At 68.3% G+C, this 57,671-nt stretch carries 50 protein-coding genes and 2 tRNA genes (2 of these 52 running past the window's edge); 31 read left to right on the forward strand and 21 right to left on the reverse strand.

The window, feature by feature from the left end; all coding sequences use genetic code 11:
- Nucleotides 1-1,285, forward strand: partial view of an MATE family efflux transporter gene (locus tag ACIRJR_RS02350; RefSeq protein WP_403772526.1) — the 3' portion only. It extends 53 nt beyond the left edge of the window; the window shows 1,285 of its 1,338 coding nt (coding positions 54-1,338); the start codon falls outside the window, past its left edge; the stop codon is at nt 1,283-1,285.
- Nucleotides 1,286-1,392: 107 nt separating this feature from the next.
- Here the strand turns inward: ACIRJR_RS02350 and rplI are convergent, their stop codons facing one another.
- From rplI to rpsF, 4 genes are all read right to left on the reverse strand, one after another.
- The gene (rplI, locus tag ACIRJR_RS02355; RefSeq protein WP_014155197.1) at nt 1,393-1,839 is read right to left on the reverse strand and encodes a 50S ribosomal protein L9; all 447 of its coding nucleotides are present in this window, start codon (nt 1,837-1,839) and stop codon (nt 1,393-1,395) included.
- An 18-nt stretch (nt 1,840-1,857) separates the two neighbouring features.
- Entirely contained in the window at nt 1,858-2,094 is a 237-nt protein-coding gene (gene rpsR, locus ACIRJR_RS02360) for a 30S ribosomal protein S18 (protein ID WP_003967857.1), read from the reverse strand.
- A gap of 43 nt (nt 2,095-2,137) precedes the next feature.
- Nucleotides 2,138-2,755 (reverse strand): single-stranded DNA-binding protein, encoded by a 618-nt coding sequence (locus ACIRJR_RS02365; RefSeq protein WP_403772529.1) that lies wholly within the window; start codon nt 2,753-2,755, stop codon nt 2,138-2,140.
- Between the two features lie 71 nt (nt 2,756-2,826).
- Entirely contained in the window at nt 2,827-3,117 is a 291-nt protein-coding gene (gene rpsF / locus ACIRJR_RS02370) for a 30S ribosomal protein S6 (RefSeq protein WP_006604399.1), read from the reverse strand.
- Between the two features lie 286 nt (nt 3,118-3,403).
- Here rpsF and ACIRJR_RS02375 point away from each other — a divergent pair, with 286 nt between their 5' ends.
- From ACIRJR_RS02375 to ACIRJR_RS02385, 3 genes are all read left to right on the forward strand, one after another.
- Entirely contained in the window at nt 3,404-3,760 is a 357-nt protein-coding gene (locus ACIRJR_RS02375) for a hypothetical protein (protein ID WP_403772532.1), read from the forward strand.
- A 183-nt stretch (nt 3,761-3,943) separates the two neighbouring features.
- On the forward strand, nt 3,944-5,062 hold the full coding sequence (locus tag ACIRJR_RS02380) for a lipid II:glycine glycyltransferase FemX (protein ID WP_403772535.1): 1,119 nt from the start codon (nt 3,944-3,946) through the stop codon (nt 5,060-5,062).
- Nucleotides 5,063-5,140: 78 nt separating this feature from the next.
- On the forward strand, nt 5,141-6,172 hold the full coding sequence (locus ACIRJR_RS02385; protein ID WP_403772538.1) for an alanine racemase: 1,032 nt from the start codon (nt 5,141-5,143) through the stop codon (nt 6,170-6,172).
- 12 nt (nt 6,173-6,184) lie between these two features.
- Here ACIRJR_RS02385 and ACIRJR_RS02390 read toward each other — a convergent pair whose 3' ends face one another.
- Both ACIRJR_RS02390 and ACIRJR_RS02395 read right to left on the reverse strand, forming a co-directional pair.
- Nucleotides 6,185-7,690 carry a glycosyltransferase family 87 protein gene (locus ACIRJR_RS02390; RefSeq protein ID WP_403772541.1) on the reverse strand — a complete coding sequence of 502 codons (1,506 nt, stop codon included), beginning with the start codon at nt 7,688-7,690 and terminating at the stop codon, nt 6,185-6,187.
- Between the two features lie 161 nt (nt 7,691-7,851).
- A complete protein-coding gene (locus tag ACIRJR_RS02395; protein WP_403772544.1) occupies nt 7,852-10,548 on the reverse strand; it encodes a transglycosylase domain-containing protein in 2,697 nt (898 codons plus the stop codon).
- A gap of 386 nt (nt 10,549-10,934) precedes the next feature.
- On the opposite strand from ACIRJR_RS02395, the gene ACIRJR_RS02400 reads away from it, so the two are divergent.
- The 3 genes from ACIRJR_RS02400 to ACIRJR_RS02410 all read left to right on the forward strand — a co-directional run bounded on the left by ACIRJR_RS02400 (nt 10,935) and on the right by ACIRJR_RS02410 (nt 14,148).
- Nucleotides 10,935-11,636, forward strand: a complete 702-nt coding sequence (locus tag ACIRJR_RS02400) for a helix-turn-helix transcriptional regulator (RefSeq protein WP_403772547.1) — start codon at nt 10,935-10,937, stop codon at nt 11,634-11,636.
- Between the two features lie 58 nt (nt 11,637-11,694).
- Complete coding sequence (locus tag ACIRJR_RS02405) at nt 11,695-12,777, forward strand: inositol-3-phosphate synthase (RefSeq protein WP_403772550.1); 1,083 nt, start codon at nt 11,695-11,697, stop codon at nt 12,775-12,777.
- 81 nt (nt 12,778-12,858) lie between these two features.
- Complete coding sequence (locus tag ACIRJR_RS02410) at nt 12,859-14,148, forward strand: MFS transporter (protein ID WP_403772552.1); 1,290 nt, start codon at nt 12,859-12,861, stop codon at nt 14,146-14,148.
- 135 nt (nt 14,149-14,283) lie between these two features.
- Here ACIRJR_RS02410 and ACIRJR_RS02415 read toward each other — a convergent pair whose 3' ends face one another.
- Complete coding sequence (locus ACIRJR_RS02415) at nt 14,284-15,726, reverse strand: CCA tRNA nucleotidyltransferase (protein ID WP_403772555.1); 1,443 nt, start codon at nt 15,724-15,726, stop codon at nt 14,284-14,286.
- A gap of 180 nt (nt 15,727-15,906) precedes the next feature.
- Here ACIRJR_RS02415 and ACIRJR_RS02420 point away from each other — a divergent pair, with 180 nt between their 5' ends.
- The 7 genes from ACIRJR_RS02420 (at nt 15,907) to trxA (ending at nt 25,351) form a co-directional block, all read left to right on the forward strand.
- The gene (locus ACIRJR_RS02420) at nt 15,907-18,204 is read left to right on the forward strand and encodes a DUF6049 family protein (protein ID WP_403772558.1); all 2,298 of its coding nucleotides are present in this window, start codon (nt 15,907-15,909) and stop codon (nt 18,202-18,204) included.
- A 49-nt stretch (nt 18,205-18,253) separates the two neighbouring features.
- Nucleotides 18,254-20,413, forward strand: coding sequence for a murein biosynthesis integral membrane protein MurJ (gene murJ / locus ACIRJR_RS02425; RefSeq protein ID WP_403772562.1), 2,160 nt, complete (start codon nt 18,254-18,256; stop codon nt 20,411-20,413).
- Nucleotides 20,414-20,546: 133 nt separating this feature from the next.
- Entirely contained in the window at nt 20,547-22,247 is a 1,701-nt protein-coding gene (locus tag ACIRJR_RS02430; protein WP_403772565.1) for a serine/threonine protein kinase, read from the forward strand.
- Between the two features lie 25 nt (nt 22,248-22,272).
- Nucleotides 22,273-22,974 (forward strand): RNA polymerase sigma factor SigM, encoded by a 702-nt coding sequence (gene sigM / locus ACIRJR_RS02435; protein WP_403772568.1) that lies wholly within the window; start codon nt 22,273-22,275, stop codon nt 22,972-22,974.
- Nucleotides 22,971-23,879 (forward strand): anti-sigma factor family protein, encoded by a 909-nt coding sequence (locus ACIRJR_RS02440; RefSeq protein WP_403772571.1) that lies wholly within the window; start codon nt 22,971-22,973, stop codon nt 23,877-23,879. The genes sigM and ACIRJR_RS02440 overlap by 4 nt, the downstream gene beginning before the upstream one ends.
- A gap of 126 nt (nt 23,880-24,005) precedes the next feature.
- Complete coding sequence (gene trxB / locus ACIRJR_RS02445; RefSeq protein WP_403772574.1) at nt 24,006-24,977, forward strand: thioredoxin-disulfide reductase; 972 nt, start codon at nt 24,006-24,008, stop codon at nt 24,975-24,977.
- Nucleotides 24,978-25,015: 38 nt separating this feature from the next.
- Nucleotides 25,016-25,351: a thioredoxin gene (gene trxA / locus ACIRJR_RS02450; RefSeq protein WP_351273636.1), complete on the forward strand. Its 336-nt coding sequence runs from the start codon at nt 25,016-25,018 to the stop codon at nt 25,349-25,351.
- A 99-nt stretch (nt 25,352-25,450) separates the two neighbouring features.
- On the opposite strand, the gene ACIRJR_RS02455 is transcribed toward trxA, so the two are convergent.
- The 9 genes from ACIRJR_RS02455 to rpmH form a co-directional block, all read right to left on the reverse strand.
- Nucleotides 25,451-26,068 (reverse strand): GNAT family N-acetyltransferase, encoded by a 618-nt coding sequence (locus ACIRJR_RS02455; RefSeq protein WP_403772579.1) that lies wholly within the window; start codon nt 26,066-26,068, stop codon nt 25,451-25,453.
- Between the two features lie 307 nt (nt 26,069-26,375).
- Nucleotides 26,376-27,476 carry a ParB/RepB/Spo0J family partition protein gene (locus tag ACIRJR_RS02460; protein ID WP_403772582.1) on the reverse strand — a complete coding sequence of 367 codons (1,101 nt, stop codon included), beginning with the start codon at nt 27,474-27,476 and terminating at the stop codon, nt 26,376-26,378.
- Nucleotides 27,473-28,567: a ParA family protein gene (locus ACIRJR_RS02465; protein ID WP_403773775.1), complete on the reverse strand. Its 1,095-nt coding sequence runs from the start codon at nt 28,565-28,567 to the stop codon at nt 27,473-27,475. The genes ACIRJR_RS02460 and ACIRJR_RS02465 overlap by 4 nt, the downstream gene beginning before the upstream one ends.
- 294 nt (nt 28,568-28,861) lie before the next feature.
- On the reverse strand, nt 28,862-29,578 hold the full coding sequence (rsmG, locus tag ACIRJR_RS02470; RefSeq protein WP_403772585.1) for a 16S rRNA (guanine(527)-N(7))-methyltransferase RsmG: 717 nt from the start codon (nt 29,576-29,578) through the stop codon (nt 28,862-28,864).
- A 99-nt stretch (nt 29,579-29,677) separates the two neighbouring features.
- Complete coding sequence (locus tag ACIRJR_RS02475; protein WP_403772588.1) at nt 29,678-30,187, reverse strand: protein jag; 510 nt, start codon at nt 30,185-30,187, stop codon at nt 29,678-29,680.
- A 14-nt stretch (nt 30,188-30,201) separates the two neighbouring features.
- Nucleotides 30,202-31,470: a membrane protein insertase YidC gene (yidC, locus tag ACIRJR_RS02480; RefSeq protein ID WP_403772591.1), complete on the reverse strand. Its 1,269-nt coding sequence runs from the start codon at nt 31,468-31,470 to the stop codon at nt 30,202-30,204.
- A gap of 3 nt (nt 31,471-31,473) precedes the next feature.
- A complete protein-coding gene (gene yidD / locus ACIRJR_RS02485) occupies nt 31,474-31,833 on the reverse strand; it encodes a membrane protein insertion efficiency factor YidD (protein ID WP_403772595.1) in 360 nt (119 codons plus the stop codon).
- The gene (gene rnpA, locus ACIRJR_RS02490) at nt 31,830-32,201 is read right to left on the reverse strand and encodes a ribonuclease P protein component (RefSeq protein WP_103760660.1); all 372 of its coding nucleotides are present in this window, start codon (nt 32,199-32,201) and stop codon (nt 31,830-31,832) included. Before rnpA ends, yidD begins: the two co-directional genes overlap by 4 nt.
- A gap of 18 nt (nt 32,202-32,219) precedes the next feature.
- Entirely contained in the window at nt 32,220-32,357 is a 138-nt protein-coding gene (gene rpmH / locus ACIRJR_RS02495; protein WP_014047156.1) for a 50S ribosomal protein L34, read from the reverse strand.
- A gap of 381 nt (nt 32,358-32,738) precedes the next feature.
- On the opposite strand from rpmH, the gene dnaA reads away from it, so the two are divergent.
- From dnaA to ACIRJR_RS02545, 10 genes are all read left to right on the forward strand, one after another.
- The gene (gene dnaA, locus ACIRJR_RS02500; protein WP_403772598.1) at nt 32,739-34,532 is read left to right on the forward strand and encodes a chromosomal replication initiator protein DnaA; all 1,794 of its coding nucleotides are present in this window, start codon (nt 32,739-32,741) and stop codon (nt 34,530-34,532) included.
- A 1,006-nt stretch (nt 34,533-35,538) separates the two neighbouring features.
- Nucleotides 35,539-36,669 carry a DNA polymerase III subunit beta gene (dnaN, locus tag ACIRJR_RS02505; protein WP_073750679.1) on the forward strand — a complete coding sequence of 377 codons (1,131 nt, stop codon included), beginning with the start codon at nt 35,539-35,541 and terminating at the stop codon, nt 36,667-36,669.
- A gap of 145 nt (nt 36,670-36,814) precedes the next feature.
- On the forward strand, nt 36,815-37,693 hold the full coding sequence (gene gnd, locus ACIRJR_RS02510) for a phosphogluconate dehydrogenase (NAD(+)-dependent, decarboxylating) (protein ID WP_124277886.1): 879 nt from the start codon (nt 36,815-36,817) through the stop codon (nt 37,691-37,693).
- Nucleotides 37,694-37,774: 81 nt separating this feature from the next.
- Nucleotides 37,775-38,905, forward strand: a complete 1,131-nt coding sequence (gene recF / locus ACIRJR_RS02515; protein ID WP_403772602.1) for a DNA replication/repair protein RecF — start codon at nt 37,775-37,777, stop codon at nt 38,903-38,905.
- Nucleotides 38,902-39,462, forward strand: coding sequence for a DUF721 domain-containing protein (locus tag ACIRJR_RS02520; protein ID WP_403772605.1), 561 nt, complete (start codon nt 38,902-38,904; stop codon nt 39,460-39,462). The genes recF and ACIRJR_RS02520 overlap by 4 nt, the downstream gene beginning before the upstream one ends.
- 402 nt (nt 39,463-39,864) lie before the next feature.
- Nucleotides 39,865-41,934 carry a DNA topoisomerase (ATP-hydrolyzing) subunit B gene (gene gyrB / locus ACIRJR_RS02525; protein WP_403772608.1) on the forward strand — a complete coding sequence of 690 codons (2,070 nt, stop codon included), beginning with the start codon at nt 39,865-39,867 and terminating at the stop codon, nt 41,932-41,934.
- A gap of 75 nt (nt 41,935-42,009) precedes the next feature.
- Nucleotides 42,010-44,637 carry a DNA gyrase subunit A gene (gene gyrA, locus ACIRJR_RS02530; protein WP_403772610.1) on the forward strand — a complete coding sequence of 876 codons (2,628 nt, stop codon included), beginning with the start codon at nt 42,010-42,012 and terminating at the stop codon, nt 44,635-44,637.
- A 93-nt stretch (nt 44,638-44,730) separates the two neighbouring features.
- Nucleotides 44,731-45,327: a DUF3566 domain-containing protein gene (locus ACIRJR_RS02535; RefSeq protein ID WP_403772613.1), complete on the forward strand. Its 597-nt coding sequence runs from the start codon at nt 44,731-44,733 to the stop codon at nt 45,325-45,327.
- Between the two features lie 71 nt (nt 45,328-45,398).
- Nucleotides 45,399-45,472, forward strand: a tRNA-Ile gene (locus tag ACIRJR_RS02540).
- A 179-nt stretch (nt 45,473-45,651) separates the two neighbouring features.
- Nucleotides 45,652-46,632, forward strand: coding sequence for a hypothetical protein (locus ACIRJR_RS02545; protein WP_403772616.1), 981 nt, complete (start codon nt 45,652-45,654; stop codon nt 46,630-46,632).
- Nucleotides 46,633-46,855: 223 nt separating this feature from the next.
- Here ACIRJR_RS02545 and ACIRJR_RS02550 read toward each other — a convergent pair whose 3' ends face one another.
- A complete protein-coding gene (locus ACIRJR_RS02550; RefSeq protein WP_403772619.1) occupies nt 46,856-47,215 on the reverse strand; it encodes a DUF6344 domain-containing protein in 360 nt (119 codons plus the stop codon).
- 281 nt (nt 47,216-47,496) lie between these two features.
- On the opposite strand from ACIRJR_RS02550, the gene ACIRJR_RS02555 reads away from it, so the two are divergent.
- The 3 genes from ACIRJR_RS02555 (at nt 47,497) to ACIRJR_RS02565 (ending at nt 51,072) form a co-directional block, all read left to right on the forward strand.
- A complete protein-coding gene (locus tag ACIRJR_RS02555) occupies nt 47,497-47,631 on the forward strand; it encodes a DLW-39 family protein (RefSeq protein ID WP_003958712.1) in 135 nt (44 codons plus the stop codon).
- Nucleotides 47,632-47,854: 223 nt separating this feature from the next.
- On the forward strand, nt 47,855-49,735 hold the full coding sequence (locus ACIRJR_RS02560; protein ID WP_403773778.1) for a VWA domain-containing protein: 1,881 nt from the start codon (nt 47,855-47,857) through the stop codon (nt 49,733-49,735).
- On the forward strand, nt 49,732-51,072 hold the full coding sequence (locus ACIRJR_RS02565) for a hypothetical protein (protein WP_403772622.1): 1,341 nt from the start codon (nt 49,732-49,734) through the stop codon (nt 51,070-51,072). The genes ACIRJR_RS02560 and ACIRJR_RS02565 overlap by 4 nt, the downstream gene beginning before the upstream one ends.
- Before the next feature lie 5 nt (nt 51,073-51,077).
- Here ACIRJR_RS02565 and ACIRJR_RS02570 read toward each other — a convergent pair whose 3' ends face one another.
- On the reverse strand, nt 51,078-52,517 hold the full coding sequence (locus tag ACIRJR_RS02570) for a serine/threonine protein kinase (RefSeq protein ID WP_403772625.1): 1,440 nt from the start codon (nt 52,515-52,517) through the stop codon (nt 51,078-51,080).
- Between the two features lie 103 nt (nt 52,518-52,620).
- Nucleotides 52,621-53,169, reverse strand: coding sequence for a DNA-binding protein (locus tag ACIRJR_RS02575; protein ID WP_103760647.1), 549 nt, complete (start codon nt 53,167-53,169; stop codon nt 52,621-52,623).
- 170 nt (nt 53,170-53,339) lie between these two features.
- Between ACIRJR_RS02575 and ACIRJR_RS02580 the strand changes: the two genes are divergently transcribed.
- Nucleotides 53,340-53,412: transfer RNA gene (locus ACIRJR_RS02580), tRNA-Ala, on the forward strand.
- A gap of 218 nt (nt 53,413-53,630) precedes the next feature.
- On the opposite strand, the gene ACIRJR_RS02585 is transcribed toward ACIRJR_RS02580, so the two are convergent.
- Complete coding sequence (locus tag ACIRJR_RS02585) at nt 53,631-54,356, reverse strand: DUF5324 family protein (protein ID WP_403772628.1); 726 nt, start codon at nt 54,354-54,356, stop codon at nt 53,631-53,633.
- 347 nt (nt 54,357-54,703) lie between these two features.
- Here ACIRJR_RS02585 and ACIRJR_RS02590 point away from each other — a divergent pair, with 347 nt between their 5' ends.
- Both ACIRJR_RS02590 and ACIRJR_RS02595 read left to right on the forward strand, forming a co-directional pair.
- Entirely contained in the window at nt 54,704-55,231 is a 528-nt protein-coding gene (locus ACIRJR_RS02590) for a peptidylprolyl isomerase (protein WP_403772631.1), read from the forward strand.
- Between the two features lie 154 nt (nt 55,232-55,385).
- Entirely contained in the window at nt 55,386-56,294 is a 909-nt protein-coding gene (locus ACIRJR_RS02595; RefSeq protein ID WP_403772634.1) for a rhomboid family intramembrane serine protease, read from the forward strand.
- A gap of 243 nt (nt 56,295-56,537) precedes the next feature.
- On the opposite strand, the gene crgA is transcribed toward ACIRJR_RS02595, so the two are convergent.
- Nucleotides 56,538-56,792 carry a cell division protein CrgA gene (crgA, locus tag ACIRJR_RS02600; protein ID WP_403772637.1) on the reverse strand — a complete coding sequence of 85 codons (255 nt, stop codon included), beginning with the start codon at nt 56,790-56,792 and terminating at the stop codon, nt 56,538-56,540.
- 178 nt (nt 56,793-56,970) lie between these two features.
- On the opposite strand from crgA, the gene ACIRJR_RS02605 reads away from it, so the two are divergent.
- Nucleotides 56,971-57,671: the 5' portion of a DUF881 domain-containing protein gene (locus tag ACIRJR_RS02605; RefSeq protein WP_403773781.1), read on the forward strand. Its footprint extends 25 nt past the window's final position; 701 of the gene's 726 nt are visible here — the first part of the coding sequence; the start codon lies at nt 56,971-56,973; its stop codon lies off the right edge, out of view.

Genomic DNA, 57,671 nt, shown 5'->3' on the forward strand with positions numbered 1-57,671 from the left:
GATCATCGCACTCGCCGTCCCTGCCTTCGGCGCACTCGTCGCCGAGCCGCTTTTCGTCATGGTCGACAGCGCCATCGTCGGCCATCTCGGCACTCCGCAACTGGCCGGCCTGGCGATCGCCGCCGCCCTGCTGACCACCGCGGTGAGCATCTTCGTCTTCCTGGCCTACGCCACCACGGCAGCCGTGGCCCGCCAGGTCGGCGCAGGGGATCTGGCCTCAGCCATCCGCCAAGGCATGGACGGCATCTGGCTCGCCCTGTTGATCGGCGGTGCGGTCGTCGCCGTGACACTCCCCCTGGCACCGTGGCTGGTGGAGATCTTCGGCGCCTCCGACACGGCGACCCCGTACGCCACCACCTATCTGCGGATCTCCAGCCTGGGGATCCCCGCGATGCTCGTGGTGCTCGCCGCGACCGGAGTACTGCGCGGACTGCAGGACACCCGAACCCCTCTCTACGTCGCCATCGGCGGCTTCGCGGCCAATGGCGCCCTCAATGTCGGTCTCGTCTACGGTGCCGGTCTGGGCATCGCGGGATCCGCCTGGGGGACCGTCATCGCCCAGGTGGGCATGGCGCTCGCCTATCTGATCGTCGTGGTCCGTGGCTCCCGCAAGCACGGGGCATCGCTTCGCCCCGACTTCGCAGGAATCCGGGCCAGCGCCCAGGCAGGCATGCCCCTGCTGATCCGCACGCTCTCCTTGAGGGCGGTACTGATGATCGCGACCGCCGTCGCCGCACGCCTCGGCGACACCGATATCGCAGCACACCAGATCATCCTGTCGCTGTGGAGTCTCACAGCCTTCGCGCTTGATGCGATCGCCATCGCGGGCCAGGCAATCATCGGCCGCTATCTGGGGGCGAACGACGTCCAGGGAGCGCGGGAGGCATGCCGGAGGATGGTTCAGTGGGGCATCGTCTCCGGGGTCGTTCTGGGGGGACTGATCGTCCTCGCGAGGCCTCTGTTCGTGCCGTTGTTCACCAGCGACACATCGGTGAAGGACACACTGCTGCCGGCACTGTTGGTCGTGGCCCTCTCCCAGCCGATCTCCGGAGTGGTATTCGTCCTCGACGGGGTACTGATGGGCGCCGGGGACGGACGCTATCTCGCCTGGGCCATGATCCTGACTTTGGCCGTCTTCGCCCCTGCCGCTCTCCTCGTCCCTCACTTCGGAGGAGGGCTCACCGCCCTCTGGGGGGCGATGGCGTTGATGATGACCGTCCGCCTGGCAACCCTGTGGCTGCGCACACGGTCCGGCCGGTGGATCGTCACGGGAGCCACTCGCTGAAGTCCCGGAAGCCGAGCGAGGGCGGCACACCGCCTCGTTTCACGTGAAACGACGAAGGGCCGCACCCATCGGTGCGGCCCTTCACCTAGCTCTGACGAGCTGTGCCCTTAGGCAGCAACGACCTCGATACCGAGCTTCGCGGCAACCTCGGGGTGCAGACGGACGGACACCTGGTGTCCGCCGAGCGTCTTGATCGGCGAGCCGAGCTCGACGCGACGCTTGTCGACGTCCGGACCACCGGCGGACTTGATCGCCGAGGCGATGTCAGCCGGGGTGACGGAACCGAAGAGACGGCCGGCGTCGCCGGAGCGAACAGCCAGACGAACCTTGACGGCCTCGAGCTTGGCCTTGATCTCGTTGGCCTGCTCGATCGTCGCGATCTCGTGGATCTTGCGGGCGCGGCGGATCTGCGCCACGTCCTTCTCGCCACCCTTGGTCCAGCGAATGGCGAAGCCACGCGGAACCAGGTAGTTACGGGCGTACCCGTCCTTGACGTCCACGACGTCGCCGGCGGCACCGAGGCCAGTGACCTCGTGGGTGAGGATGATCTTCATGATTCGGTCACCCTTCCCTTATCGCGCGGTGGACGTGTAGGGCAGCAGCGCCATCTCACGGCTGTTCTTGACAGCCGTGGCGACGTCACGCTGGTGCTGCGTGCAGTTGCCGGTGACGCGGCGGGCACGAATCTTGCCACGGTCGGAAATGAACTTCCGCAGCATGTTCGTGTCCTTGTAGTCCACGTACTGGGTCTTGTCCTTGCAGAACGCGCAGACCTTCTTCTTAGGCTTGCGCACAGGCGGCTTCGCCATGGTGTTTCTCCTGTGTGATCAAGAAGTGGGGGTACGAGCAGCCCTAGAAGGGCGGCTCGTCCGAGTAGCCGCCGCCGGAACCGCCGGAACCGCCGGAGCTTCCGCCCCAGCTGCCCCCGCCGCCCTGCTGGCCCCCGCCCTGCTGGCCGCCGGCCGGAGCGTTGGTGGCCCACGGGTCGTCGGCGGGAGCACCGCCGCCGCCCTGCTGGCCACCGCCACCGGGACCGCCGCCCCAGTTGCCGCCGCCCTGCTGGCCGCCGCCGTATCCACCCTGGCCGCCGCCCTGGCCACCGCGACCGGTGGTCTTGGTGACCTTGGCTGTGGCGTTCTTCAGGCTGGGGCCGACTTCCTCGACATCCAGCTCGTAGACCGTGCGCTTGACGCCCTCACGGTCCTCGTAGGACCGCTGCTTCAGCCGGCCCTGCACGACGACGCGCATGCCTCGCTGGAGCGACTCCGCGACGTTCTCCGCCGCCTGACGCCAGACCGAGCAGGTGAGGAACAGGCCTTCGCCGTCCTTCCACTCATTGGTCTGCCGGTCGAAGATGCGGGGAGTGGACGCGACACGGAACTTCGCGACCGCCGCACCGGACGGGGTGAAGCGCAGCTCGGGGTCGTCGACGAGATTGCCGACGACCGTGATGACGGTCTCGCCTGCCATGGGTGAACCTCTCGGCGGGGATTGCTTCTGGCTGCTTGCTACTCGAACCCGATGACCACTGAGCTAGATGCTCAGTGGGTCTCGGGACGGAGGACCTTGGTCCGGAGGACCGACTCGTTCAGGTTCATCTGTCGGTCGAGCTCCTTGACGACCGCAGGCTCGGCCTGCAGGTCGATGACCGAGTAGATGCCCTCAGGCTTCTTCTTGATCTCGTAAGAGAGACGACGACGGCCCCAGGTGTCGACCTTCTCAACCTTTCCGTTGCCCTCACGGACGACGGAGAGGAAGTTCTCGATCAGCGGGGAGACTGCTCGCTCCTCGAGATCGGGGTCGAGGATGACCATCACCTCGTAGTGACGCATGTGGAACCCACCTCCTTTGGACTCAGCGGCCACGGTCGTTCCGTGGCAGGAGGGTCGTGATGCGTAAAGCAACAGTGTCTCCGAGTAAAACAGCCGCCACTGACAACGCCCGTCTTCGAGAGTCGAGGGGGGCCGCAGTGCTGGCTCAGGGCAGACACCGGTGCAGACCGTACAGAGTACCCGCAGACAGCCTTCCGGTTGAAATCCGGTGTTCAGGGCGCACAATCAAGACAGATGCGGTGTGAGAGGCACTACATTGCACCGCCCTTCCGCCAGGAGGTGCTCCATGGCACAGACAGTCCGCCCTGCCGGCAGCCGGCCGGCGCCCAGCCGGATGGCCCGCGGCCGTCCGGCCACAGGATCCCTCTTCGCGACGGACGGCAGGCCGCATCCGCTCCAGGACGCGCTGATGGTGGTGACAGGGGTCCTCGGCGTCCTCGCGTTCGTGACGGCGATGTTCCACAGCCTGCACCTGATCAGCTCGTGGGCCGGGCTGATCGGCATCCTGACAGGCATCTACGGGCAGTACATCTCCAGGACCACCTGGGAACGGTTCGGTCTGATCATGGGGATCGGCGCGTCCGCGGTCGGCTTCTATCTCGGCATGGCGCACGGCGGCCTCTTCGGCGGTGTCATCACCTGACCGGCAGAGCGGCGCCCGACGAGCCCGGCATCCCCGCGCAGTGCTCAGCAAGGCGATCCCGCGCGGGTGGCGCCCGGTCCGGTCCAGACGGGCCAGACCGGGCGCCCCTCGGTCACAGTAGGCTTCGGCGCGAGAGCCGGAGCCCCTGACCGATGGGGACACACCTGCCGAGGAGCGCCCCGCATGAGCCTGACCCTGAGGACCATCAGCCGAGAACAGCATCTGGCGTACATCCAGAGTCTGCCCTCGGCCAGTCACTGCCAGGTCCCGGCGTGGGCTGACGTGAAAACCGAATGGCGCTCGGAGAACCTGGGATGGTTCGACAAGAACGGCGAGATCGTCGGCGCCGGGCTGGTGCTCTACCGCCAGCTGCCCAAGATCAAGCGCTATCTCGCGTACCTCCCCGAGGGCCCGGTCATCAACTGGTACGCCCCCAACCTGGACGAGTGGCTCCAGCCGATGCTCGCCCACCTGAAGCAGCAGGGCGCCTTCTCGGTGAAGATGGGCCCTCCCGTCGTCATCCGCCGCTGGGACTCCGCCGCGATCAAGTCCGGCATCCAGGACCCTGATGTGAAGCGGCTGCGTGACGTCGAGGCCAGCCACATCGAGCCGCGTGCCTTCGAGGTCTCCGACCGGCTGCGCAAGATGGGCTGGCAGCAGGGCGAGGACGGCGGCGCCGGCTTCGGCGACGTGCAGCCCCGCTACGTCTTCCAGGTCCCGCTGGCCAACCGCTCCCTCGAGGACGTGCTCAAGGGCTTCAACCAGCTCTGGCGGCGCAACATCAAGAAGGCCGACAAGGCCGGTGTCGAGGTGGTCCAGGGCGGCTACGAGGACCTCGCCGAGTGGCAGCGGCTGTACGAGATCACCGCCGTGCGTGACCACTTCCGCCCGCGCCCGCTGTCGTACTTCCAGCGCATGTGGTCGGTGCTCAACTCCGAGGACCCCAACCGCATGCGCCTGTACTTCGCGCGGCACAACGGGGTGAACCTCTCCGCCGCCACGATGCTCGTCGTCGGCGGACACGTCTGGTACTCCTACGGAGCCTCGGACAACATCGGCCGCGAGGTCCGGCCCTCCAACGCCATGCAGTGGCGGATGCTCCGCGACTCGTACGCGATGGGCGCGACCGTCTACGACCTGCGCGGCATCAGCGACTCGCTGGACGAGACCGATCACCTCTTCGGCCTGATCCAGTTCAAGGTCGGCACCGGCGGCGAAGCCGTCGAATACGTCGGTGAATGGGACTTCCCCCTCAACAAGCTGCTCCACAAGGCGCTGGATATGTACATGTCGCGCCGCTGACCGCATCCCGACCCCCATCCATCAGCTCCTCTTCTCTCTCACTTACACCGCTGCCACCAGAAAGGTTCCGGGCCGGCCATGGCGCTCTCCCTCTACGTCGACACCGCGCGCTGGCGGGCGCACCAGAAGTCCGTCCTGGACCAGTTCCCCGGTCTCGTACCCGTCTGCAAGGGCAACGGATACGGCTTCGGCCACGAGCGGCTGGCCGACGAGGCGATCCGCTTCGGGTCCGACACACTGGCCGTCGGGACCACGTACGAGGCCGCGCGCATCAAGGACTGGTTCAGCGGCGACCTGCTGGTGCTCACGCCCTTCCGCCGGGGAGAGGAGCCGGTACCGCTCCCCGACCGTGTGATCCGTTCCGTCTCCTCCGTTGACGGCGTGCACGCCCTGGTGGGCGCTCGGGTGGTCATCGAGTGCATGAGCTCGATGAAGCGCCACGGTGTGAAGGAGGAGGAGCTCGGTCAGCTTCACGCGGCCATCGAGGACGTACGGCTCGAAGGCTTCGCGCTGCATCTGCCGCTCGACCGTACGGACGGTTCGGACGCGGTGGAGGAGGTCATCTCCTGGATGGACCGGCTGCGTGCCGCCCGGCTGCCCCTGCACACGATGTTCGTCAGCCACCTCCGGGCCGAGGAACTGGCCCGCCTGCGGCAGCAGTTCCCGCAGACCCTCTTCCGCGCGCGCATCGGTACGCGGCTCTGGCTGGGTGATCACGAGGCGACGGAGTACCGCGGTGCGGTGCTGGACGTCACGCGTGTCGTCAAGGGCGACCGGTTCGGTTACCGCCAGCAGAAGGCCGCGTCCGACGGCTGGCTGGTGGTCGTCGCCGGCGGAACCTCCCACGGCGTCGGTCTGGAGGCGCCGAAGGCCCTGCACGGGGTGATGCCGCGCGCCAAGGGCGTCGCACGCGCCGGCCTGGCCACGGTCAACCGCAACCTGTCACCGTTCGTCTGGGCGGGCAAGCAGCGCTGGTTCGCCGAGCCGCCGCACATGCAGGTGTCGATCCTCTTCGTTCCCTCGGACGCCCAGGAGCCGAGGGTCGGCGACGAACTGGTGGCCCATCTGCGCCACACGACCACCCAGTTCGACCGCCTGGTGGACCGGTAGCCCGGACTCCGCTCAGTCCGAGGCCGCCCGGCCGGCGGTCCCCCACTCCACCCGCGGTCCTTCGACCGCGGGTGACGCGTGCCCGGACGGGTGAGCGTGCGTCTGCATCAGCGCCATCCGGTCCGGCGCTCCGTCCAGCACGCCGCCCGACGGATCGTCGGACCCGTCGAGGCGTACGGGATCCCGCTCGGGCCTCAGGATGTCCCTGACGATCACCGCGCACAGATAGAGCGTTCCCAGCAGGTGCAGGGCGATCGCGACCTGGTAGCCGTCCTGCGGCAGCCCTTGGTGCTTGTCGCCGCTCGTGGTGTAGGCGAGGTAGAACCAGATCCCCAGGAAGTACATGACCTCGCAGGCCTGCCAGACGAGGAAGTCCCTCCAGCGGGGCCTGGCCAGCGCGGCGAGCGGGATCAGCCAGAGCACGTACTGCGGTGAGTAGACCTTGTTCGTCAGGATGAAGGCGGCCACCACGAGGAACGCCAGCTGGGCGAAGCGCGGCCGGTGCCTGGCGGTCAGCGCGAGTCCGGCGATCCCCGCGCACAGCACGATCATCAGCAGGACCGAGGCCGTGTTCACCGTGGCCACGTCGATGGGCCGTCCGGTGCGCTGGGTGATGATCAGCCAGAACGAGCCGTAGTCGATCTGCCGCTCCTGGCTGAACGTGTAGAACTTCTTCCACCCCTCCGGGGCGTACGCCATCACAGGCAGGTTGACCAGCAGCCAGGCGGCCGCCGCACCGAGGACCGCCACGCCGTAGGCACGCCACTTCCCGGCCCGCCAGCACAGCACCAGCAGGGGTCCGAGGAGCAGGACGGGGTAGAGCTTGGCGGCGGTCGCCAGCCCGATGAGGAGGCCGAAGGCGAGGTTCCTCCCGCGGGACCACATGAGCATCGCCGCGGCCGTCAGCGCGACGGCGAGCAGATCCCAGTTGATCGTCGCGGTGAGAGCGAAGGCGGGGGCGAGCGCGACCAGCAGTCCGTCCCAGGGACGGCGCCGGTGCGTGCGGGCGACACAGACCGCGAGGATCACGGCGCAGACCATGAGCATGCCCGCGTTGACCATCCAGTACATCTGCTCGCGCTGCTGCACGGGGTCGGAGGAGGGGGTCAGCGTGAGCCAGGACGCGACCTGCATGAACAGGCCGGTGAGGACGGGGTACTCGAGATACGCCATGTCCCCGCTGAGCCGGTCGGCGTAGGGCACGAGGCCGTCGGCGAATCCGCGCCCGACGTAGAGGTGCGGGATGTCGGAGTAGCACGCATGCGTGTACTGCGAGCCTGCGCCGCGGAACCAGGCCCAGTCGTAGCAGGGGATCTTCTGCACCATGCCGAGTGCGAACATCCCGATCGCCACGAGGACGATGACGCGGACCGGTGTGAGCGGCCCCGTTCCGAACCGTGCCCAACGGCCCGCGGGCCCGCCGATGAGTTCGCTGCCCGCCGCGGCGATCTCGTCCTGTCGCGTGGGCGGTACGACGGACGGCTCCTGGTGCACGCTCGTGTCTTCTGCGCTTGGCATGCCGCACATCCTGCCGCACGGCGCTGTGTGCGGGCGTGGCCCACGTCCAGGACACACGACGAGGGCCGCCGGCACCTGGCAGGTGCGGCGGCCCTCATCGTCTGTCTCCGGCCGGTCTCCGAGGGGGTTTCCCGGAGGCCACGGCGTCGTCCCCGGTGGTGCTACCCGCCGCCGCCGAAGATCCCGCCGCGACCATTCTCGTCGCCTTCCGTCGTACCCTCCGTCGTGCCTTCGGAGGTCCCGGTGTCCGTACCACCGTCCGTGGTGCCGGCGTCCGTACCACCGTCGGTCGACCCGTCCGTGGTCCCTTCGGTGCCGTTGCCGTTGCCGTTGCCGTTGGTGGTACCGCCGTTCTGGTTGTTCCTGCACTCCCAGTCGAGCGGCGCGCACGTCTCGCTCGGCGTGGGGGACGGGGACGACGGAGTGGGAGACGGCGGCGGCGGCGTCTCGCTGGACTCCGAGGGCGACGGCGTCGGACTCGGCGTGGGGCTGGGACTGACCGCGCCACCGCCGAAGACCGTGTCACCGTACGGTTCCGGCTTCGGGAAGCTGACGACCTTCGAGCCCTTCACCGCTTCCGTCATGTAGTCGTGCCAGATCTGCGCGGGGAACGAGGCACCGTGGATGGAGGTCTCACCGCCCGTCCCGTACATCTCCAGGAACTTGCGGTTCTTCTTCGTCTCGTCGTCGTCCATGCGGAACATGCTCACGGCGGTGGACAGTTGCGGGGTGTAGCCGACGAACCACGCCGACTTGTTGCCGTCCGTGGTACCCGTCTTGCCGGCCACATCGCGTCCAGGGATCCGGGCGGGCTTACCCGTCCCCTTCTCGACGACGTTCTTCAGCACGTCGGTCACGTTGTCCGCGACGACGCTCGGGAAGGCGGGCTCGGTCTTCGTCTCGTGCTGGTAGATGACCGCCCCGTCGTGCTTGACCTCGGTGACCGAGAAGGGTTCCCGCTGCTTGCCGCTGGTGGCGAAGGTGGCGTACGAGCCTGCCATCCGGATGGCACTCGGCGAGGAGGTGCCGATGGAGAAGGAAGGGACACTCGCATCCGCCATGTATTCGTCGTCGCGCAGCCCCGCGGCGATCGCCGCCTGCTTCACCTTGTCGGTGCCGACGTCCATCCCGAGCTGGACGTACGGGGAGTTGGCGGAGCGCTCCATGGCATAGCGGAGGCTGATGTCCCCGTAGCTCTCGTCCCCGTCATTGGTCTGGAGCCACTCCTTGTTGTCGTCGTTCAACCAGACGGTGCCGTCGTAGTTGGTGATCTTCAGCTTGTTGTCGCCGTTGTACATGCTCTTCGGAGAGACGGGCGTGCGCTCCGACGCACTCTGCTCCTTCTGGAGCCCGGGATTGCGCTTCCCGTACTCCATCGCGGCGGCCAGCACGAACGGCTTGAACGTCGAGCCGACCTGCGCACCGGTCGCGTCGGCGTTGTTGGTGTAGTGCTCTGTCGCGTCCTGGCCGCCGTACGTGGCGACGATGGCGCCCGTCTTGGTGTCCACCGACGCGCCACCGAACTCGACGTGGGTGTCCTCGTCAGGACGCTTATCCGTGTCGATCTCGGCCTTGTAGACCGCCTGGATGGACTTCTCGAGACTCGCGACCTTCTTCCTGTCGAAGGTCGTGTGGATCTCGTATCCGCCCTGGGCCAGTTCCTTCTCGGTGACGTTCTCCGTGTTGTGCGCGAGGAAGTACTTGGTCGCGAGTTCGACCAGGTATCCGGTCTGGCCGCCCAGCTTGGCGTCCTTCCTCGGCTGGATCGGCATGGGGAACTCGTCGAACGTCGCCCGCTTGGCCGCGCTCAGCTTCTTGTCCTTGACCATTTCGTCGAGGATCCAGCTCCAGCGCTCCTTGGCACGCTCCGTGTTCGCCTTTGCCGAGGCCGCCACCTTGTCGACCTCAGGGGCGCCCGCGGGGTCGTAGTAGCTCGCACCCTTGAGCAGCGTCGCGAGGAAGGCGCACTGGCTCTCGTCGAGGTCCGCGGCGTCCTTGTTGTAGTACGCGCGTGCTGCCGCCTGGAGTCCCGACGCACCCCGGCCGTAGTAGGAGACGTTGAGGTAGCCCTCCATCACCTTCGGCTTGCTCACCGTCTCGCCGACCTTGAGCGTGATGAAGAGTTCCTTGACCTTGCGGCTCAGTGTCTGGTCCTGGGAGAGCATGGAGTTCTTCACGTACTGCTGGGTGATCGTCGAACCGCCCTGGGTCTCGCCTCCCTTCGCCATGTTCCACACGGCGCGGGCGATGCCCATGGGGTCGATGCCGCGGTCCGTGTCGAACGACTTGTTCTCAGCCGAGATGACGGCGTTCCGCATCGCTGGGGGAATCTGGGCGTACTCGAGCTTCTGGCGGTTGACGGAACCGCCTGTGGCGACCATCTGGGTGTCGTCGGCCCAGTAGTAGACGTTGTTCTGCGCCTTGGCGGCGTCGAGGACCTTGGGTGGCACCACCATCGCGTACGCGATGCCGGCCGCACCCATCATGAGGCCCAGGAAACCCAGGCACAGGCCGGAGACCAGCTTCCACGACGGGACCCAGCGGCGGAAGCCGTACTTACCGACCCGCGGGTAGTCGATGAAGCGCTTCTTCCCGGAGTCCGCGCGACCCCGGCCGCGGCCCTCGTGACCGCCGCTGTCACCGCCTCCGCGGCGCCGGCCCCCGCCGCGCTGGGCGGCTCGACGCGCCTCGGCTCGGCTGCCGTACGACGGCTCCTCACCATGCGCTGCTGACGGTGATTCCTGCGTTGCTCTGCGTGACGCGTCACTGCGGCGTCCGGCAGGCTGTTGGGCGGCTCGTCTGGCCGCTGCGCGCCCGCCACCTTGTGGTTGCGGCGCTTTGCGACGGTGCTCGCTCATCGAACGACTACTCCTCGGGCAGGCGAGAGCGCCTGGAAGCGGCAGTTGAGATCCGGTCCCCCCGAATTACGGACAAGCCCTGCGGAAGGCTCACCCGCGATACATCCGGCAGTCCGCGAATACTGACGCACGGTGGCGCCTCACGGTTCCCGGTGGTCTGCATGCCGCACAGACTACGCACGGTCAAAAACCTCCGGGGACCGAACTTCACCCCAAATTACGCAAGTCACTCCCTATGAATCGGGGATGTGACGCCGCTCACGAACCGCCCCCTTGTCGAACATCACGAGTCGATCTATCGTGCTGATGTATCGAGTCGATACATCAGCACGGCATAAGGTGGGCCCATCGGCCCGCGGGGGCACCAGGCGAAGGAGGAGGCGAAGGTGAGCAGACGCTCCGGCATCCTCGAATTCGCCGTACTCGGCCTGCTCCGCGAGTCCCCTATGCACGGGTACGAGCTGCGCAAGCGCCTCAACACGTCGCTGGGGATCTTCCGCGCCTTCAGCTACGGCACTCTCTATCCCTGCCTCAAGACGCTGGTCGCCAGTGGCTGGTTGATCGAGGAGCCGGGCAGCGTCCCGGTTCTGCCGCCTGCCACAAGTCGCGGGGTCGCTCCCGCCTCTTCGCTGGCCGGACGCCGGGCCAAGATCGTCTACCGGTTGACGGCAGAAGGTAAGGAGCACTTCGAGGAGTTGCTCTCGCACACCGGCCCCGACGCCTGGGAGGACGAGCACTTCGCGGCTCGTTTCGCCTTCTTCGGGCAGACGGAGCGCGAGGTGCGGATGCGCGTGCTCGAAGGGCGCCGCAGCAGGCTGGAGGAGCGGCTCGAGAAGATGCGCGCCTCTCTCGCCCGCACCCGTGAACGACTCGACGACTACACGCTTGAGCTGCAGCGACACGGCATGGAGTCCGTGGAGCGCGAAGTGCGCTGGCTGAACGAGCTCATCGAGAGCGAGCGGTCGGGACGGGACCAGCGACGGTCCTCGCCCGAGGGCTCCACTCAGCAGGACACATCAGGAGAGACGGGCGGCCTGCCCCGGTACCGGGACGACACCCGGCCGGATCCGTCCGACGACACCAAGTGACACCCCTGAAGATCCGCAAGACGTCATCAGGGAACACCGAGAACAGGGAGCAATCGGCATGGGTTCGGTTCGCGTAGCCATCGTCGGCGTGGGCAACTGCGCCGCCTCGCTGGTGCAGGGCGTCGAGTACTACAAGGACGCCGATCCGGCCGGCAAGGTGCCCGGTCTGATGCACGTTCAGTTCGGCGAGTACCACGTGAGTGACGTCGAGTTCGTCGCCGCCTTCGACGTCGACGCGAAGAAGGTCGGCCTCGACCTCGCGGACGCCATCGGCGCCAGCGAGAACAACACCATCAAGATCGCCGACGTGCCGAACACAGGCGTGACCGTTCAGCGCGGCCACACCCACGACGGTCTGGGCAAGTACTACCGCGAGACGATCGAGGAGTCCGCCGACGCCCCCGTCGACATCGTCCAGATCCTCAAGGACAAGCAGGTCGACGTCCTCGTCTGCTACCTGCCCGTCGGTTCCGAGGTGGCTGCGAAGTTCTACGCGCAGTGCGCCATCGACGCCAAGGTCGCCTTCGTCAACGCCCTCCCGGTGTTCATCGCCGGCACCAAGGAGTGGGCCGACAAGTTCACCGAGGCCGGTGTCCCGATCGTCGGCGACGACATCAAGTCCCAGGTGGGCGCCACCATCACGCACCGCGTCATGGCGAAGCTCTTCGAGGACCGCGGCGTCATCCTGGACCGCACGATGCAGCTGAACGTCGGCGGCAACATGGACTTCAAGAACATGCTCGAGCGTGAGCGCCTGGAGTCCAAGAAGATCTCGAAGACGCAGGCCGTCACCTCGCAGATCCGTGACCGCGAGCTCGGTGCGGACAACGTCCACATCGGCCCCTCGGACTACGTGGCCTGGCTGGACGACCGCAAGTGGGCGTACGTGCGCCTCGAGGGCCGTGCCTTCGGTGACGTCCCGCTGAACCTGGAGTACAAGCTCGAGGTCTGGGACTCCCCGAACTCCGCGGGTGTCATCATCGACGCCGTGCGCGCCGCGAAGATCGCCAAGGACCGCGGCATCGGCGGCCCGATCCTCTCGGCCTCCTCGTACTTCATGAAGTCTCCGCCGGTCCAGTACTTCGACGACGAGGCCCGCGAGAACGTCGAGAAGTTCATCAGCGGCGACGTCGAGCGCTGACCCGGCCGGTCACCGCTTCACCCTGTGGGGGGCCACCGGCAATCCGCCCGGAGGCCCCCCACGTGTGTGACCCTTGCACACATGCCTGTCGTGCGTGATCTGGGCGTACTCCTGCGCCTTCGGAACTTCCGTCGCCTGCTCGCCGTACGACTTCTCTCGCAGTCGGCCGATGGCGTCTACCAGGTCGCGCTCGCCACCTACGTCGTCTTCTCACCCGAGAACCAGACGACGCCGGGAGCCATCGCCTCGGCCATGGCCGTGCTGCTGCTCCCGTACTCCCTGATCGGCCCGTTCGCGGGAGTCCTGCTCGACCGCTGGCCCCGCCGCCAGGTCTTCCTGTACGGGAACCTGCTGCGCGCCACGCTGGCCTGCTGTACGGCCCTGCTGCTCCTGAGTTCCGTACCGGACTGGCTCTTCTACGCCTCGGCCCTCTGCGTCACGGCCGTCAACCGTTTCGTGCTGGCAGGGCTGTCGGCCGCGCTGCCACGCGTCGTCGACGCCGAACGACTCGTCATCGCCAACTCGCTCTCACCGACGGCCGGCACACTGGCCGCCACCGCGGGCGGAGGCCTCGCCCTGGCCATCAGCCTCCTGACAGGCGGGTCCGATGCCTCGGTGGTCATGCTCGGCGCGGTCCTCTACCTTCTCTCCGCACTGGTCTCCCTGACCCTGCCCCGCACCCTCCTCGGACCGGATCGCGGGCTGCACCATGTCCCGCTACGGGAAGCACTCACCACTACCTCCCGGGGCCTCGTCGCCGGGTTGCGCCATCTGGCCGAGCGGAGGGACGCGGCCCACGCACTCGCCGCCATAACAGTGCTCCGCTTCTGCTACGGGGCACTGACCGTGATGGTGCTGATGCTCTGCCGCTACGCCTGGTCAGACGGGGAGTCCGACGGCCTGGCCCTCCTCGGCCTCGCGCTCGGCGCCTCAGCCGCCGGGTACTTCGCAGCCGCTCTGCTGTCCCCCTGGGCGGTCGGACGCTTCGGACGGTACGGCTGGCTGGCGGGCTGCGCCGGAGCAGCGGCCCTCCTTGAGCCGGCGCTCGGCCTTCCCTTCGCCCCCGCTCCGATGCTGGCGGCGGCCTTCGTGCTCGGGCTCGTGACTCAGGGGGCGAAGATCGCGACGGACACCGAGGTGCAGACCTCCGTGGACGACGCCTACCGAGGCCGTGTCTTCTCGCTCTACGACGTGTTGTTCAACGTCGCCTTCGTGGCCGCGGCGGCAATGTCCGCCCTTGTGCTTCCCGCTGACGGGGAGTCCGTCGTCGTCGTGCTCACCGTGGCGGTGCTCTACGCCCTTGTCTCGGTCGCCATGTTCCGCCGGCGACGTGTCAGCCTCGCGCTTCAGCGCGCCGACAGCAAAGAATGAGGGGCGTTGTTTCACGTGAAACAACGCCCCTCTCACTCTGCCCGCAGACCGCCCTGCCGAGGTCGTCATCCTGTTTCACGTGAAACAGGGGAGCTCTCAGAGCCCGACACCGTGGGCAGGTGACCGCGATGCCCCTCAGCTCTGTGCGGCCCACCAGTCCTTGAGGGCGGCGACTGCGGCCTCACGGTCCATGGGCCCGTTCTCCAGACGCAGCTCCAGAAGGAACGCATAGGCCTTGCCGATCACGGGACCAGGGCCGACGTCCAGGGTCTGCATGATCTCGTTGCCGTCCAGGTCGGGCCTGATCGCATCCAGCTCCTCCTGCTCCTGCAGTTGAGCGATCCGCTCCTCGAGACCGTCGTAGGTGCGTGAAAGGGCGTTCGCCTTTCGCTTGTTCCGCGTCGTGCAGTCGGACCGCGTCAGCTTGTGCAGGCGGTCCAGCAGCGGGCCCGCGTCCCTCACGTACCTGCGCACCGCCGAGTCGGTCCATTCGCCGTCGCCGTACCCGTGGAAGCGCAGGTGCAGCTCCACCAGCTTCGAGACGTCCCTGACCATCTCGTTGGAGTACTTGAGCTCGGTCATGCGCTTCCTGGCCATCTTGGCTCCGACCACCTCGTGGTGGTGGAACGAGACCCGGCCGTCCTTCTCGAAGCGCCGCGTCCTCGGCTTCCCGACATCGTGGAGCAGGGCCGCGAGGCGCAGCACGAGGTCCGCACCGCCCTCCTCCAGATCGATCGCCTGCTCCAGGACCGTCAGGGAGTGCTCGTAGACGTCCTTGTGACGGTGATGCTCATCACTTTCCAAGCGCAGCGCGGGCAGTTCGGGCAGCACATGGTCGGCCAGGCCCGTGTCCACGAGGAGCCCCAGTCCCTTGCGGGGGTGGCTGGAGAGCAGCAGTTTGTTGAGTTCCTCGCGGATCCGTTCGGCCGAGACGATCTCGATGCGTCCCGCCATGTCCGTCATGGCCTTGACGACTTCGGGAGCGACCTCGAAGTCGAGCTGTGCGGCGAAGCGGGCGGCACGCAGCATGCGCAGCGGGTCGTCGGAGAAGGACGCCTCCGGTGTGCCCGGTGTGCGAAGGACACGCTGGGCGAGGTCGTCGAGCCCACCGTGCGGGTCGATGAACTCCTTCTGCGGCAGCGCGACGGCCATGGCGTTGACCGTGAAGTCACGGCGTACGAGATCTTCCTCGATCGAGTCGCCGTAGGAGACCTCGGGCTTGCGGGAGGTCCTGTCGTACGCCTCGGACCGGTAGGTCGTGACCTCGATCTGGTATCCGTCCTTCTGCGAGCCGACGGTGCCGAACGCGATGCCCACCTCCCAGACCGAGTCGGCCCAAGGCCGGACGATCTTGAGTACGTCCTCCGGGCGGGCGTCGGTCGTGAAGTCCAGGTCGTTCCCGAGCCTGCCGAGCAGTGCGTCGCGGACCGACCCGCCGACCAGGGCGAGGCCGAATCCGGCCTCCTGGAATCGCAGGGCGAGGTCGTCGGCGACGGGGGACACCCGCAGCAGTTCACTGACTGCGCGGTGCTGCACCTGGCTCAGTGCACGGGGGCTGTCTTCGTTGGCGTTCGACACAACAGAAAAGGGTACGTGCCCGGACCGGCCCGGGCGTCATCGTTTCTTGTGGCCCTGCGAGACTCTCCCGATCATGTGGCACGGTCCCCGGCACTCAGGCATCGGGCGCATCGTTACCATGCGGGGACGCAGAGACCGGCAGGGCCGGCACCAGCTGACGACGACGAGGGACGGATACGCGTGGCCGAGGCGGCAGACTTTCAGGGGATGAATCCCTCCCCTGCCCGCCGGTGGCTCCGGCGCACGGCCTCCTTGATCGTCGGGGCACCGCTGATCGCCGGCCTCCTGGCCGGTCCCGCAGCGCCCTCGGCTCAGGCCGGGACGGCGGCGAAAGCCCCGACCGGATCACGCACCGTCGATGTGTCCCTGGACACGCTCGCCCCCAGCGCACCGACCGAAGGCGACACCCTCACCGTCTCCGGCACCCTGACCAACAGGGGCAGGAAGACGGTCACGGACGCCGAGGTCGACCTGCGCGTCGGGCCGAGGCTCTCCGGCAGGGGGACGATCGACGAGACGGCCAAGCGCACGGGGTACCTGCCCGGCAGTGACCCGGCCAGGCTCGGCGGCTCGTACACGCTGAAGGTTCCCAAGCTCGCCTCCGGCGTCAGCCAGGACTTCACACTCGCCGTCCCGGTGGACAAGCTGGACCTGGGCGCCGATGGCGTCTACCAGCTCGGGGTGTCCCTGACGGGCCGGACCACCGACTACGCGTACGACCAGGTGCTCGGTATCCAGCGGACCTTCCTGCCGTGGCAGCCGGAGGACACCGACAGCAAGACCAAGCTCACCTTCCTCTGGCCGCTCATCGCGTCAGCTCACGTCACCGCCGAGACAGGCTCCGACGAACAGCAGACCCCGGTGTTCGCCAACGACGATCTGGCCCTCGAGCTCGCTCCGGGCGGACGCCTGGAGCAGATGGTCTCGCTCGGGCGCCAGCTCCCTGTCACGTGGGTGATCGACCCGGACCTGCTCGCCTCTGTCGACGCGATGACGAAGAACTACCGGGTCAAGGCCGGCAACACCACGGTCGCGGGAACGAACCAGACGATCGCCAAGAAGTGGCTGACCGATCTGCAGGCAGCCGTACAGGACGGAAAGGTCGTGGCCCTGCCGTTCGCCGACCCCGACCTCGCGTCGATCGCCCACCGGGGCAAGAACGTCTCGGGCGCCCTCAGTCATCTCCAGACGGCGACCGAGGTCGCGGGGACGACGGTGGAGACCGTCCTCCATGTGAAGCCGTCCACGGACTTCGCGTGGCCGGTGGACGGTGCGATCGATCCCTCAGTGGTCGACGTCGCCACATCCGCCGGCGCGCACAAGGTGATCGCCCGCAGTGACAGCCTCAAGGAGACGGCCGGGCTGCCCTACACGCCGACGGCTGCCCGCCCGATCGGCGGGGGAACCACCGCCCTCGTCTCGGACCACCGGCTCTCCACCGCGTTCACCGGAGACATGACGAAGGCCGGGGCCTCGACGCTCGCCGTCCAGAAGTTCCTCGCTCACACCTTGGCACTGACCGAGCAGGCCCCCGACAACGAACGCAGCATCGTCGTGGCCCCGCAGCGGACACCCACCGCCGGCCAGGCACAGGCCATGGCGCGCGCCCTCCAGACGCTCACAGCCGAACGCTGGACCCAGCCCGTCGACCTCGCAGCGGCAGCCGAGCAGAAGCCGGACGCACAGGCCACCACCAAGGTGCCCGCCGCCTCGCAGTACCCGAAGAGGCTGCGGAGCCAGGAGCTGCCCACCCAGGCGTTCCAGGACATCAGGACGACTCAGGACTCGCTCGACAGCTTCCAGATCATCCTCACCCAGCCCGACCGGGTGGTCACCCCGTTCGGAAACGCGATCAACCGCGCCGTCTCGACGTCGTGGCGCGGCAGGCCGCTGGAGGCACAGCAGTACCGTGACGCGGTCCGCACCTACCTGCAGGGCCTCACCAACGAGGTCCAGCTGATCACGAAGTCGGACCTGACCCTGTCCGGGCGCAGCGCGACGATCCCCGTGACCGTGCAGAACAAGCTGGTCCAGGGTGTCGATCACCTGGTCCTCCGTCTGACGTCGGGCAACGCGACACGTCTCAAGCTCAACGACGGCCGAGCTGTCGCCGAGGAACCGGTCGAGATCGCGGGCGGGCACAGCCAGTCCGTGAAGTTCGACGCCGCGGCCAATGCCAACGGACAGGCGCAGGTGACGGCGCGACTCTTCACCGAGGACGGCGCTCCGTACGGCGAGGAGATGACCTTCACGGTGAAGGTCTCGGAGGTCACGCCGACGGTGCTCCTGGTCATCGCGGGCGGGCTGCTGCTGCTGGTCCTGGCCGGCATCAGGATGTACACCCACCGCAAGCGCACGGTCGCGGGCGGAGCGGTGGACGGCAACGGCGGTGAACCCGAGCAGCCGAGTGACCCGGCGCCGGACACCGGTCCGGAAAGCGGTAGCGCGTCGGGCCCGGGTGAGAAAGTGGACCGTTGAGCGATGTCTGTCGGGGCCTGTCGGCCGGGGACAATGAGGTGGGGTTTCGATGAACGCGCCGTACGACGGTGACCGCGGACAGGGCGCGGGCGGGGCTGGGTCTTCCAGCGGTCCGCCGGTGCCCCCGGGCGCCGGCCAGGACGGGGAGGCACCCGACCCGTACCTGCAGCACGCGTACGACCACGATCCGTACCGGGCTCAGGACCTCGCCTCACAGGATCCTGTGGCCGAGGCGCTCTACGACCGCGCCTCGCACCCTCCACCGCCTCCGGGCACCTACCAGGAGCCGCAGGCCCTCTACCAGCAGCCTCCCGCAGCCCAGTACGCCCCCGACCCCCGCATCTGGGCCCAGACGCCGCCACCGGAGCCCGCAGGCCCCTCCCGGCACCTTCCCTACGGGGACAACGCCGGGACCACTCAGTACGTAGGGGTGGACGATCTGGTCACGCAGGCTTCGGGGGACCGCGGCGAGCAGGACGCGTTCGCCCACCTCTTCCGTGACCAGGAGGGGTCGGGGCGCCCCCCGGGTCCGCCTGCGGAGCCCGAGGCCGCTCCGGCACCCGTTCCGCCGAAGTCCGGCGGCAAAGCCGCGGGGATACTGAAGTCGAGCGCGCTGATGGCGGCCGGCACCCTGGTGTCCCGGCTGACCGGCTTCGTCCGCAGCCTGGTGATCACCGCCGCGCTGGGTGCGGCGGTCCTCGGTGACGCCTTCACCATCGCGTACACCCTGCCGACGATGATCTACATCCTCACCGTCGGCGGCGGCCTGAACTCGGTTTTCGTTCCCCAGCTCGTCCGGTCCATGAAGGATGACGAGGACGGGGGTGAGGCGTACGCCAACCGGCTGCTGACGCTCGTCATGGTCGCACTCGGCCTGATCGTCGCGATCGCCGTCTTCGCGGCGCCGCAGCTGGTGCACCTCATGTCGAGCACCATCGCGAACGACCCTCCGTCGAACACCGTGGCGGTCACCTTCGCCCGCTACTGCCTGCCCACCATCTTCTTCATGGGCGTTCACGTGGTGATGGGCCAGATCCTCAACGCCCGTGGAAAGTTCGGCGCGATGATGTGGACCCCGGTCCTCAACAACATCGTCATGATCTTCACGTTCGGTCTGTTCATCTGGGTCTACGGCACCTCCGCCGAATCCCGGATGGGTGTGGAGACGATCCCGCCGGAGGGCATCCGGCTGCTCGGCGTCGGCACACTGCTCGGCCTCGTGGTCCAGGCCCTGGCGATGCTTCCCTATCTCCGCGAAGCCGGATTCCGTTTCCGTCCCCGCTTCGACTGGAAGGGCCACGGGCTCGGAAAGACGATCAAGCTCGCCAAGTGGACGGTTCTGTTCGTCCTCGCCAACCAGGCGGGCGTGCTGGTCGTCACACAGCTCGCGACGTCCGCGGGCGAGGCCTCGGGCAAGGACGGTTCCGGCTTCCTCGCCTACTCGAACGCCCAGCTGATCTGGGGCATGCCGCAGGCCATCATCACGGTGTCGGTCATGGCCGCCCTGCTGCCCCGCATCTCGCGTGCCGCCCATGACAACGACCCCGGGGCGGTCCGCGACGACATCTCGCAGGGTCTGCGCAACTCTGCCGTGGCCATCGTGCCGGTGGCCTTCACCTTCCTCGCGCTCGGCCTGCCGATGTGCACCCTGCTCTACGCCTCCAGCGGCACCGAGGCCGCGCGGTCCATGGGCTTCATCCTGATGGCGTTCGGTCTCGGCCTCATCCCGTACTCCGTGCAGTACGTCGTGCTGCGCGGCTTCTACGCGTACGAGGACACCCGCACCCCCTTCTACAACACCGTCATCGTCGCAGCGGTCAACGCAGCGGCGTCCGCCGTCTGCTACGTGATTCTTCCGGCCCAGTGGGCAGTCGTGGGAATGGCGGCCTCCTACGGACTGGCCTACGCGGTCGGTGTCGGCATCGCCTGGCGTCGGCTCAGCAACCGGCTCGGCGGCGGACTCGACGGGGCCCGTGTGGTGCGTACCTACGCCCGCCTCTGCCTGGCCGCGGTCCCTGCGGCAGTGGTCGGCGGCGGGGTGGGCTTCGCTCTCCTGCAGGCTCTTGGTGACGGGGCCGGCGGCTCGGTGGTGGCACTGGTCTGTGGCAGCGTGGTCCTGCTGGGCATCTTCTTCGTCGCGGCGAAGAAGATGCGTATCGAGGAGCTCAACGGCATGGTCGGCATGGTGCGAGGACGGCTCGGGCGCTGAACACACACCGGACCGCACAACCATCGCGGGGCACCGCGTGTCGTGCATAGCGCCGGAGTGTGGGCACAATTGGCGTGACTGTGCAGGGCTGGCTGGCTGGCATCGCGCAACGGATGGGGAGGCAGGAACGACGGTGGCGGAACGTAGCACGGCTGCTGTCGACGTGGCCGACAACAGCGGCGACGAGCCGCTGACCGCCAAGGCGGACGCGGCCACGACCGACGGGACGGCACAAACCCAGGACGCGGAGGGCACGAGCGCCGAGGACGCGGTGACCGGGCATGACAGCTCGGACGCCGTGCCGGCGTCTCCCGATCTGCACAGCGGTCACAAACTGGCACGACGCTACCGCCTCGAGGAGTGCGTCACCCGGCTGGACGGATTCAGCAGCTGGCGCGCTGTCGACGAGAAGCTGCGGCGGGCGGTAGGCGTCCATCTGCTGCCCGCCGACCACCCGCGTGCCCGCTCGGTGCTGGCCGCGGCCCGCTCCTCCGCCCTGCTCGGCGACCCCCGCTTCGTCCAGGTCCTGGACGCCGTGGAGGAGGATGACCTCGTCTATGTCGTCCACGAGTGGCTCCCCGACGCCACCGAGCTCACGGCCCTGCTCTCGGCCGGTCCCCTGGAGGCCCACGACGCCTATCAGCTCGTGAGCCAGATCTCCCAGGCCATGGCCGCCGCACACCGCGAAGGGCTCGCGCATCTGCGCCTCACCCCCGGAGCGGTCCTGCGCAGCTCGACCGGCCAGTACCGGATCCGTGGTCTGGCCGTGAACGCCGCTCTGCGCGGCATCACCGCCGATCAGCCGCTCCGCACGGACACCGAGGCCATCGGGGCGCTTCTCTATGCCGCCCTGACCCGGCGCTGGCCCTACGAGAGCGATGCCTACGGCCTGTCCGGGCTCCCCAAGGACCTGGGGCTGATCGCCCCGGACCAGGTACGCGCGGGCGTCCACCGCGGTCTGTCCGAGCTCGCCATGCGCGCGCTCGCCAACGACGGCGCCACCGCATCGCGGCAGGAGCAGCCCTGCACCACCCCGGACGAGCTCGCGAAGGCCGTCGCGGCCATGCCGCGGATCCTCCCCCCCGAGCCGGTCTTCACGGCGCCACCCGAGTACCAGCGCACGACGTACCAGCAGGGGACGTACGGGCGCCCGTCAGCGCGTCCCACCTCAGCCACGCAGCCGGTCATCACAGCCCCTCCGGCGCCTCTTCAGAGCCGCACGGGCAAGGTACTGAAGTGGGCGGTGTCCGCGCTGCTCATCGCGGCCCTGGGCCTCGGCAGCTGGCAGCTCGCAGAAACCGTTCTCGACCGGCGCAAGGACTCGGGCGACTCGGCCCCCACCCAGACCACCGAGGACAAGAGCGACGACAAGAGCGCTGTCGCACCCAGCAAGCCCGTCACCATCGAGGGGGCGCAGGACTACGATCCGCTCGGCGTGGACGGTTCCGAGAAGCCCGCTTCGATAAACAACGTCTACGACGGGGACACCAGCTCCTACTGGAACACGGACGGCTACTTCAGCGCCGATTTCGGACGCCTCAAGGAAGGCGTCGGGGTCGTTCTCGACCTCGGCAAGGTCCAGCAGGTGGGGAAGGTCGACGTCTCCTTCCTCGGTGGCAGCACCGCCGTCGAACTGCGGACCACCAAAGACTCGTCCGTTCCTCAGATGCCCGACGGATTCGGCAAGGTCGCCACGGGATCCGGAACAAAGGTGGCCCTCAAGCCCGACAAGCCCGTGCAGGCAAGGTACCTTCTGGTCTGGCTGACCAAACTGCCTCCGACTTCCGACGGGAACTACAGGGGCAAGATCTCGGACATCAAGGTCACCAGCTGACGGCATCAGGGGAGGGGGCTCACTGTTGGACGACGCCGGATTCGCCGACACCAGCGACCAGGACCTCCTGGCCCAGCACGTCGCAGGCGACCCCGATGCCTTCGGTGAGCTCGTACGGCGCCACCGTGACCGGCTCTGGGCCGTGGCCCTGCGCACGCTCGGCGACCGGGAGGAGGCCGCCGATGCCGTACAGGACGCCCTGGTCTCCGCGTTCCGCGCGGCCCACACCTTCCGCGGCCAGTCCGCCGTCACCACGTGGCTGCACAGGATCACCGTCAACGCCTGCCTCGACCGCGCTCGCAAGGCGGCTTCACGCAGAACCGCGCCGGTGGACGACGCCGAACGGCTGGATCAACTCCTGGAGCCGCACGAGTCCGCCGAGGCTCCGGCCGAGCGGCAGGACCTCCACCGTCAGCTGATGGCAGCCCTCGCCACCCTCCCCGCCGAACAGCGCGCCGCCCTCGTCCTCGTCGACATGCAGGCCTACCCCGTGGCGGAGGCCGCCCGCATCCTCGATGTGCCGACCGGCACGGTGAAAAGCCGCTGCGCCCGGGGCCGGGCCAGACTGCTGCCCTTGCTGACCCACCTGCGCAGCAGCAGAGGGGGAGCCAAGGACAGCAAGGAGAGGAACCGGACGCAGGGGGCATCCGTCCCACCTGCGTCAGGACCACGAGATGCAGATGACGGCGACCCTGCCGCGGTAAAGGGTGGAGGTGGGCTCGCATGACAGACACGGCCGACACGGCTCGACACCCGGACGTCTCGGAGATCTCCGATCTCACCGAAGACCTCATCGCTCCGGCCCGTGAAGCAGCCCTTCGTCGTCATATCGAAGCCTGCGAAGAATGCGGCAGCGTCTACACGTCACTGGAAGAGATCCGCTCCCTCCTGGGGGGGACTCCGCCGCTGCTTGACGAGCCGATGCCCGAGGACGTCGCCGCCCGTGTCAACGCTGCTCTTGCTGTGGAGGCCGCATCTTCCCCCGAGGCAGCAGCAGTCTCTGTTTCACGTGAAACATTCGACCCGCCCGCAGAGGGCGGTGCCGCACTCCGCCCGGCCGGTCGTCCTCGCGGGGCCACCGGCCCCGGTCGGAGTCCCTCCCGCCGTCGACGCCGCGCGCTGATCCTCGGAACCGCCTTCGGTGCGGCGGCCGTCGGCATGAGCGTCTTCCTGCTGCAGACCCTCCAGGGCTCCCAGGAGTCGGCGAGTTCGATGGCCGACAGTGGAGCCAGCTCCGCACAGAAGCGCCAGGGAGAGTTCTCGGAAGGCACGCTGGAGGGTCAGGTCCGCGTACTTCTGAGCCGAGCGACGGCTTCTGAGGCCCCGAGCAGCGATCCGGGCAAACCGCCCTTGAACACCAAGTCGTCCCCCGAGAACATGTCACCCCGCACCCCGTTGCGTGCGCCGATCGTGGATGTGCCGCCCTGCGTCCAGAAGGGCACGGGCAGGAGCACTCCCGCCTTGGCCGTGGAGGAGGGCAGCTACGACGGAACCGCTGCCTTCCTCGTCGTCCTGCCGCACTCGACCGACCCGAGCCGCGTCCAGGCGTATGTCGTCGACGCAGCGTGCGTCGATTCCGCGCCCGCGACAAAGGGACAGCTGCTGCTCACGCACTCCTACACACGCCCCTGAGGACCGCGCCGGGAGCCGGGCCGGGATTCCGGGAATGCATGCCCCGTAGGATCCGTTGGGTGGGGTGAGAGTCGTGGAACCGACCCCAGTAGGCAGCAGGCAGTCCGCAGAGACGAGGAAGAACCCGTGAGCGACGTCCGTAATGTGATCATCATCGGCTCCGGGCCGGCTGGTTACACCGCCGCCCTGTACACCGCTCGCGCGTCCCTGAAGCCGCTGGTTTTCGAGGGCGCTGTCACGGCCGGCGGTGCGCTGATGAACACCACCGACGTGGAGAACTTCCCGGGCTTCCAGGACGGAATCATGGGCCCCGAGCTCATGGACAACATGCGCGCCCAGGCCGAGCGCTTCGGTGCCGAGCTCATCCCCGACGACGTGGTCTCCGTGGACCTCTCCGGAGACGTCAAGACCGTCACGGACACCGCGGGCACAGTGCACCGCGCCAAGGCGGTCATCGTCACCACCGGGTCCCAGCACCGCAAGCTCGGTCTGCCCAACGAGGACGCCCTTTCCGGACGCGGTGTCTCCTGGTGCGCCACCTGTGACGGCTTCTTCTTCAAGGACCAGGACATCGCCGTGGTCGGTGGCGGGGACACCGCGATGGAGGAGGCGACCTTCCTCTCCCGGTTCGCCAAGTCCGTCACGATCGTCCACCGCCGTGACTCCCTGCGTGCCTCCAAGGCCATGCAGGAGCGCGCCTTTGCCGACCCGAAGATCAAGTTCGCGTGGGACAGCGAGGTCGCCACGGTGCACGGGGAACAGAAGCTCTCGAGCCTCACCCTCCGCAACACCAAGACCGGCGAGACCTCTGAGCTTCCGGTGACCGGCCTGTTCATCGCTGTCGGCCACGACCCCCGCACGGAGCTCTTCAAGGGCCAGCTGGACCTCGACGACGAGGGTTACCTCAAGGTCGAAGCGCCCTCGACGCGCACCAATCTCAAGGGTGTCTTCGGCGCCGGCGACGTCGTCGACCACACCTACCGCCAGGCGATCACCGCGGCCGGGACCGGCTGCTCGGCTGCGCTCGACGCAGAGCGCTTCCTGGCTGCGCTCTCCGACGAACACCTCGCCGAGCCGGAGAAGACCCCGGCAGTCTGACCGCATCCCCCCACACCCACACCCCTAAGGAGGCCGCCGTGGCCGGCGCGCTGAAGAACGTAACTGACGACTCCTTCGATGAGGACGTCCTGAAGAACGACAAGCCGGTACTGGTGGACTTCTGGGCGGCATGGTGCGGTCCGTGCCGCCAGATCGCTCCCTCGCTGGAGGCAATCGCGGCTGAGTACGGCGACGAGATCGAGATCGTCAAGCTCAACATCGACGAGAACCCGGCCACCGCGGCAAAGTACGGCGTGATGTCGATCCCCACCCTCAACGTGTACCAGGGCGGCGAGGTCGCCAAGACCATCGTCGGTGCCAAGCCGAAGGCCGCTATTCTCCGCGACCTCGAGAACTTCATCGTCCAGAAGTAGCAGCTGACGGTTTCACGTGAAACGGGCCCACCCTCCGGGGTGGGCCCGTTCTGCATGTTCCCCGCCATGAGCCTCGCATGTTCCCCTCAGACGCGACTTTCAGAGAGGCCGCAGCGCCGGCTCCTTCTGCACCGCACCCAGCAATCTGTCCAGTGCCAGCTCGACGTCTTCCTTCCAGGAAAGCGTCGTACGCAGCTCGAGCCTCAACCGCGGATGAACGGGATGGGGGCGCACGGTCTTGAACCCGACCGCGAGCAGGTGATCCGCAGGCAGCACGCAGGCCGGTTCTTTCCACCGGGCGTCGCCGAAAGCCTCGATCGCCTTGAAGCCTCGGCGCAACAGATCCTTGGCCACCGTCTGCACCATCACACGGCCGAGCCCCTGGCCCTGGAAGCCCGGCACGATCAACGCGGTCATCAGCTGCACGGCGTCAGGGGAGACAGGGCTCGTGGGAAACGCCGTGGAGCGGGGTACGTACGCAGGGGGTGCGTAGAGAACGAAGCCGGCCGCGACATCATCCACATAGACGACCCGCCCGCACGAGCCCCACTCCAAGAGCACGGCGGAGATCCAGGCTTCCTTCTCGGCCTCTGGTCTGCCTTCTTTTACCGCAGCTTCCCCGCTGACCGGATCAAGTTCCCAGAAGACACATGAACGGCAGCGCCTGGGGAGATCGGGAAGGTTGTCCAGTGTGAGCGGTACAAGCCGTCGCCCCATGTAGGCGGTTCCTCACTTCCTTCGCCCGCCGCATCACGTGCGGCTGCCAGCGCACTCCGTTCACGGAACAGGCTGCCGACGAAGCCTCCGACAGCACCAAGCCCCAGCCCGACTGTCACCAGGTGGCCGCGATTCACTGATCGCACTGCCCCCGCCTCCTCTGAGGTGGATCACGGTGGTGGATACGCCATACCAGAACGCATCGTATCCACCCAGAGGTGATGGGGATACCGAGAGACGGCAAAGGGCGGGCCGAGTTCCCGGAGAACTTCCCGGAACTCGGCCCGCCCTTCGACGCCCGACGGACTCAGGCCTCGTCAGCCTCCGCCTGCTCCTCTTCGACACTCCGCTCCAGCACTCGTCCCTCACCAGGGGCAAGGCTGCCGAGAATGCGGTCCAGATCCTCCATCGAGGCGAACTCGACGACGATCTTCCCCTTCTTCTGCCCGAGGTCGACCTTCACGCGCGTCTCGAAACGGTCCGAAAGACGCGACGCCAGATCGGTCAGAGCCGGTGAGACCCGACCGCCGGCGCGGGGCCCCCGGGGCTTGGCCGAACTCGTGGGTTCGGATCCGAGAAGATTCACGATCTCCTCGACGGCACGCACCGAGAGCCCCTCGGCCACGATGCGGTGAGCCAGCCGGTCCTGTTCCTCGGAGTCGTCCACCGACAGCAGCGCCCGCGCATGCCCGGCCGAGAGGACCCCTGCCGCGACCCTGCGCTGGACCGGCGGGGAGAGCCGGAGCAGACGGAGCGTGTTCGACACCTGCGGACGGGACCGTCCGATCCGGTCCGCCAGCTGGTCATGGGTGCACTTGAAGTCCTTCAGCAGCTGGTCGTACGCCGCTGCCTCCTCCAGAGGATTCAGCTGTGCCCGGTGCAGGTTCTCGAGGAGCGCGTCCAGGAGTAGTTTCTCGTCGTCAGTCGCACGCACGATGGCCGGGATGCGCTCCAGGCCGGCTTCGCCGCAGGCCCTCCAGCGGCGCTCACCCATGATCAGCTCGTAGCGGTCACCGGCGACCTGGCGCACGACGACGGGCTGGAGGAGACCGACCTCCTTGATGGAGGTCACCAGTTCCGCCAGAGCATCCTCGTCGAAGACCTCACGAGGCTGCTTCGGGTTGGGCGTGATCGACTCCAGGGGAATCTCAGCGAAGTACGCCCCAGCAGAATCGGTCTGCTCCGTAGCAGGCGCCTCTTCGCCAACGGGAGAGCTCGGCTCCGGCACCAAGGCGCCGGAGGGGAGCGCGGCCAGTTTCGCCGCGGCCACCCCCCGCTCGGCGGTGAGTACGGGAGACACACCAGCCGCGCCGGCACCCGACGCAGGGCTCGCGATCTGCTTCTCCTGCGGAGCTGCGGGAATCAGCGCACCGAGTCCACGCCCCAGCCCTCTACGACGCTCACTCACTGCATGCCCTCCGAATTGTTCTGCTGGCTGTTCTGGATGCCCGTGTGGGCAGGCTGCCCCGCAGAGGCGTGCTGGGCCTCGTAGTGCACCCCAACACCTCTCAGCGCGATCTCACGAGCCGCCTCGAGGTAGGACAGGGATCCACTGGACCCCGGGTCGTACGTCAGGACCGTCTGCCCGTAGCTGGGCGCCTCCGAGATCCGAACGGACCGCGGGATGCTGGTCCGCAGCACTTCCTTGCCGAAGTGGGTGCGCACCTCCTCCGCGACCTGCGAGGCAAGCCTGGTCCTGCCGTCGTACATGGTGAGCAGGATCGTCGACACGTGCAGGTCGGGGTTGAGATGCCCTCGGACCAGATCGACATTGCGCAGCAGTTGTCCGAGACCCTCCAGTGCGTAGTACTCACACTGAATCGGGATGAGTACCTCTGCTCCGGCCACGAGGGCGTTGACCGTCAGGAGACCGAGCGAGGGAGGACAGTCGATGAGGATGTAGTCCAGCGGCTGGTCATACGCCTGGATCGCCCGCTGCAGCCGACTCTCCCGCGCCACCAGCGACACCAGCTCGATCTCCGCACCGGCGAGATCGATGGTCGCTGGGGCGCAGAAGAGACCTTCAACGTCTGGTACGGGCTGCACCACTTCGGAGAGAGGCATGCTCTCCACCAGGACGTCGTAGATGGAGGGGACTTCCGCGTGATGGTCGATCCCCAGAGCCGTGGAGGCATTCCCCTGCGGGTCGAGGTCCACCACCAGTACGCGCGCACCATGCAGTGCGAGCGATGCGGCAAGGTTGACCGTCGAGGTTGTCTTGCCCACACCGCCCTTCTGGTTGGCCACGACCATGACGCGTGTCCGGTCCGGCCGTGGCAGCCCCTCACCGGCGCGGCCAAGGGCCTCGACAGCCAGCTGAGCAGCACGACCAATGGGTGTGTCGTCCATCGGTGGCGGTGTTTCACGTGAAACACCGTCCCCCAGGGACTCGGTACGGGGACCGGGGACCGGATCGGTCATCGGTCCCGCGATGTTGGCGTCGGACCGCAAGGATTCACTCTCCTCGACTTCAGGCTCGCAATGAACAGAGCCTGCCATGCTTTCGGGGTCGTGAACCAGCGAGGCCGACTGTTCTGTGGATGAATCCGGTTCTGTGGACAACTCGGCAGCCCTTACGGGCCTACGGTCGCGCGGCGCGGCAGCCGCACGACCGCGACCGATGATTCCCTGCAGCAGAGAGCGACGTTTCACGTGAAACACGATGCCTCTGCAGTACAGCGGCGGGCTCCCGACACTCCGCAGGCGGCGCATATCGCTGCTTGCATGGAGCATCTTCACGAAGAAGCATCAAGCGCCCCAAAGACCAACAAAAGAGCTATGTGGAGCTCTCGCTCAACGGCGCCGCCGGGTCCGGCCCACTCGTGCAGCCTTGGCGCGCTTTGCGGCGAACCTCACACCACCCGGACTCTCCCCGACGACCACACGCACGACAGTGGTCGCTGGATCAACCAGCCCCTCGCCGACGTGCAGCACCTCGGTCTCCACCACACCGAGCTTGCTCAGGGCGGCACGAGCCCCCTGAATCTCCTCCTCGGCCGTCCCGCCCTTGAGGGCCAGCATCTCTCCGTAAGGGCGGAGGAGGGGCACTCCCCATCCGGCGAGCCGGTCGAGCGGGGCAACGGCCCGGGCGGTCACCACTTGAACAGGCTGAAGCGTTCCGAGTACCTCTTCGGCACGCCCGCGGACAACCGTCACATGATCCAGCCCCAGAAGCTCGACGACCTCCTGGAGGAAATTCGTGCGCCGCAGCAGTGGCTCGAGCAGCGTGATCTTGAGGTCGGGACGCACCAGGGCGAGGGGAATCCCCGGAAGGCCGGCCCCGGACCCGACATCGCACACCGTGACACCCTCGGGAACCACCTCGGAGAGGACCGCGCAGTTCAGCAGGTGCCGTTCCCAGAGCCGCGGCACCTCGCGAGGACCGATCAGACCACGCTTGACGCCCGCGTCCGCGAGCAGCTCGGCATACCTGACAGCCTCTGGGAAGAACTCACCGAATACCGTCTGCGCCTCCTTGGGCGCCTGAGGGAGCACTGCTTCCTCCGTCACGGGGACCGTCCTTCCGTACCGCACTAGCACGCTGACTATCAGGCTGACAAAGATCGGCCCCGCCTGCGAACAGACGGGGCCGACAGTACAAGGATCCGGTCAGGCCGGCAGAACGACGACGAAGCGCTGCGGCTCCTCGCCCTCGGACTCACTGCGCAGACCCGCTGCCGCGATCGCGTCGTGCACGACCTTGCGCTCGAACGGCGTCATCGGCTCCAGCTTGACCGGCTCGCCCGAGCTCTTGACCTCGTCCGCGGCCTTGGCACCCAGCGCGGCGAGCACCTCACGCTTCTTGGCACGGAAACCGGCGATGTCCAGCATCAGCCTGCTGCGGTCCCCGGTCTCCCGGTGCACGGCCAGGCGCGTCAGCTCCTGGAGCGCCTCCAGCACCTCACCGTCACGGCCCACGAGCTTCTGCAGGTCACGCCCCGATTCGCTGATGATCGAGACCGCGGCCCGGTCCGCCTCCACATCCATGTCGATGTCGCCGTCGAGGTCGGCGATGTCGAGCAGGCCTTCGAGGTAGTCCGCTGCGATCTCCCCCTCCTGCTCGAGGCGGGTCAGAGTGTCGCTGCCCTCAGCGGCCGTGGTGATGGTGCCGTCCGTCACGGATGGACTCCTTCTTACTTCTTGGACGGGTGCTTGGGCCGCTGGGGACCCTTGCGCTGTCCGGACTTGGCTTGGCGTGAGGAGCCGGACGCGGCGGGCTTGTCCGCCGTCTTCGGCTTGTCGTCCTGCGGTGCGGCCTGCTTCTCCAGCGACGTCTTGGACTCCGCGTCGGTGGATCCGGAGTCCTTCGCCGCGCCGGGGTGCGTGGCAGCGGTGTGACGCTTCGCCTTGGTCTGCCGCTTCGGCTGCTGGCGCTTGGGAGCGGTACCGCCCTCGGCCTCGAGCACGGCGGCTTCGCTCTTCGCGACCGTCCCGTCCTCCTGGGCGGCGAGACCGAGCTTGCTCAGGCCGGTGATGAACTTGCGCTCGATGTCGTTGCGGTCGGTCCCCTTGGCGACGACGCGCTTGACCGTGTTGCGCCGCGTCCTGCCGCGGACCTCGCCGTGCGAGGTCACACTCTTCAGCAGCCGGGTCAGGTACTGGTCCTGCGCCTTGCTGCCGGGAGTCGGGTTCTGGTTGATCACGTACATCTGCTGACCCATGGTCCAGACGTTGGTGGTCAGCCAGTAGACGAGGACACCGACGGGGAAGTTGATGCCCATGACGGCGAAGATCACCGGGAAGATGTACATCAGCATCTTCTGCTGCTGCATGTACGGGGTCTTGACCGTCAGGTCCACGTTCTTCGTCATCAGCTGGCGCTGGGTGAAGAACTGCGACGCGGACATCATCACGATCATGATCGCGGTGACCACCCGGACGTCGGTCAGCGAGGCGCCGAGCGCCGAGACCTTCTCTTCGCTGTCCATGAACTTCGCGGCCAGCGGGGCACCGAAGATGTGTGCCTGCCGGGCGCTGTCCAGCAGCGGCTGGTCGATGACACCGATCGTCTTGCCCGAGGCGATGGCCGAGAGCACGTGGTACAGGGCGAAGAAGAACGGGGACTGCGCCAGGATGGGAAGGCACGAGGAGAGCGGGTTGGTACCCGTCTCCTTGTACAGCTTCATCATCTCTTCGGACTGACGCTGCTTGTCGTTCTTGTAGCGCTCCTGGATCGCCTTCATCTTCGGCTGGAGCACCTGCATGTTCCGGGTCGACTTGATCTGCTTGACGAACAGCGGGATCAGACAGATCCGGATCAGGACCACCAGGGACACGATGGAAAGGCCCCAGGCCCACCCCGTGTCATCGCCGAAGAGCGCTCCGTAGAGCTTGTGGAACTGGACGATGACCCACGAGACAGGTGTGGTGATAAAGCTGAACAGACTGGCAATCGTGTCCACTAATCAGGCTCCTTGAGCATTGGGCGAGGTCTCTGTGGCCGGGCTCAGAGGTTCGGAGACCGACCCCCCGGGAGGCACATCGGCGGCGGAGTCCCCGCCCTTGCCACCACGCACACAGCTGCGCAGCAGTTCGTGCCAACGCGGACGTTTGCGTGGCGGTACGTGATCCACGCCGCCGGGTGACCACGGATTGCACCGCAGGATGCGCCATGCGGTCAGCGCTGTTCCCTTGATCGCACCGTGCCGGTCGATCGCCGTATATCCATAGTGGGAACACGACGGGTAGTACCGGCAGACGGGCCCGAGGAGCGGGCTGATCGTCCACTGGTACAGCTTGATAAGAGCCAGCAGCGGGTACTTCATCGCGCGCCCCCTCCCAGAAGCCGCTGAAGGGCGGCGTCCAGGTCTCGGGCCAGCTGTGCATGGTCGGCGTCACCCGATCCGGGCAGCGCTCGTACGACAACAAGGCTACCGGGGGGCAGCTGAGGAAGCCGATCGCGGACCAGATGGCGAAGCTTCCGCTTCACCGCGGTGCGAACGACCGCTCCACCCACTGCTTTGCTGACAACGAAACCCGCACGCGGCGGGGGAACACTCTCCCCTGTCACGTGCGGGTCCGTAACACCGCTGCGTAGATGTACGACGAGTAGCGGGCGTCCGGCCCGACGTCCCCGGCGTACAGCGGCTGCGAAGTCCTCGCGCCGCCTCAGCCGATTCTCGGTAGGCAGCACGTCATGACCTGGCCGCGATCAGGCGGACAGGTTGGCGCGACCCTTGCCACGGCGGTTCGCGAGAATCGCGCGGCCGGCACGGGTACGCATACGCAGGCGGAAACCGTGGGTCTTGGCGCGACGACGGTTGTTCGGCTGGAAGGTGCGCTTGCTCACTCGGGGGCTCCAGAAATGATTCGTGTGTTGGCGGGACATCGCCTGGCTGTCACCGTGCGCCCACGAGGAACTCGCGTAAACGCCTTAGTGCACCGCTTCACAATCACAGATCGTGATCTTTGCCCATCGGAGGCAGGCGGCAGCAGCCATCGACAACTCGACCTGGTCACGGTACGCGCGGCTGCGCCATTCGGTCAAACCGGCTCCGCGCCACCCCGTGCTGTACACAGCCTGTGGACAACAACTTGAACCTCGCGGGTCGGGCTGACTACCGTGGCTGAACTCCGGTTCTTTTCCTTCCCCCCTGCCGGGCCTCACCCGACCCGACCCATCCCGTCCCGAGAAGCACACATTCGTGGGACATGCGAGAGAGCGTGCCTTGTGGCTGACGTACCTGCCGATCTTGCCGCAGTGTGGCCACGAGTGCTGGAACAACTCCTCGGGGAGGGCCAGCAGGGCATCGAACCGAAGGACAAGCAGTGGATCGAGCGCTGCCAGCCTCTGGCCCTCGTCGCCGACACCGCACTGCTGGCCGTGCCCAACGAATGGGGCAAGCGCGTCCTGGAGGGCAGGCTCGCGCCGCTCATCAGCGAGACGCTCACCCGTGAGTGCGGGCGGCCGATCCGCATCGCGATCACCGTCGACGACTCCGCCGGCGAGCCCCCCGCTCCGCTCGCGCCCCCCATGCACCAGTCGCACCAGCCTCCCCAGGGGCAGCCGCCCCATCGCTACCAGGGGCCCCCGCGTGACGACCCTCCGCACAACGACGGTTACGACAACTACGGCCCCAGGCCCTCCGACGACGGTATGCCGACGGCCCGCCCGGCATACCCGGACTACCAGCAGCACCGTCCCGAGCCGGGCGCCTGGCCCCGCGCCCAGGAGGACCTGTCCTGGCAGCCGCGGCACGGCGGATACCAGGACCGCGATCCGTACGCGAGTCCCCGGCCCCAGCAGCCCCAGCACGACTACCGTCCGCAGCAGCCCGAGCACCAGGGCTACGAGCAGCAGCGCGACAGCCGCGACCGCCACGATCTGCAGGACCAGCAGCCCCAGCACCGCCAGGGCGGTCCTGGTACCGGACGGACCGGCGGCGGCCCCATGGGCACGCAGTCGGCACCGCCGCCGGGAACCGGTGAGCCGCACGCCCGGCTGAACCCCAAGTACCTTTTCGACACATTCGTCATCGGCGCTTCCAACCGCTTCGCCCACGCGGCCGCGGTGGCTGTCGCCGAGGCCCCCGCGAAGGCGTACAACCCCCTCTTCATCTACGGGGAGTCGGGGCTCGGCAAGACCCACCTGCTGCATGCCATCGGGCATTACGCGCGCAGCCTCTACCCGGGCACCCGGGTGCGGTACGTGAGCTCCGAGGAGTTCACCAACGAGTTCATCAACTCGATCCGCGACGGCAAGGGCGACACCTTCCGCAAGCGGTACCGCGATGTGGACATCCTCCTGGTCGACGACATCCAGTTCCTGGCGAGCAAGGAGTCGACGCAGGAGGAGTTCTTCCACACGTTCAACACGCTCCACAACGCCAACAAGCAGATCGTGCTGTCCTCCGACCGGCCGCCCCGGCAGCTGGTGACGCTGGAGGACCGGCTGCGCAACCGGTTCGAGTGGGGCCTCACCACCGACGTGCAGCCGCCGGAACTGGAGACGCGCATCGCGATCCTCCGCAAGAAGGCGGTGCAGGAGCAGCTCAACGCCCCGCCCGAGGTGCTCGAGTTCATCGCCTCCCGTATCTCCCGCAACATCCGTGAGCTGGAGGGCGCGCTGATCCGTGTGACGGCCTTCGCGAGCCTCAACCGGCAGCCGGTGGATCTCGGTCTGACCGAGATCGTGCTCAAGGACCTGCTGCCGGGAGGCGAGGACTCCGCCCCCGAGATCACCGCGCCGGCCATCATGGCGGCGACCGCGGACTACTTCGGACTGACCGTCGAGGACCTCTGCGGATCGTCCCGCAGCCGTGTCCTGGTGACGGCGCGCCAGATCGCCATGTATCTGTGCCGCGAGCTGACGGATCTCTCCCTGCCCAAGATCGGCGCCCAGTTCGGCGGGCGTGACCACACCACCGTGATGCACGCAGACCGCAAGATCCGCGCGTTGATGGCGGAGCGGCGCTCCATCTACAACCAGGTCACGGAGCTCACCAACCGCATCAAGAACGGCTGACGCGCAGGCACAGCAGCCGGAGACAACCGCACAGGCGCACTCAGGGCGCCCCGCCGAGGACCGGACGACGGCCTCCGCGGGGCGCCCTTCGTTCGTCCGGAGCCTCCGGGAGCGGCGCCAGGAGCGTTCCTGGGCACCGCTGAAAGGTGCGTCGAGGACGGCTCCAGGACGGTCCGGGGTCGAGTCCTGGCCCGGCACGGTCCTGAGGATCCGGCCCGCGAGAGGGCTGAGACCTCACGGAGTGTTCGAATACGCACCGCGTACAAGCCCTTCTCCACAGAAGAGTGAGGAAATCGGCGTCCACAGCCTGGGGACTGTGAAGTTGTCCAGATTGCGTCCACAGGCTCGACTGCCGATACTCCATCAGGCCAGGTCACATGCCTGGGGATTTGTGGTCAACCGTGATCCACAGCCTGTGGACAGAAAATTCGTCCACAGGGGCTCGCCCCTGTTGTCCACCGGCGGCCCACAGGCGGGCCGTGGTTGTCCCCAGCTTCTCCACACCCCTGTCCACTGTTCGGCAACCCGACACCGCCTTTCACTGCCCAGAGTGAAAGGCGTCACACGAGGAGGGTCGGTTGAGCTGTGGGGAACGTGGGTAAAGCTGGGGACAGCCCTGGGGAGAAGTCACCCCACCCTGTGCATCGGGTGTGCAGAACTTTCGTGTGTCCACAGAAACGTCTGGTTGTCCACCGGTTCCACCCACAGGGTCGGTGGACAAAAAACAGCATCTGACCTGCGCTGATGACGTTATCCACGGTTTCCACAGGGCCTACTACTACTACCACTCAGAGTTAGCCAGGAATCAGCTTCGAAGTGGGGCCTGTGCACAACTCGAGCGGCGACCTCGGCGAACCTCTCGGCTCGACTTGACCCCGAGCAGCAACGAGTGTCGGCGCCGTACGTCAGACTGGACCCCGGTGGTCTCCCCAGCCCCTCGGCAGGGAGCCCCAGTCAGACGACGAAGGCCGGCAGGGCGAGCGAGCAACAGCAGGAGGCGGTTCCGGTGAAGATCCGGGTGGAGCGCGATGTACTCGCGGAGGCGGTGGCCTGGGTGGCCCGCAGCCTCCCGGCCCGTCCGCCGGCGCCCGTTCTCGCAGGCCTTCTGCTGAAGGCTGAGGACGGAGCCCTCAGCTTCTCGAGCTTCGACTACGAGGTCTCGGCGAAGGTCTCCGTGGACGCGGAGATCGAGGAGGACGGCACGGTCCTCGTGTCCGGCCGGCTCCTCGCCGACATCTGCCGTGCGCTGCCGAACCGGCCCGTGGAGATCTCCACGGACGGTGTACGGGCGACGGTGGTCTGCGGTTCCTCGCGGTTCACGCTCCACACCCTCCCTGTGGAGGAGTACCCGGCGCTCCCGCAGATGCCGACGGCCACGGGCACCGTCCCCGGTGAGGTCTTCGCCTCCGCCGCCGCCCAGGTCGCCATCGCGGCCGGGCGGGACGACACCCTGCCCGTCCTGACCGGCGTCCGGATCGAGATCGAGGGCGACACCGTCACCCTCGCGTCGACCGACCGCTACCGCTTCGCGGTCCGTGAGTTCCTCTGGAAGCCGGAGAACCCCGACGCCTCGGCCGTGGCCCTGGTGCCCGCCAAGACCCTTCTGGACACCGCCAAGGCTCTGACCAGTGGCGACACGGTGACACTGGCGCTGTCCGGCTCGGGCGCGGGTGAGGGCCTCATCGGTTTCGAGGGCGCCGGCCGCCGTACGACCACCCGGCTGCTCGAGGGCGACCTCCCGAAGTACCGGACGCTCTTCCCGACCGAGTTCAACTCGGTCGCGGTCATCGAGACCGCTCCGTTCGTCGAGGCCGTCAAGCGCGTGGCCCTCGTCGCCGAGCGGAACACCCCGGTGCGGCTCAGCTTCGAGCAGGGCGTCCTGATCCTGGAAGCCGGTTCCAGCGACGACGCACAGGCTGTGGAGCGCGTCGACGCCGTGCTCGAGGGCGACGACATCTCCATCGCCTTCAACCCGACGTTCCTGCTGGACGGGCTGAGCGCGATCGACTCCCCGGTCGCCCAGCTCTCCTTCACGACCTCGACCAAGCCGGCCCTGCTCAGCGGGCGCCCGGCCGTCGACGCCGAGGCGAACGACGCGTACAAGTACCTGATCATGCCGGTCCGCCTCTCCGGCTGATCCGGCGGTCGCCCCTGTCATGGCAGTCTCCGGCGGGCAGGCTCAGCGCAGAGCGGGCCCACCGTGCTGCACCCCGCCGGGCTGCCCCGGCCGGGCGTAGGCTCGGTCCTGGGTACGAATCGGCACAACGCAAAAGGAATCTCTGATGGAGCTCGGTCTCGTCGGCCTCGGCAAGATGGGCGGCAACATGCGCGAGCGCATCCGCCGCGCAGGCCACACGGTCATCGGTTACGACCGCAACCCGGACGTCGCCGATGTCCACAGCCTCGAGGAGCTTGTGGGCAAGCTCAAGGGCCCGCGCGTCGTGTGGGTGATGGTCCCGGCGGGTGCCGCGACCCAGTCGACCATCGACGAGCTGGCCGACCTGCTGTCCCCGGGCGACGTGGTCGTGGACGGCGGCAACTCGCGCTGGACCGACGACGAGAAGCACGCCGTCGAGCTGGGCATCAAGGACATCGGCTTCGTCGACTGCGGAGTCTCCGGCGGTGTCTGGGGCCTGGAGAACGGCTACGCCCTGATGTACGGCGGCACCGAGGAGAACGTCGCCAAGGTCCAGCCGGTCTTCGACGCGCTGAAGCCCGAGGGTGACTTCGGTTCCGTCCACGCGGGCAAGGTCGGCGCCGGTCACTTCGCCAAGATGGTCCACAACGGCATCGAGTACGCCATGATGCAGGCCTACGCCGAGGGCTGGGAGCTCCTGGAGAAGGTCGACTCCGTCACCGACGTGCGCGAGGTCTTCCGCTCCTGGCAGGAGGGCACGGTCATCCGTTCCTGGCTGCTCGACCTCGCCGTCAACGCGCTGGACGACGACGAGCACCTCGACCAGCTCCGTGGCTTCGCCGCCGACTCCGGTGAGGGCCGGTGGACGGTCGAGGCCGCCATCGACAACGCGGTGCCGCTGCCCGCGATCACCGCGTCCCTGTTCGCGCGCTTCGCCTCGCGGCAGGACGACTCGCCGCAGATGAAGATGATCGCCGCACTGCGCAACCAGTTCGGCGGCCACGCGGTCGAGAACAAGAAGTAGCCCGCAGGAAGCAGCCGCGGGCAGTGGACAGCCCGCGGCACAGCGGTACACAGCAGAGCGCAGTCGGAAAGGTCGGCGACCATGCACGTCACGCATCTCTCGCTGGCCGACTTCCGCTCGTACGCCCGGGTCGAGGTTCCTCTCGACCCGGGCGTCACCGCGTTCGTGGGGGCCAACGGCCAGGGCAAGACCAATCTGGTGGAGGCCGTCGGCTATCTCGCGACGCTGGGCAGCCACCGTGTGTCGTCCGACGCCCCCCTGGTGCGGATGGGCGCGGAGCGCGCCGTCGTACGGGCGGCGGTCACTCAGGGCGAGCGGTCGCAGCTGATCGAGCTCGAGCTGAATCCGGGGCGCGCCAACCGGGCCCGCATCAACCGGTCGTCGCAGGTCAGGCCACGTGACGTCCTCGGGATAGTGAGGACGGTGCTTTTCGCCCCGGAGGACCTGGCCCTGGTGAAGGGCGACCCGGGTGAGCGCCGGCGCTTCCTGGACGAGCTGATCACGGCGCGCTCCCCCCGCATGGCCGGGGTCCGCTCCGACTACGAACGGGTGCTGAAGCAGCGCAACACCCTGCTGAAGTCCGCGGCGATGGCCCGCAGGCACGGCGGCCGTTCCATGGACATGTCCACCCTGGACGTGTGGGACCAGCACCTGGGACGTGTGGGGGCCGAGCTGCTGGCGCAGCGGCTCGACCTGATCGCCACCCTGCAGCCGCTGGCGGACAAGGCCTACGCGGACGTCGCCCCCGGCGGTGGGCCCGTGACTCTCGAGTACCGCAGCTCGGTCGGCACCGACGTGGAGCCGGCGCGCACCCGCGAGGAGCTGTACGAGCAGGTGATGGCGGCGCTGGTCCAGGCGCGTAAGCAGGAGATCGAGCGCGGGGTGACGCTCGTCGGCCCGCACCGTGACGACCTGGTGCTGGGGCTGCGCGGCATGCCGGCGAAGGGGTACGCGAGCCACGGTGAGTCCTGGTCGTACGCCCTGGCGCTGCGGCTGGCCTCCTACGATCTGCTCCGCACCGAGGGCAACGAGCCGGTGCTGGTGCTGGACGACGTGTTCGCCGAGCTGGACGCACGACGCCGTGAACGGCTGGCGGAGCTGGTGGCCCCCGGCGAGCAGGTGCTGGTGACGGCCGCGGTGGACGACGACGTCCCGGGTGTGCTGGCAGGAGCCCGGTACGCGGTGTCCGCCGGTGAGGTGGAGCGGCTGTGAGCGCACAGGAGGACAAGGGCGGATCCACGCCCGGCCCGGCCAAGCAGCCGGAGGTGTCGGGTGTCGATCTGGCGCGGGTGGCACTGCGCGCGGCCAAGGAGCAGGCCCGCGCCCGGGGTGCGGCGGCGCAGCAGAAGAACCAGGCGCGGCGCGGTGGCGGCCTGAGGTCGGGCGCCCGTTCCGACGGCCGGGATCCGCTGCCCCTGGGTTCGGCGGTCAACCGCTTGATCACCGAGCGTGGCTGGGAGACTCCGGCGGCCGTCGGTGGCGTGATGGGCCGCTGGCCGCAGATCGTCGGTGACGATCTGGCCAATCACTGCGTCCCTGTGCGGTACGACGAGGACCCGTCCGAGCGGGTCCTGACCGTGCAGTGCGATTCGACGGCGTGGGCGACGCAGTTGCGGCTGCTGGCCCCGCAGCTGGTGGCCAGGCTGAACACCGATCTCGGCCATGGCACCGTGCGCATGATCAAGGTGCTCGGTCCGGGCGGGCCTCAGCGCAGATTCGGTCCACTCCGGACTCCAGGGAGCAAGGGCCCCGGCGACACCTACGGCTGAGCAGGGCTTTTCCCTCGCCGACGTGCTGGGGCCCCGTCCTGTGCCGGGAGGGGCGGAGAGCTGGAACATCCGCGTCTGCCCCGGTTTGCTCGCAGCCCGGCGTTTCCGTTCTGCACGGCTATGGGAGATTTTGCGTCACGTGGCGGGTGGGGAGCGTCCCTCACCGTAGCCGGAGGTTGACAGGCCGAAGCGCGCAATGCCCTCGTGAGCCCCCCGGGGGCCCTTCCCGAATATGGGGAGTCGTCAACCGCTCATTCAGGGCGGCACATGCGTACTCAGGCACCGGCAAACCCCCATTCATGTCAGCGCTACCGGTAGACTGGTGGACAATCCCGCTTCCTCGCGGGAGTCGTCGATACACGCCGAACGACGCAGCCGCTCCCGCGAGCCGGAGAACGGCCTGTGCTGTGCCAGAAAGGGCGCTTCGTGGCCGATTCCGGCAACCCCAACGAGAACATTCCGTCCACAGCCGGTGAGCACGGCGAGGTGACCGCCTCGTACGACGCCAGCGCGATCACCGTGCTCGAGGGCCTGGACGCGGTCCGCAAGCGACCCGGCATGTACATCGGGTCCACCGGTGAGCGCGGTCTCCACCACCTCGTGCAAGAGGTTGTCGACAACTCGGTCGACGAGGCGATGGCCGGGCACGCGGACACCATCGACGTCACGATCCTCGCCGACGGCGGGGTGCGCGTGGTCGACAACGGCCGCGGTATCCCGGTCGGCATCGTGCCGTCCGAGGGCAAGCCGGCCGTCGAGGTCGTGCTGACCGTCCTGCACGCGGGCGGAAAGTTCGGCGGTGGCGGTTACGCCGTCTCCGGCGGTCTCCACGGCGTCGGCGTGTCCGTCGTCAACGCCCTGTCCACACGGGTGGCGGTGGAGGTCAAGACGGACGGCTACCGCTGGACCCAGGACTACAAGCTCGGTGTCCCGACTGCTCCGCTGGCCCGTCACGAGGCCACCGAGGAGACCGGGACGACCGTCTCCTTCTGGGCCGACGGAGACGTCTTCGAGACCACCGACTACTCCTTCGAGACCCTCTCGCGCCGCTTCCAGGAGATGGCGTTCCTCAACAAGGGACTCACCCTCAAGCTCACCGACGAGCGCGAGTCGGCGAAGGCCACGGCGGGCGCCGACAGCGCCGAGGTGGTCGACGTACCGGAGGAGGAGCCGACCCGTACGGTCACGTACCACTACGAGAACGGCATCGTCGACTTCGTCAAGTACCTCAACTCCCGCAAGGGCGACCTCATCCACCAGTCGGTGATCGACATCGAGGCCGAGGACAAGGACAGGCTCCTCTCGGCCGAGATCGCCATGCAGTGGAACACGCAGTACACCGAGGGGGTCTACTCCTTCGCCAACGCGATCCACACACATGAGGGCGGTACGCACGAGGAGGGCTTCCGCGCCGCGCTGACCTCGCTGGTCAACCGCTACGCGCGCGACAAGAAGCTGCTGCGCGAGAAGGACGACAACCTCACCGGTGAGGACGTCCGCGAGGGTCTGACGGCGATCATCTCGGTGAAGCTGGGCGAGCCGCAGTTCGAAGGCCAGACGAAGACCAAGCTGGGCAACACCGAGGCGAAGACGTTCGTCCAGAAGGTCGTCCACGAGCAGCTGACGGACTGGTTCGACCGGAATCCCAACGAGGCCGCCGACATCATCCGCAAGGGCATCGCGGCGTCGACGGCCCGGGTCGCGGCCCGTAAGGCCCGTGACCTGACCCGTCGCAAGGGCCTCCTGGAGAGCGCCTCACTGCCCGGCAAGCTGAGCGACTGCCAGTCCAACGACCCGACGAAGTGCGAGATCTTCATCGTCGAGGGTGACTCCGCCGGTGGTTCGGCGAAGTCCGGCCGTAACCCGATGTACCAGGCCATCCTGCCGATCCGCGGCAAGATCCTGAACGTCGAGAAGGCCCGTATCGACAAGATCCTGCAGAACACCGAGGTCCAGGCGCTGATCTCGGCCTTCGGCACCGGGGTCCACGAGGACTTCGACATCGAGAAGCTCCGCTATCACAAGATCATCCTGATGGCGGACGCCGATGTCGACGGCCAGCACATCAACACCCTGTTGCTGACCTTCCTGTTCCGCTTCATGCGGCCGCTGGTCGAGTCCGGGCACGTGTACCTCTCACGCCCGCCGCTCTACAAGATCAAGTGGGGCCGGGACGACTTCGAGTACGCGTACTCGGACCGTGAGCGCGACGCCCTGGTGGCTCTCGGCAAGCAGAACGGCAAGCGCATCAAGGAAGACTCGATCCAGCGCTTCAAGGGTCTCGGCGAGATGAACGCCGAGGAGCTGCGTGTGACCACGATGGACGTCGACCACCGTGTGCTGGGCCAGGTGACGCTGGACGACGCGGCGCAGGCCGACGACCTGTTCTCGGTGCTCATGGGCGAGGACGTCGAGGCGCGGCGCTCGTTCATCCAGCGCAACGCCAAGGACGTCCGCTTCCTCGACATCTGAGTCGGCCGTACAAGGAGGAGGTCCGGCGAGTGGCCGGGCCCTCCAAGCCGTAGCGCGAAAGGACTTTGACCAGCAATGGCCGACGAGAACACCCCTGTGATGCCCGAAGAGGAGCCCGCCGTCCCGGGCGTGGGCATGCGTGTCGAGCCCGTCGGGCTCGAGACGGAGATGCAGCGCTCCTACCTCGACTACGCGATGTCCGTCATCGTGTCGCGTGCGCTGCCCGACGTGAGGGACGGTCTGAAGCCCGTTCACCGCCGCGTGCTGTACGCGATGTACGACGGTGGCTACCGGCCCGAGAAGGGCTTCTACAAGTGCGCCCGCGTCGTCGGTGACGTCATGGGTACGTACCACCCGCACGGCGACTCCTCGATCTACGACGCGCTCGTGCGCCTGGCGCAGCACTGGTCGATGCGCATGCCGCTGGTGGACTCCAACGGCAACTTCGGCTCCCCGGGCAACGACCCGGCCGCGGCCATGCGGTACACCGAGTGCAAGATGATGCCGCTGTCCATGGAGATGGTCCGGGACATCGACGAGGAGACCGTCGACTTCCAGGACAACTACGACGGCCGCAACCAGGAGCCGACGGTTCTGCCGGCGCGTTTCCCGAACCTCCTGGTGAACGGTTCGGCGGGCATCGCGGTCGGTATGGCGACCAACATCCCGCCGCACAACCTGCGCGAGGTCGCCGCCGGTGCGCAGTGGTACCTGGAGCACCCGGAAGCCTCGCACGAGGAGCTCCTGGACGCCCTGATCGAGCGGATCAAGGGCCCGGACTTCCCGACCGGCGCGCTGGTCGTGGGCCGCAAGGGCATCGAGGAGGCGTACCGCACGGGCCGTGGCTCCATCACGATGCGCGCGGTCGTCGCGGTCGAGGAGATCCAGGGCCGTCAGTGCCTGGTCGTCACGGAGCTCCCGTACCAGACCAACCCCGACAACCTCGCGCAGAAGATCGCCGACCTCGTGAAGGACGGCAAGGTCGGCGGCATCGCGGACGTCCGTGACGAGACGTCCTCGCGCACGGGCCAGCGCCTGGTCGTCGTGCTCAAGCGGGACGCGGTCGCCAAGGTCGTCCTGAACAACCTGTACAAGCACACGGACCTCCAGACCAACTTCGGCGCCAACATGCTGGCGCTCGTCGACGGGGTCCCGCGCACGCTGTCGATCGACGCGTTCATCCGCCACTGGGTGACGCACCAGATCGAGGTCATCGTCCGGCGTACGAAGTTCCGGCTGCGGAAGGCCGAGGAGCGGGCGCACATCCTGCGCGGCCTCCTCAAGGCCCTGAACGCCATCGACGAGGTCATCGCTCTCATCCGGCGCAGCAACACGGTGGAGATCGCGCGCGAGGGCCTCATGGGCCTGCTGGAGATCGACGAACTCCAGGCGAACGCGATCCTGGAGATGCAGCTGCGGCGTCTTGCCGCGCTGGAGCACCAGAAGATCACCGCCGAGCACGACGAGCTCCAGGCGAAGATCAACGAGTACAACGAGATCCTCGCCTCCCCCGCGAAGCAGCGTTCGATCGTCAGCGAGGAACTGGCCTCGATCGTCGACAAGTTCGGTGACGACCGGCGCTCGAAGCTGGTGCCCTTCGACGGTGACATGTCGATCGAGGACCTCATCGCCGAGGAAGACATCGTCGTCACCATCTCGCGCGGCGGGTACGTCAAGCGGACCAAGACGGACGACTACCGCTCGCAGAAGCGCGGCGGCAAGGGCGTGCGCGGCACGAAGCTCAGGGAAGACGACATCGTCGACCACTTCTTCGTGTCGACGACGCACCACTGGCTGCTGTTCTTCACGAACAAGGGCCGTGTCTACCGGGCCAAGGCGTACGAGCTGCCGGACGCCGGCCGGGACGCGCGTGGCCAGCACGTGGCCAACCTCCTGGCGTTCCAGCCGGACGAGCAGATCGCGCAGATCCTGGCGATCCGTGACTACGAGGCGGCGCCCTACCTGATCCTGGCCACCAAGGGCGGCCTGGTGAAGAAGACGGCGCTCAAGGACTACGACTCGCCCCGCTCGGGCGGCGTCATCGCCATCAACCTGCGTGAGACGCAGGACGGCAGCGACGACGAGCTGATCGGCGCCGAGCTGGTGTCGGCCGAGGACGACCTGCTGCTCATCAGCAGGAAGGCCCAGTCGATCAGGTTCACCGCCACGGACGACGCGCTGCGTCCGATGGGCCGTGCGACCTCCGGCGTGAAGGGCATGAGTTTCCGCGAGGGCGACGAACTGCTCTCGATGAATGTCGTCCGGCCCGGTACGTTCGTGTTCACTGCCACCGACGGTGGGTACGCGAAGCGGACCGCTGTCGACGAGTACCGCGTCCAGGGCCGTGGCGGTCTGGGCATCAAGGCCGCCAAGATCGTCGAGGACCGGGGCTCGCTCGTCGGTGCGCTGGTGGTGGAGGAAGCGGACGAGATCCTCGCCATCACGCTCGGCGGTGGTGTGATTCGTACGCGAGTCAATGAAGTCAGGGAGACGGGCCGTGACACCATGGGCGTCCAACTGATCAATCTGGGCAAGCGCGATGCCGTCGTCGGTATCGCGCGCAACGCCGAGGCCGGTCGTGAGGCCGAAGAGGTCGACGGGACCGATGAAGCCGAAGGCGCCACGGTCGAGGCTCATGCCGAGAGCGTGGTCGAGGGCACGGCCGAGGGCACGGCGCCTTCGGCAGGGGAGCACGAGGAGTAGAGCGTGAGTGGAGCCACGGGCGCGGGTTCGGCCGCTTCCGAAGCCGGCGTGAACGGCGCCCGTGGCCCTGCCACGGACTCCCAAGGGGGCACTGTGACGGACACTCGGGGACCTCAGCCGCAGTACGAGGGGTACGCGACCGGGCCGTTGCCCGGCGAGCGGGAGCCCGCACCGGGTCAGGCTGGCCCCTACCACCCGCCCCAGGCGTACCAGTCGCCTGCGGGCGGTACGCAGGGCGGCGGCACCCAGGGCGGTGGGAAGGGCGCGGGCGGCGCGCAGGCGACGCGGCTGCCCCGCACGGGGGCGCGGACCACTCCGCGTACCCGCAAGGCGCGTCTGCGGGTGGCGAAGGCCGATCCGTGGTCGGTGATGAAGGTCAGTTTCCTGCTCTCCATCGCGCTCGGCATCTGCACGGTGGTCGCGGCAGCCGTCCTGTGGATGGTGATGGACGCCATGGGCGTCTTCTCCACCGTGGGCGGCACGATCAGCGAGGCCACCGGATCGAACGAGAGCAACGGCTTCGACCTGCAGTCGTTCCTGTCGCTCCCGCGCGTCCTCATCTTCACCTCGGTCATCGCGGTGATCGACGTGGTGCTGGCCACCGCGCTGGCGACGCTGGGCGCGTTCATCTACAACCTGTCGGCCGGCTTCGTGGGCGGTGTGGAGCTCACTCTCGCCGAGGACGAGTAGGGCGCCGGGTATCGATTTTGGGACTGGCCCCGACGTGCGCTAATCTTCAGAAGTCAGCGCAACAGCGCGGCGGGGCTATAGCTCAGTTGGTTAGAGCGCATCCCTGATAAGGATGAGGCCACAGGTTCAAATCCTGTTAGCCCCACCGAGGCCCAGTGCCTGGTCAGAAGGCCGGTAGATCCCCAGGATCTACCGGCCTTCTGCGTGCCGGATCGTGCAGGGGATGCCCGGGCGTGAGAGGGCCGGCGAGTTCACCGGCTCCGCGCACGGGCCGGTCACGAAATCGCAGCCCGTGGACCGGGTTCGGACTCTACTGTCCGGACCATGAACAAGGACGCTCAGCGGTTCTGGTACTCGTCGCAGAAGTGGATGGCCGCTGCATTCACGGCATTCTCCGACGGCCCCATGCTGCAGGACATGGCGGTCCATCACGCGGGCGTGGCGACCGAGCACCTTCTCAAGGCCTATCTGGCGAGCCTCCACCCCGCTCTGGTCGTGGAGGGCAGGGACTTCAGTTCGCTGCTCCATGCGACGGGCCTCGGGGCCCATGCCCCCGGGCCTCTCAGCCAGACCAAGACGATCGGTCTCGTCGAGTCCTACGTCCGGGTCTCGGGGCTCCTGAAGGGGACCATGCCCGTCTCCCGCCAGGAGCTGCTGCCGCTCGCCGACGCCCGTAACGGGGTCGCCCACGCGGCCTTCCACGACTCGGCGCAGGTCAACGCGGTCTTCACCACCTGTCTGCGCATAGCCGATCGGCTGCTCCCCGAACTGCCGCCCCTGGGGGACTTCTGGGGCCGCTACCTGGGGCTGCACGACAAGCTCCTCGACATACGTGTCGAGGCGGCGCGCGTCCAGCTGGAGGGGCGGCTCGCGAGGGCTCGGCAGGTCTTCGCGGAGCGCTACGGGCACTTCAGCGAAGAGGACCGCAGCCTGGTGCTGGCGGCGATCGCCAACGTCTCCTCGCCGGGGTACATCGACCACGACGAGCCCGCCACCTGCCCGGCCTGCTCGTCGCGGGGGTGGCTGGGTGGCGAGACTTCCGTTTCCGAGAGAACCGACACGGTTGTCATGACCCCCATCGTCTTCGACTGCCCCGCATGTGACCTGCACCTCGAGGTGGGGGAGCTGGGGATGCTGAAGGAGCCGTTCGCAGAGGAGATCGACCTGAAGGTGTCTCCGCGGGAGTTCTGGCCCGAGCACCCGGGAAGCCGGTTCCCGTACGGGGGCGGCCACCCGTACGACATGTTCACCGGGGACGAGGGAGTGGACGAGAATCTGGTGCTGGACACGTACCGGCTCCGGTGAGCGGGCTCCGCGCGGCTGCTGGAGTACCCCTCATCGGTGACGGTGGAGGGGCTGCGGCGTCCCGCTCGCGGCCGCGGGGCGAGGGGCTGCGGGGCGAGGGGCTGCGGCGTCCCGCTCGCGGCCGCGGGGCCGCCCGGCTCCGGTGTCCGGCGGTCGCAGGGCATGAAGAAGGCCCCCGCCGGTGTGGACCGGATCGGGGGCCTGGAGAGCGTGGGCGGCGGGCTCAGGGTGGCAGCGGGGAGGAGTCCCCGGCAGGTGAGGCGCCGTGGGCGGAGCGGGGGCTGTGGGTCGCGTGGGCCGCTTCGGTGGTGTCCGTGGCCGGCTGGCGGGTGGCCGGGGAGGAGCCGTGGGCCTCGGCGCGGATGCGCTGCTTCATCGTGGGTGGCAGCGCCCTGTCACGCGGAAGGGTCCAACGCACCGACGGCGTGGTCGCGGTTGCCGGCGTCACGCCCGTGTGCTCGTGGCTCGTGATCGTCGGCTCCGCGGCCGCGGCCTGGGCGGTGGCGAGGCCCAGCGACGCGAGAAGTGCGAAGAAGGCGGTGACGAAGGCGGTCCAGATGCTCTTGGCCCTGAAGGTGCTCATGGCCCCTCGCTTTCAGGTGGTCCGGTTTGCTTACCTTTCCGATGATGTGGATCCGGTGCCTGGAATCCGGGACCGACGCCCCCGGTGCGCCGATCTTCCGATGAACACCACTCTTATGGTTCAACCGGCTCGGAAAAGCTGCTTCAGGGGGTGCGAGGGGTCCTCGGGAGGGTCCGGAGCGGGCGGCGGCCGGGTTCCGGGGAGGTCACCGATCGGTATCGGCCGGTGTGTATAGTCGGGCGGCAGAAGTCCCTTACGTCAAGGAAAGACGAGGTCGCGCGGTGAAGAAGCTTCTCCTGGTCGCACTGGCCGCCATCGGCGGGCTCCTCGTGTACCGCCAGATCCAGGCGGATCGCGCCGAGCAGGATCTGTGGACGGAGGCGACCGACTCCGTGCCCGCAGGTTCAGGTGTGTGAGACGGAACAGTCTGCTACAAGCCCCGGTCGCCGAGCGGCCGGGGCTTCGTGCTGTCCGGGGCCCGCTGTTGCGTGACTGTGACGACCGGACCCTTGAGTTCACCTGAGCAAATCACTAGGTTGCTTGAGCAAAGCAGTCATGGTGCAGCGGGTGACCGAGGGGGATTTGGTGGGCGCACGGACGAGGGCGGGGACACACCGGCGTACGGCGAGAGCGGCGATCATGGCCGGCGGGGCGCTGTTCGCCCTGGTGGCGGGGGTGCTGCCCGCCGGTGCCTCCGGGGCGGGGGGCTTCGGCGCGGCCACCCGGGACGGCGCCGGCACGGGCGCCCTCGTCATGGTGCTCGACTCCTCGGGCTCCATGGGCGACGACGACGGCACGGGCCGGACCCGGATGGAGAGCGCCCGTACGGCCGTGGGTGCCGTGGTCGACGCGCTGCCCGACGGGCATCCGGCCGGCCTGCGCGTGTACGGCGCCGACCGGGCCCGGGGCTGCGCGGACACCCGGCTCGTCCGGCCGGTGGGCGCGCTGGACCGGCCCGCCATGAAGAAGGCCGTCGCGGACCTGCAGCCCCGTGGGGACACCCCGATCGGGATGTCCCTGCGGAAGGCCTCCGAGGACCTCCCGGCGCCGTCGGGCGGTGCTGTCGGGACGCGGACGATCCTGCTGATCTCCGACGGCGAGGACAACTGCGGTTCGCCGGCGCCCTGCGAGGTCGCCGAACAGCTCGGCAGGGACGGCGTCGGGCTGCGGATCGACACGGTGGGCTTCCAGGTCGAGGGTGCGGCCCGGGAGCAGCTGGAGTGCATCGCGGAGGCGGGCAACGGGCGCTACTACGACGCACCGGACGCCGAAGCCCTCGCCCGGCAGCTGCAGAGGTCCGCGCAACTGTCCGCCGACGGCTACCGGTTGGAGGGTGACAGGATCGGCGGAGGGGCCACCGCGGACGCGGCACCCTCCATGGCCCCCGGCCAGTACCTGGACAGCATCGGCCCCGGCGAGAAGAGGTACTACGCCGTCACCCTCGACGCCGCCTCCACGGCGGACTTCGCGGCCACGGCGGTTCCGCAGCCCGGTGCGGCCGTCGACAGCCTCGACGCCCTGAGCACCCGGCTGGTCCGCGGCGACGGCGACGTGGTCTGCGAGTCCGACACCACGCGCTTCCTCCAGCAGGAGGGAGCCACTCCGCTCACCTCGGCCGTGTCCCGGATCCGATCGGAGGACGGCAACCGAAGCTGTGACGAGGCGGGCCCCTACTGGCTGGTGGCCGAGCGGCAGAGCAAGAAGGGTTCCGACAGGGCCCGTTGGCCCCTCGAGCTGCTGTACGGCGTGGAGAGGCCGCTGCCCGACGGGGTCACGCCCGCGCAGTCCCGACCGGAGTACGGGAAAGGCGGCGAACAGGCAGCGTTGCCGACGGGGGACCCGCGTGAGGTGCGGGGCGGCACCGGTTTCAACGACGCCGAGGAGATCGGCCGGGGTGTGTGGCGGGACAGGATCCTCCCCTCACAGACCCTCTGGTACAAGGTCCCGGCCGGCTGGGGCCAGCAGGTGCGCTACGACGTGGAGTTCGCCAACGAGCCCACGGTGGAGGGCGGGTCCACCACCGCGTCGTACGGTGGCACGCAGCTGTTCACTCCGGCGCGCTTCCCGGTCCCAGGCGCGGGCGGGTTCCGTCCGACGGCGATGTACGTCGGGAGGCCCGCGGCGCTGCGGATGGGGTCGGTCCCCGTCGCGTGGACCAACCGCTACGAGTCTCGGGCCGCGGTCCGGCCCGTGCACGCCGGAGGCGACTTCTACATCGCGGTGACCCTCGGGGCGGAGGCGGCCGAGATCGCCGAGAACCCGCGGATCGGGGTGGTCCTGCGGGTGGCGGTCCTCGGCAGCGAGCTGACCGGCCCCCAGCACGGAGCTCCAGCGGCGGCCGAAGCACGTCGTGACGGCAGGACGACGGGGGCCGCAGACACCGGTGGTACGGGCGGGGCAGGATGGACCGGCATCGCGGTGGCTGCCGCAGCGGGCGCCGCGGTCGCTCTGATCGCCGGTCTCCTGCTCGTACGCAGCCGGCGCGGGGCAAGCACGCAGACGACGAGGGGAAGCGCGTGAACAGGGAGCGCAACAGGGGCCGGGTGACGCTCGCGACGCTCGCGGCGGTGTGTGCGGTGGCGGCGCTGCCGGGGCAGGCACACGCGGCCGACGGCCCCGCGGCGTACGCCTTCGATCCGGCCGCGGCATCGGTCCAGGGCACGGAGACGAACGCCGACGCGCCGGAGCTGAAGCCCGGGGCGGTCTACCGGAGCTCCATCAAGAACGGTCAGAAGCTGTACTACCGCCTGGAGCTGGACTCCACGACGGACGCCTACGTCTCCGCCGTGGCCGTGCCGAAGACCGGCGGAAAGGTCGCCTACGGGGACGGCATCACCGTCAGCATGCGGGACCTCGACGACACCCGGTGCAGCTCGGAGCAGGCCGCGTTCGGGTCGGCGGAGTTCCCGCGTCCGATCGCCGCCTACGCCCACCGGACCGTGGAGAAGGGCAGCACCACCTGTAAGGCGGGCGGTACGTACAACGTCCTGATCGAGCGGGAGAGCAAGGCGACCTCCTCCCCCGACGCCTGGGAACTGGAGCTGCGCTACGAGGCCGAACCCGCGGTGAAGGACGCCGACGCGCTGCCGACCGGGGCCCCGGAGGACTGGTCCTCGGCCTCACCGGTGCCGCCCGCCGGCAGGCAGGAGAGGTCCGGCGGAAGCGGCTTCCACGAGGCCGCGAGCCTGGAGTCGGGTGAGTGGGGGGACAAGATCGCGCCGGGACAGACCCGCTTCTACCGGGTGCCCGTGGACTGGGGGCAGCAGATCTTCGCCACGGCCGTGCTGAGCAACAGCAAGAAGTCGACGGAATACCTCGGCAACGCCTTGGCGCTGGCGCTGGACAACCCGGCCCACGGGCATGTCGACGACGCGACCCTCTCGTACTCCGGCGCGTCCAACTCGGTGGCACTGGACCCGCTGCCCCCGGTGGCGTACGAGAACCGCCACGACTCGGCGACGGACGTCAGCGCCATGCGCTTCGCGGGCTGGTACTACCTGTCGGTGACCCTCTCACCGAAGGTCGCCGAGCATTACGGGGACGAGGCCCTCGGGCTGACGCTCAAGGTGAAGGTCGTCAACGACAGCGAGCCGTCGCCCTACGAGGGGGATGCCGGGATCTTCGCGGTCACCGACGACGACAGGGACCTGGCAAGGAGCGGTAAGAGCGCTGCCGAAGCCGGTGAGAGCGACACGATGAGGATGGTGGCCGCGGCAGGGATCGGTGCGGGGTCCGTGCTGGTGCTGGGACTCGGCGCGTGGACCCTGCTCGCACGGCGCCGTGCCACCCCCACCGCCGTACCGCCGGGCGCCGCGGGCGGGCAGCCGCCGGTCGGGGTCCCACCGCGGGCCCGGTAGGGCGTTCAGGCCTGGGTGAGCGCCCAGATGCCCACGGCGAAGCAGATCAGCGCCACCACCAGCACCGGGACCGTCACCTTCGGGGACGGTCCCGGCCGCTTCGCCGGGGAAGAACGCACCCGCGCGGCGTCGTTCCGGGGTTCCTGCGGGTGCTCAGCGGTGTAGGCGCGGGTGGGCGCGGTCCCGTACGGCGCGGCGTCCGTCACGGCCTGGGCGAGATCCTGGGCGGCTCCGTTGGCGTAGGGGGACGCGATGTGTGCCGGGAGCGGGCCGGACGGCTGTGCCACGTGTGGGAGGGGCGCGGGGTGCTGCGGGGGCGGGGCCAGATGGAAGCTGCCGGTCTCCGACATCGATGAGGGCGGGGCGTACTGCTCGTGGCCCGGGCCCGGCTGGGGTGCCGGACTCTGCGATGCGTACGGCTGCTGTGCCGGACTCTGAGATGCGTGCGGCTGGGGCGAAGGGATCCGCGGTGGGTACGCCTGCTGGGCCGGCTGATGCACGGGCGAGGCGCCCTCGACGGACTGGGCGGGCCTTCCCGAAGCGCTGACCGGCGCTTCGGGGACATCGGGGCCGTCGGGGCCGAATCCTGCGGGCAGGGGACCGATCTGGTCGAACACCTCGACCGATTCGTCGTCGTCCGGCCCGGCGTCCGGCAGCATCTCGACCGCGTTGGTCAACGCCTTGCGCGCGCCGGTGGCCGTACGGAATCGGGCGTGCGGATCCGGCTGCAGCAGGCCGGCGATGACCTGCCACAGGGGCTCCGGAACACCCTGGGGAGCGCTCGGGGTGCCGTGGGCGGCGAAGTACTCGATCAACGCCTTGGAGTCCGGCTTCTTGCCCTGGAGGAGGTAGAGCGCGACGAGGCCGACGGCGAACAGGTCCGCCGGGAAGTCGGGCTCCGCTCCCATCATCTGCTCGGGCGCGAAGTAACCGGGCGTGCCCACGACGTAGTTGGTCTCGGTCAGTCGGGGCTCGCCCTTGCGCATCGAGATGCCGAAGTCGGAGAGCCGCAGGTGCGGACGGCCCGTACCGGTGGCCTCCATCAGGATGTTGGCAGGTTTGATGTCACGGTGAACGACCCCCTCGGCGTGCACCGTGGACAGTCCGGACAGCAGCTGGTCGAGCAGTAGACAGACGAATCGCGGTGGCAGCGGACCGTAGTCGCCGATGACGTGGGCCAGCGAACCACCGCTGACCAGGTCCATCGTGAACAGGACCTTGTCGTCGTCGGCGGCCCAGCTGGCCGGTGCGAGGACGTGCGGATGCTCGATCCGCAGCGCCTGCTCGCGGACGAAGCGCAGCAGGGTGTGCGCGTCGCTCTGCTGCAGGACCTTGGCCGCCACATAGCGGCGGCGCCGGTGGTCCCACGCGCGCCAGACGGCGCCGACCCCACCACGTCCGATCGGATCGATCAGCTCGTACCGACCAGCGAAGACCTCACCCATTGCGCTGCGCCCCGCTCCCGTTCCCGTTTCGGTTCGTGCCCCGGCTGTCGGGATACTGCCACGGCTCCACAGCCCCGGGGCCGCCCCGGGGCCGGGGTCCGTCCTAGCTCTGGTGTCCTTCGTAGTGCGCGACCGCGTCCGCGGTGCGCCCCGCTCCGTACACCCGGAGGAACTCTGCCAGTTCGGGGTGGGCCGGGGCGAGGGAGTCGGCGGCATCGATGATGTCGCCGGCTGCCGCGACCGACCGCAGGAGCGACTGGATCTCGCGGACCACGCGCCGCACCGTGGGGGCACCGCCGGTGGTCGAGGTCTGACCGGTGTTGGTCAGGACCGAACCGCCCTGCGACTTCTTGATCTCCTCCATCCGGTCGGTGGCCTCTCCCGCGCTGACGCTGCCGTCCGCCACCTGGCTGGCCAGCTCCTGCAGGGCCTGGACCCGCTGGACGACCGCGGGATTGCCGATCTTGGCCCGCTGTCCGCTCATCAGCTGGGACAGCATGGGCGCGGACAGCCCGAGCACCGCCGCGAGGCGTGCCTGGTTGAGGCCGAGGTCATCGATCAGCCTGCGGAAGAGCGCCCCCAGCGGCTCTCCGTACCAGCTGCGCTGGAGCTCCCGGGCTCTAGCCGTCGCCTCTTGCTGCGCTGCGTCCATTGCGTCTCCCCTTCGCTGCGGCTTCGCTGCTGCGAACCTTGTCGTGCATCTTACGGAGAGCGGTTGCGGGCCGGGAGTCCCAATCCTTTTGCAGGATTCGGGGGGTCACCCGGTACTCTGTTCTGCGACGGACGTCGCGGCATGGATGTGTCCCACGGTGTCCGGTTTTCGGGGCCTTAGCTCAGTTGGTAGAGCGCTGCCTTTGCAAGGCAGATGTCAGGAGTTCGAATCTCCTAGGCTCCACAGCAGAACGCCCCTGGCCTGTGTTCCATAAGGTCAGGGGCGTTTTGTGTGTCAGGGGGCGGGCGGGGCCGGGAGATGTCCCGGCCCCGCTGGTGACGTACAGCTGGGTGTCGTCGACCCTCCCGAGGCCGGCGACGACGGGGTCACGGAAAGAGGGGCGCCGGAAGACCCTGAGGTCTTCCGGCGCCCCTCGTGGGCGTCGTTCCCGGCGGACCGGGTCAGCGCTTGTCGTCGCGGTCGGTGCCGTCCACCGGGTCCGGTCCGGCTTCCGCCTCGTCCTGCTTGGCGCGGACCTCCGGGTCGAGCACCGTCCGGCCACTGCCGTCGACCGAAGTGAGCGGCGCGCGGTCGTCGGCCACCTCGGTGGGGGCCGGGGGCTCGACCAGCCAGTCCGGGTTGGCCTGCTTGTCCCACCACTTCCAGGCCGCGAACGCTCCACCGGCCAGGATGCCCAGGACCAGGAACCCCTTGGCCGCGCGCCCCGCCTTGGCCCGCCGCTCGTGCTTCCTGACGAGCTTCTGGATCTCCTTGGCCGTCACCTGGCCACGGAGTGCGGCCAGCGCGGCCGTGCTGCGGGCGGTGGCCTCCTCGGCCATGGGACGGCTCGCCGCCACGGCGTACTCGACGCGCGGCACGGTGTAGTCCGCCGCGGTGCGGGCGGCACTGCGCGTCCGGACGGCGGCCTTGTGCGCGGCCTCGTCGACCTTGGGCGGTACATGGGCCAGGGCCTGTTCGATACGTGGTGCGAGATGGGCGCCGTACTGGACGCGGGCCTGCGCGGCGGCCTTCGACACCTTGGGCGCGAGCCGCGCGCGGGCCTCCTGCGCGTAGTACGCGGCCTGTTCCTTGGCCGTGTCGGCGTAAGGCGCCACCACTTCCGCGGCGTGCTGCGCGCTGTCCTTCGCCGAGTAGGTTGCGGCGCGCACGCTGTCGATGCGGGTCACGGGATCCTCCTCCTTGGTGGCGGGTAGGTACTCCGCCTATCCACCCAATTCGAAATCATGCCCGCTGTGGCCTTCTGCGCCATGCGGGACGGGCATCCGGGTCATGGACGTCATTCTCGGGCAATGCGGCGCAAGCGGAGCTTGTCGCCGACCCTGTCACGGTTCGTGTCGGCGTGCTCCCTGCCGTCCGGCACCTGGCCCACGGGGACCCGCAGGAAGTGTGGGAAAGGTGCAGGAAAGCGGGCAACGAGGTGAGTGCCGTCCGTCCTGGGCCGTGACCGCGCTGCGGAGCGGTGCCCCCGTGCGAGGATCGGTGGTCATCAGCGAAGACTTACGGAAGGCGGATCGTGGCCGAGCAGCTGTACGCCACTTTGAGGACCAACCAGGGCGACATCGCGATCCGGCTTCTGCCGAACCACGCGCCCAAGACGGTCAAGAACTTCGTCGAGCTCGCCACGGGTGAGCGTGAGTGGACCGACCCGGAGACCGGCAGGAAGTCCACGGACAAGCTGTACGACGGCACTGTCTTCCACCGCGTCATCAGCGGTTTCATGATCCAGGGCGGTGACCCGCTGGGCAACGGCACGGGTGGCCCCGGCTACGAGTTCGGTGACGAGTTCCACCCCGACCTCGCGTTCACGAAGCCGTATCTGCTGGCGATGGCCAACGCCGGTCCGGGGACCAACGGTTCGCAGTTCTTCGTGACCGTGTCGCCCACCGCGTGGCTGACCGGCAAGCACACGATCTTCGGTGAGGTCGCCGACGAGGCGGGCATGAAGGTCGTGGACGCGATCGCCGCGGCTCCGACCAACCCCCGGACCGACCGTCCGCTCCAGGACGTGGTGATCGAGTCGGTCGTCATCGAGAGCCGGTGACCTGACGACCGGCAGGCCTCGGGGCCGCTGACCCCACGGCCGCCGCCCCTCGGGGAACCAACCGCCCTGCTCGTCCGTAGTGCTACATAACGGGCGAGCGGGGCGGCCGCGTGTGCGGCGCCTCCACGGACGAGGACCGAAGGGGCCATGACCGATGGGCGAGCAGCCGCCGGAAGACCAGGACGGGTCCGCGGCCGGGCCGCTCACGTGTTACCGGCATGCGGGCAGGGAGACGGGGATCCGCTGCACGCGGTGCGAGCGGCCGATCTGTACGGACTGCATGATCGAGGCCTCGGTGGGTTTCCACTGCCCGGAGTGCGTCCGTGAAGGTTCCGGTACGGGCCACCACCCTGCGGCGAGCCGGCCGCGGACGCTGGCGGGCGGGCGCATCGCCGCCGATCCCAGGCTGGTCACCAAGATCCTGATCGGCGTCAATCTCGCCGTCTTCGTGGCGGTGCTCGTCTCCGAGCGGAGCAGGTTCCCGCTGGTCGACGATCTCCTGCTGTTCGGCCGGGCCTACACGGGCGATCCCTCGGGCGGGCTCGAAGGTGTGGCGGAGGGCCAGTGGTACCGGCTGGTGACGTCGATGTTCCTGCACCAGGAGGTGTGGCACATCGCCTTCAACATGCTGGGGCTGTGGTGGCTCGGCGGTCCCTTGGAGGCCGCGCTGGGCCGTGCCCGTTACCTGGCGCTCTACCTGCTCTCCGGGCTCGCGGGCAGTGCGCTCACCTACTGGATCGCCGACCCCGCTCAGGGTTCCCTCGGCGCCTCGGGGGCGGTCTTCGGCCTGCTGGGAGCCACGGCGGTGCTGATGCGCCGGATGAACTACGACATGCGGCCCGTGATCGCGCTCCTCGTGGTGAACCTGATCTTCACGTTCAACCCCTGGGGCGCCATCGCCTGGCAGGCTCATGTGGGCGGGCTGGTCGCCGGGGCCCTGATCGCGGTCGCCATGGTCCACGCACCCCGGGAGCGCCGGAATTTGGTGCAGTACGGCGCCTGTGCGCTGGTGCTGGTGGTCGTCGTGGTGGTGGTCCTGATCAGGACTGCGGCGCTCACCTGAGCGGAATCGCTGCCCCAGGAGCTCCAGTTGTCCACAGAGGGTGCCGGATCTTGTGCATGACGTGGGGAACAGGTGTGCCCCTTGTCGCTGAACTGGGTTCTTCCAGTCAGGACAAGGGGCGTACCGCCTCGTGATGCGTAAGTGTGTAGTCACACCGGCGTCAACTTCGAGGGAAGTTATCCACAGATCGTCTGACCTTTTCCCCCGCCTGTGGATAACTCTGTGGGTAACTTCAGGGCAGAGCTACTTCCACTGCGTGGAGACGCCGAAGCCGCCGGCGATGAATCCGAAGCCCACGACGATGTTCCAGTTGCCGAGGGCGTCGATCGGCAGGTCGCCCTCGGTGACGTAGAAGACCACGATCCAGGCCAGGCCGACCAGGAAGAGCGCCAGCATCACCGGCGCCACCCAACTCCGGTTGGTCAGCTTTATGGTCGTCGACTGCTTCGCCGGCGGGGGCGTGAAGTCTGCCTTCTTGCGGATACGTGACTTCGGCACGAGGGACTCTCCTGTCGATGCGCTGCGTGACCGCGCAGGGATCTGTGGCTGGCGCCGGGGCGCGAGGGGGAATGCTGCCTCCCCGGGGCGTCCGTTAGCGTAGTGCTTCCGTGGCGCCTAAGGAGATAAGGGTACGTTGAGCAATTCTGCCGACTCTCCTCGCAGCCCGGCCCGGCGCATGTCCCGGTGGCCGGTCCAGGGCCTCACCGCTGCCGTTTTCGCTCTGGCCGGACTGATCTTCGTCACCAGTGCCAACGCGGCCAAAGGGACCGATATCCGGACCGATTCCTCTCTGCTGAAGCTCTCCGACCTCATCCAGCAGCGCAGTGAGAAGAACGCGGAGCTGGACGAGTCGACCGCTTCCGTGCGTGCGGACATCGACACCCTCGCCCGGCGTGACGACGGCAGCACCCGTGCCGAGGACGCGAAGCTCGACGCGCTGGAGAAGGCCGCGGGCACCACGGCGGTCACGGGTGAGGCGCTCTCCGTCACGTTGAACGACGCCCCGCCGAACGCAACCGCCAATCCCGGCTATCCCGAGCCTCAGCCCAACGACCTGGTCATCCACCAGCAGGACCTGCAAGCCGTGGTCAACGCCCTCTGGGAGGGCGGGGCCCGCGGGATCCGGGTGATGGACCAGCGGCTGATCTCCACCAGCGCGGTGCGCTGCGTCGGCAACACGCTGATCCTGCAGGGCAGGGTGTACTCGCCTCCGTACAGGGTCACCGCCGTCGGTGACCAGGGCCGGTTGAGGCAGGCGCTCAACGACTCGACGGCCATCCAGAACTATCAGTTGTACGTAAAGGCGTACGGACTGGGCTGGAAGGTCGAAGAGGACGACAACCTGACGCTTCCCGGCTATTCGGGCACCGTCGACCT

It is taken from the genome of Streptomyces sp. NPDC102402 (assembly GCF_044765765.1).
GTDB lineage: Bacteria > Actinomycetota > Actinomycetes > Streptomycetales > Streptomycetaceae > Streptomyces.

Excerpts from the sequence above, each read along its gene's own strand:
- rplI (WP_014155197.1), bottom strand. The coding sequence starts at position 1,839 with ATGAAGATCATCCTCACCCACGAGGTCACTGGCCTCGGTGCCGCCGGC.
- rpsR (WP_003967857.1), bottom strand. The coding sequence starts at position 2,094 with ATGGCGAAGCCGCCTGTGCGCAAGCCTAAGAAGAAGGTCTGCGCGTTC.
- ACIRJR_RS02365 (WP_403772529.1), bottom strand. The coding sequence starts at position 2,755 with ATGGCAGGCGAGACCGTCATCACGGTCGTCGGCAATCTCGTCGACGAC.
- rpsF (WP_006604399.1), bottom strand. The coding sequence starts at position 3,117 with ATGCGTCACTACGAGGTGATGGTCATCCTCGACCCCGATCTCGAGGAG.
- ACIRJR_RS02375 (WP_403772532.1), top strand. The coding sequence starts at position 3,404 with ATGGCACAGACAGTCCGCCCTGCCGGCAGCCGGCCGGCGCCCAGCCGG.
- ACIRJR_RS02380 (WP_403772535.1), top strand. The coding sequence starts at position 3,944 with ATGAGCCTGACCCTGAGGACCATCAGCCGAGAACAGCATCTGGCGTAC.
- ACIRJR_RS02385 (WP_403772538.1), top strand. The coding sequence starts at position 5,141 with ATGGCGCTCTCCCTCTACGTCGACACCGCGCGCTGGCGGGCGCACCAG.
- ACIRJR_RS02390 (WP_403772541.1), bottom strand. The coding sequence starts at position 7,690 with ATGCCAAGCGCAGAAGACACGAGCGTGCACCAGGAGCCGTCCGTCGTA.
- ACIRJR_RS02395 (WP_403772544.1), bottom strand. The coding sequence starts at position 10,548 with ATGAGCGAGCACCGTCGCAAAGCGCCGCAACCACAAGGTGGCGGGCGC.
- ACIRJR_RS02405 (WP_403772550.1), top strand. The coding sequence starts at position 11,695 with ATGGGTTCGGTTCGCGTAGCCATCGTCGGCGTGGGCAACTGCGCCGCC.
- ACIRJR_RS02410 (WP_403772552.1), top strand. The coding sequence starts at position 12,859 with ATGCCTGTCGTGCGTGATCTGGGCGTACTCCTGCGCCTTCGGAACTTC.
- murJ (WP_403772562.1), top strand. The coding sequence starts at position 18,254 with ATGAACGCGCCGTACGACGGTGACCGCGGACAGGGCGCGGGCGGGGCT.
- ACIRJR_RS02440 (WP_403772571.1), top strand. The coding sequence starts at position 22,971 with ATGACAGACACGGCCGACACGGCTCGACACCCGGACGTCTCGGAGATC.
- ACIRJR_RS02455 (WP_403772579.1), bottom strand. The coding sequence starts at position 26,068 with ATGGGGCGACGGCTTGTACCGCTCACACTGGACAACCTTCCCGATCTC.
- ACIRJR_RS02465 (WP_403773775.1), bottom strand. The coding sequence starts at position 28,567 with ATGGCAGGCTCTGTTCATTGCGAGCCTGAAGTCGAGGAGAGTGAATCC.
- yidD (WP_403772595.1), bottom strand. The coding sequence starts at position 31,833 with ATGAAGTACCCGCTGCTGGCTCTTATCAAGCTGTACCAGTGGACGATC.
- gnd (WP_124277886.1), top strand. The coding sequence starts at position 36,815 with ATGGAGCTCGGTCTCGTCGGCCTCGGCAAGATGGGCGGCAACATGCGC.
- recF (WP_403772602.1), top strand. The coding sequence starts at position 37,775 with ATGCACGTCACGCATCTCTCGCTGGCCGACTTCCGCTCGTACGCCCGG.
- gyrA (WP_403772610.1), top strand. The coding sequence starts at position 42,010 with ATGGCCGACGAGAACACCCCTGTGATGCCCGAAGAGGAGCCCGCCGTC.
- ACIRJR_RS02545 (WP_403772616.1), top strand. The coding sequence starts at position 45,652 with ATGAACAAGGACGCTCAGCGGTTCTGGTACTCGTCGCAGAAGTGGATG.
- ACIRJR_RS02550 (WP_403772619.1), bottom strand. The coding sequence starts at position 47,215 with ATGAGCACCTTCAGGGCCAAGAGCATCTGGACCGCCTTCGTCACCGCC.
- ACIRJR_RS02560 (WP_403773778.1), top strand. The coding sequence starts at position 47,855 with ATGGCCGGCGGGGCGCTGTTCGCCCTGGTGGCGGGGGTGCTGCCCGCC.
- ACIRJR_RS02570 (WP_403772625.1), bottom strand. The coding sequence starts at position 52,517 with ATGGGTGAGGTCTTCGCTGGTCGGTACGAGCTGATCGATCCGATCGGA.
- ACIRJR_RS02575 (WP_103760647.1), bottom strand. The coding sequence starts at position 53,169 with ATGGACGCAGCGCAGCAAGAGGCGACGGCTAGAGCCCGGGAGCTCCAG.
- ACIRJR_RS02595 (WP_403772634.1), top strand. The coding sequence starts at position 55,386 with ATGGGCGAGCAGCCGCCGGAAGACCAGGACGGGTCCGCGGCCGGGCCG.